Origin of the sequence: Planococcus sp. SE5232 (assembly GCF_050686535.1) — a bacterium.
Classification (GTDB): Bacteria; Bacillota; Bacilli; order Bacillales_A; family Planococcaceae; genus Planococcus.
Genome location: NZ_JBOGCP010000001.1, coordinates 1 through 57,671, shown reverse-complemented (window position 1 = coordinate 57,671; position 57,671 = coordinate 1). Strand labels below are relative to the sequence as shown.

The window sequence follows — 57,671 nt, the reverse complement described above, 5'->3', positions numbered from 1 at the left end:
TATGATGCCTGGCAGAATGACAATGAAAAATCCTTTCCAAGACGAGACACGATGGGCTTCGCCTACTGCTTTGCAGACGATGACGAATGTCCAAACAGACACTACCCCCATCACCAAGGACATGACAACGACAAGCAGATTGCCCTCCACATCCCGCCGGTCTGCAAAGAACGTTTCAGGTGACGCAAAAGCCCAGATAATCAGCAGTGGCAGAAGCCAAATTTGTGGTATTTGAGCTGTAGCCAATGCTTTGAACATTTCCTGATAGGATGCCGTTCCTTTGAACAACCGCCCAACCAGCAACAATATAGCGGCTCCCAGGAAATAACCAAACGCACTCCCGATCGGACCGGTAACCAATGCCTGAAGAACAGCTGCCCACGCCGGCATGTTGGCGCTTCTCGTATTCATGAGCCCGAGCAGGCCTGAAGCAAACCCCGTCAAGACAATGAGCAAAATGATGTATTTAGCGGACTTGCGGTCAATGACGAAGCGGACGGTTTCACGTGTGCGCAGCCAAATATCGGTCAACGGATTCACTTCACGCTCTTTGCGTAATCGATCTTCCCTCACCATGGTTTCCTCCTCCTTTCTTTCGTTTGTTACAGCGGCTGGCAGCGGCATCCCCTCATTTTCCTATATTATTGTAGTTCCCCCTTTCCTCTTTTATTATCAGAAATGCGCTTATATTCTTTGCCAGAAAGTTAAAAAGGATTCTTACAGGCCCGAATGGCCCGAAAGAATCCTTTTTATACAATGTCTCAATCAATTGGTTCACTTTCTATTAAACAATTAACTGAGCGACAGCAGCAGGTTGCAATATGACCGTTCTTAAGTTCACTCCGACTAAGCTCTAAAGCTTTTCACCCACTAGTAAGGGGAGTGTTTCTTCGGCAAACTGAATGGCTTTTTCGGCAATAAAATCCAATTCATGGTCCATGGAAGCAATGTGATAGGAATTGTGCAATTCGTATTTCCTCTTTCTCTCTGATTGAACCCTGCGGAGAATGTAATCCGTATTGCCCGGTGGTACAACATGATCTTCGAGCGACTGGAAACAGACGACCGGACAGCGCACGTCCGCAAGCTTAGCATCGACAGCGTTCATATACTTTAATAATTGCTGATACGCTTTGACTGGTGCCTTCTCATAAGTGATTTCCAGCGCATCCTCTTTTTTGATGTCCGGCTGGCCTTCGGTGACATAAGCGGAATACGGCTGGTCGCGGTATGGTTCAAACGCAGGGATGTCAATCGCCGGATTAATCAGGACAATTCCTTGAATATCCGGATAGCGGCTGGCCAAATCCAAGCTCAAGGTCCCGCCCATCGATTGCCCAATGACGATAACGCTGGAACATGCCTGTTTGAGGTCCTTATAGGCCTCTTCTATCCGCGCAAACCAATCGTCGCAGACAAACTGTTCGAGGTCTTTGAAATGCGTACCGTGGCCAGGAAGCCGTGGACAAGAAACCGTATAGCCATGGGCAGCAATTGCCTCACCCAATTCCTTTACACTTTGCGGCGTGCCTAAAAAGCCGTGGCATAATAAAATCCCCATGCTATTTCCTTTCAGAAAAAATGAGTCAGCTTCTGGGATGACCGGATATTGTTCATGTACCATTTGAATCCTCCTATGCCTGTTCTAAATCTATCTGCTCGTGCTAAAAAGCTTATTCACATTAGACTACACTTAAAACCTACTTGTCAACTTGGTTTTAAAACCACTTACTCTTGAGGCCACATATTTGTCGGACTTTCGCTGAATAGATGATTCCTTCATGGAATGACCGTTATGTACAGAAACATTCAAAAAAGAGTCTCTCCCTATTGATGAAGGAAAGACTCTTTTTCAATTGTGATCACCTGTTTTGTTTCAGCCGATTCCATGATACCCAGAATGACTCTCAACGATTTAAGTGCATCTTCACCAGTTACAATCGGCTCCTGGTCCAAACGGATGGCATCGACAAACGCATCGATGACACCACTGGGGGTCTGGTTATCGTTCGTCTGGATCGCTTCCAGCTCATAGTTTATTTTTTCGCCGGATTGCATGATGATTTCCAGCTGGTACTGCTCGTTGTGGTAAATTTTCATGATGCCTTTCTCACAATAGACGATGGTGCTGTTATCTTCTTCTCCGTAATACGTCCAAGAAAACGCCGCATTGCCGAGACGTCCTTTTCGGGTTGCCAGGCTGCATACCAGATTGTCGCATACTTCAATCGGCTCACCATTTTCATCCACTTTATGCAAAGCCCCTTGAAATGCGCTCACTTGGACAATTTCATCATCGAGCAAGTAATGCAGTAAATCTATCTTGTGGATGCCCAAATCTCCGCCAACGCCAAACCCCGACCGTTCCTTCTTATAAAACCAGGTGGACTTGGTCTTATTGATCCCCCAGGCTTCGGGGCCTGAGTGCCCGAATGCCGTGCGGAATGTCAGTATCTTCCCCATTTCCCCACTGGCAAGGATTTCTCTAGCTTTCTGATGTGCGCGCGTGAATCGCTGGTTATGGTCGACCATCAATTTTTTTCCGGATTTTTTCTGGGCTGCCAGTATTTCTTTCGCGTATTCCACCGTCAAGGAAATCGGTTTTTCGCACAGCACATGCTTTCCGCTTAGAAGCGCCTTGGTAGAGAATAAATGGTGATGCTCATTCGATGAACAATCGCTGATTGCATCGATGCTGGGATCAGCAAACAATTCATCGACGCTTTTTGCGAGAGTCCCGCCAAACAATTCCACCATCGCTTCTGAACGGTCGAGGTTGCGGTCGTAAAAAACAATTTCATCAACATATGGATTCGCTGAATATTCCGGTGCGTGGCGCATTTTTGTAATGGAACCGCATCCGATAATGCCTACTTTGATGCCCATTCAATTTCCTCCTATTCTCTTTTTTGGAACACTACTGCAATGATGATGATCAATCCTTTAACGAATCCCTGAAGATGCGGAGAGACATTCATCAGATTCATCATATTGTTCAAAATACCCAAGATCAGAATTCCGAAAATCGTCCCAATTATTTTTCCGCGGCCGCCGGTCATGCGCGTACCTCCAATGATTACGGCTGCAATGGCATCGAGTTCGTACTGTGCACCCGAACTGGAAGAAGATATCGAGTTCAGGCGTGAAGTTTCAATGACGGCCGCGACCCCGACCAGCGTACCAATCAAGGTATAGACCCCAATTTTGATGCGGTCTACACGGATCGCTGACAGCATCGCCGCTTTTTCGTTTGATCCCAGGGCATAAACGTACCTGCCGAATCGGGTTTTGTGCATCAATACGTAAATCAATACCGCCATCGCAAAGAAGATGATGACGGGAAAATCGAAAATCCAAAAGTCACTGTTGGCAATGGCGGTAAATCCGCTGACTTCACCCGATACACTGCCTCCTTCAGCAATGTAAAGTGCAATCGAACGCGCTCCCGCCATCATCCCAAGGGTGGCAATAAATGAAGCGATCCTGCCTTTTGCAACCATCAGGCCATTCAGGAACCCCGCAAACGCCCCAACTAGCAGTGCCGTAAAAACACCTATTAAAATACTGCCTGACGCATTCAAAGCCAATACGGATACAACACCGGCGAGCGCTAAGACGGAACCGACTGATAAATCGATGCCCCCTGACAGCATGACCACCGTCATGCCGAGTGCAATAATTCCGATGATCGAGACTTGCATCAAGATATTCAGTTGGTTATTGAGATCGAGAAATCGTGGGTTCATCGCGGAGGCAGCAATATAGATAATGACGAATGCGATAATGACACTGTATTCTGACCAAAGCCAGGACAACCGGCTTTTCATGCTTGAAGATTCTGGACTGTATTCTTTTGCATCTATGTTAGCCAATTTTCTCTCCCTCCTTTTTTGCTCCTGTAGCGTAATGCATAATCTCTTCTTCGTTCGCTTCATCTCCTGTAAATCGTGCCGTGATTTCCCCGTGGTACATGACGTGGATATTGTGGCAGATCCTCATCACTTCCGGCGCTTCAGATGACAGGATAATAATGGCTTTGCCCAGCTTCGCCAGTGCCAGGATCTGCTGATAAATCTCCTGTTTGGCGCCGACATCAATCCCTTGCGTCGGATTGTCGAAAATCAGGATATCCGTTTCCGCTTCCAACCATTTGGCGATGATGACTTTCTGCTGGTTTCCGCCGCTTAATTTATCGATAGTGATGCGCGGATTGTGCACTTTAATATTCAATAATTTTTTATAGTCGTTGAATTTCTGCTGTTCTTTTTTGTCCTGTATAAAACCCATCCGTTCAAAATTTCCCATCGACGACAAACTCATATTATGGATAACGCTCAAATCTTTGATGATGGCATTCTCTTTCCGGTCTTTCGGCACATAGCCCAGCCCCGCTTTCAGCGCTTTTCGGGGATGATTTATTTTCACTACTTTGCCTTTCACTTTGACTGTGCCGGCGTATTTCTTCCGGTACCCGAACAAACTTTCAAAGAGCTCGGTCCTGCCATCGCCTGCGAGACCCGTAAAACCCACGATTTGGCCCTTTTGCACAGTGAAGTTGATGTCCTTGAATAAACCTGTACTTGATAAGCCCTCTACTTCTAACGCCAGATCTCCAAAGCTGTGCTCATGCACGTACCGCTCCTGGGAAATGGATTTCCCTACCATCAATTTAGTGATCACTTCCAGATTTTCGTTTTGCATGACGTCCGTCTTCACCAGCTGGCCATCCCGTAAAACCGTATAGCGATCGCACACTTCCTGGATTTCCTTCAATTTATGTGAAATATAAATGATGGAAACACCGGATTTCTTCAAGTTCCTCATCAGTTCAAAAAGACGGCTCACCTCATGTTCTGCGAGCGAGGTCGTCGGTTCATCCATGATGATCAACTGGGACTTGTGCAGCAGAGCTTTTGAAATTTCAATCAGCTGCTTATAGGAGGTCGCAAGATTGCGGACATATTCTTTCGGATTGATCGTAACGCCAAGTTCCGCTAAAATTTTATGAGTTTGGCGGCACATTTCTTCCACGTTCAAAACTCCGATTCTATTACGAATTTCTGAACCTAGAAACATGTTTTCATACACTCTTAAGTCACCGACCATATTCAGCTCCTGGTGGATAAAGCTTATGCCTTGTGCCTGAGAAACATGGGGACTTGTCATGGCCACCTCTTCGCCTTTGACAAAGATCTGTCCGCTATCTGGTTGATGGACACCGCCTAAAATATTCATCAGTGTCGATTTGCCGGCTCCGTTTTCGCCAAGCAAGGCATGAATTTCACCTTTTTCCACTTCCAGATTTACATTTTTCAAAACGGGTACACCGTTAAACGATTTCCCGATATTATTCATTGCCACAAAAGGATGTGAAGTCATATCTTTACCCCCTTATAGGAAAAGAGGAAATGCAATGGCTCCATTGCATTTCCCAGCAGTTCACTTAGAATTTCGATTCCGGATCGTAATACTCATCCACGTTTTCTTTTGTTACTTGCGTCGCTTCCTTCACGACCATCGATTCAGCCGGTTCTTCTCCTTGGGCAATGTCTGCCGCAATTTTCACCGCGTCTTCCACCATAGTCGGCGAGTAAAGGAATGTGGCTTTCATAAGTCCATCGTTTTGAATATCTTCAAAAACGCCTTTTGCTCCGCCTGCGCCTGTGACAAACTGGATATCCGTACGGCCTGCTTCTTCAATCGCCTGCAATACGCCTAGTGCCATGCCATCATCCTGTGTGAAGACCGCATCAATTTCTGGGTTTGCCTGCAGGATGTTCTGCATAACTTCCAGTGATGTCTCAGTCGAAAAATCTCCGCTTTGTGAAGCGATGATTTCCATACCCGGTTCGCTTTCAACGGCTTCTTTAAATCCTGAGCCCCGCTGTTCGGTCACAGAACTTGGGGGACCGGTGATTTCAACGATTTTCCCTTCGCCATTCAATTGTTCCACGAAGTATTTCCCGGCATTGACACCGATGCCTTCATTGTCCCCTTTGACCACTACCGTCGCTGCATCATTTTCAAGTTCACGGTCAACGATGACCAGCGGAATGCCGGCATCTTTAATTTTTTGTCCGACCGGACTTAAAGCCGCGGATTCGATCGGCAGCATGACAATAACATCCACTTCCTGCGCGATCAGGTCATCCACGTCGTTTGCCTGTGTGTTCGGGTCTGCTGCGTTGGTCATGACATAATCAATGCCTTCGCTTTCTTTTAAAGCCATCGCCTGCTGTTCAGCACTTTCGATCAATGCCCCCATCCAGCCGTGCGTTGCCGAAGGAAGTGAGATGCCAATCGTCAATTGCTCATCTCCTCCTCCTTCATCTGTTGAACCTGCATCCTCTGTTTCCGCGTTGCCGCATGCTGCCAATGCAAAAATTGTGATGATAGACAATAAAATGATCCATAATTTCTTCACTTTATTCACCCCTTCATTTTTTTATAAGCTCCCCTTTGATGCAAGCATTACATTAACAGCTAAGGCCAGCGCTCCACCATCAAACACGTTAATAATAGAGCGCTGAACTCAGCTGGTTCACCCCGTCGTCGATTCCCGTATAACCAGTTCGTGGCCTAAAACTACACTGTCCACGGTTTTCCCCTGTATCTTCTCAATCAGCATACGTGCCGCTACCGTTCCCATTTTATACATCGGCTGGGCGACTGTTGTCAGTGCCGGATTTGTCATATTGGAAAAATCAATCTTATCAAAACCGACTACGGCAATATCTTTCGGCACGTTGAGGCCTGCAGCATTGATTTCTTTGAGAGCACCGATCGCCAATAAATCTGAGACGGCAAATACTGCGGTCGGCCGGTCTTCTAACTGAAGAATTTTTTTCATAGCCAGCTGTCCTTGTTCAAAACCCAGTTCCTGCGTATAGAAGATATAATCCCCATTCAGCGGAATACCGTGTTCATCGAGTGCCCGCTCATAGCCCATCCGCCGTTCGCGGGCATAGAGGAATTTCTCATCGGAATTCATCAATGCGATTTTCCGGTGTCCGATCTGGATCAGATGCTTTACCGCACGATAAGAAGCTTCTTCGCTGTCGATGGTGACATATGGAATTCCAATGCCTCCTCCGTATTCACTGCATTGGATAATGGCGTAGTTTTCAGCAAGCTCTTTTAAGGTCTCCACGTTTACCGCAGGATCCATCGAAATAACCCCATCCGCCATCTTCTTCCGCAGCAAATCGAAATAAATCTCCTCCTTTTCCGGCTTCGAATCCGTTTCGCATAATAAAATACTGTAATTCTGGCTGAGTGCCATGTTTTCGATTCCTTTGATGATCTCAAAGTAGAATGGATTCGAAATCGTCGGAATCAGAATCAGTACAATGCGACTTTCCGAATTCCGCAGGTTTCGGCCGAGCATGCTTGGCTCATAGTTTAGATATTGAATCGCCTCCTCCACCTTCTGTTTTGTTTTGGCTGTTACTTTATCTTTTCCATTGAGCACCCGTGAGACCGTTGCAACTGAAACCCCTGCATACTTAGCCACTTGTTGGATGTTTGCCATATTCTTTCCTTCTTTCTCGTACGACCCTCTCGACCCGAAATGTAATCGATTACATTTTCATCTTAATTTATTCAGAATTATCTGTCAATAATCTTTTTTTAATTAAAAATACATTGATTTAAATACATTATTTCTATATGTTAATAATGTAACGGTTTACATGTCAGTATATTCAGAAAACAAGATTGGAGGGATTCTATTGAAATTGGGAGTCTTTACTGTATTATTTTCCGATAGAAACTTTGATGACATGCTCGCTTATGTATCTTCAAAAGGCATCGAGGCAATCGAACTTGGCACCGGCGGCTATCCAGGAGATGCTCATTGCAAATTGGATGAGCTGCTTGAAGATGAGGAAAAACAGAAAACTTTCACACAACAAATCAAAGATGCCGGCTTGATCATCAGCGCCCTCAGCTGCCATGCCAACCCGCTCCATCCGCAAAAGCAGATTGCGGGTCCTGTGGATGAATTGCTCGTCAAGACCCTGCAGCTGGCCTCAAAACTTGGAGTTCCGGTCGTCAACACATTTTCCGGCTGTCCCGGCGACCACGAAAACGCGCTGTACCCCAATTGGCCGGTCGCTGCATGGCCAAACGATTTCCAGGAAGTCCTGAAATGGCAGTGGGAAGAAAAGTTGATTCCTTATTGGAAAGAAAAAAACAGTCTCGCCGAATCGCTCAACGTCAAAATCGGCCTTGAACTCCACGGCGGCTTTTCCGTACACACTCCTGCAACCATGCTGCGGCTGCGTAACGCGTGCGGTCCGGCCATCGGGGCGAACTTGGACCCAAGCCATATGTGGTGGCAAGGCATCGATCCAGTAGAAGCCATCAAAATTCTTGGACGCGAAAACGCCATCCACCATTTCCATGCCAAGGACACCGTCATCGATCAACAGAACACCAACCGCAATGGCTTGACCGATATGACCGACTATTCCGAGATGAAAGATCGTGCGTGGTATTTCCGCACTGTTGGATTCGGCCACGATCAAAAAACATGGGCGGACATCATCAGCACCTTACGCCTCTACGACTACGATTATGTCGTCAGCATCGAACACGAGGACGGGCTGATGTCGATTAATGAAGGATTTACGAAAGCTGTAGAGAATTTGAAACCAGTTATGGTCAAAGAGTCTTTGGATGAGATGTGGTGGACATGACCAAGCCTCTCACTAAAGCTTACGGTTGAGTAACTTTCGATTGTTGTTCTGGAGAGTAAAAAGCGGAATCCTGTGGTGGATTCCGCTTTTTTTCTTGTTGATACAACAAGTACAGTACTCTCTATGAATTAAAAATAAAAGTGGTTAGATTAAAAGAGTGCTGCAGACTGTCAATCCCATCCATTAAAAGCCGAACCCTGTACTCTTCTGGAGAATGGAGGCAATCAAAATGATGAGGCTAAAACCTGCAATCTCCATAAAACACCTGTTTTCCCTATTACATCACCAGCCCAAGGATCAAGTTCCCCTACTCCAACTCTTCTTCCGCAAGCAGCTTGAACCCTTCGATCATCGTGTCTTCTTCCACTTCGATCAGGATACAGCGTTTGCCGTTGTAATTGACTTCTTTGACGTATCGTAAGTCTTGGGGACTGATCGCAATATTCGCGACTTTCGTGCTGATTTTGATGGATTTGGATGCATAGCTTGGCACGATATGGCTTGCTTTCATTTCATAGGTCTTGTCCTCCACCACCTGTTGGAATGCCCGCTCTACTTTTTCCGCGCTGACATCTTTTACACCGCTTGCCTTCAGCACACGTGTAATCTCAGTCGTATCCAAAATCGGCGCACTTTCTTCGTCGTCTTCACTTTCCTGTGCCACAACCAGCATCTGGTTGATTTCGTCGTATACGCCGGCGAGCGTTCTTGAATTCACTTCATCGCCGCCAATAACGGCTTTGACAATTTCTTCGAATACCGCTTTTTCTTCCTCAGCCGTAACAATTTCATCACCATTCAAGACATTCTCGATAAACTGGAAGTCCGGTTTATTGGCTTTGCCCGCTGCGTACAGGATGTGATGGATGTCTGCGGCGTTATCCGTAAAACTCGGGAACAAAAATCCTCCGATTGGCGAGCTTAGTTTAATGACGGGGTCGACCAGCACATTTGCCTTGTACTCCTTTTCGACAAAATCAAAGACCAGTGAACTTTTCGGCAATTCGGTTTGGTTCATGCTGCAGAGGATAAACGAAGTCGTATAGACTTCATCCCGCATGTCGATTTCCGTTTCGTCGGGCTGGCGTCTCGTCGTCTTAGAGTAATTTCCGCGGATGAACGTGACCACCATATCTTTTTCATAGGGGCGCTCTTCCACCATCTTCAAGGCGATGCGCTGCATATTCTCTTTCCATTCAGCAACCTCCGCGGCCTGAAGCCCTTCATACAGCAGCTTCTGCGTATGGTCCGCCTGTCCCTCTTCTTGCGGCTGGAATTTCACTTCGAACATTTTGGCATCCAGTTTCCCGCCTAAGACCTTTTTAAAGTTATCGAAAAACAATTCCTGCTGCTCGCGGTCCAACATGGCAAAGGAGCGGCTCTCCTCGTGGTAGATCTCTGTACTTTCCTGTTGGATGTAGATGTTATAGATTTCAGCGATTTTCAATAAATCGGTATCCAGTTTAAATCGTTTACGAATATCTGCTATATCTTTTTTGTTCATTTCCAATTCCAACTCCCTGGCTAATAAAATCCGTGTGATGCACAAAAAAAGAGCATCCAAAGCTTTGGTCAGCTTTTGACACTCTGTTATTATACCAATATTTTAGGCAAAGAAAGAAATAGAGCTACTATTCAAGTTAATGTCACAACCCGCTTAACGGCTCTCTTCCTGTAACCGCCGGTGAAGTTGATGGACCCGCTCTGCCAGTTCAGGAACTGGCCCGTCTACTGCTGCATCCTTGATCACTTCTTGTATCGGCAGATTCCGCACACGCGATGGCGTGGCGCCCATTTCGCTTCGCCAATCAGCCAATTGTGCAGATGAGCTTGCGTACACGATTCTTCCCAAGCCGACCAATCCGTGAGCCGCCGCACACATCGGGCAATGTTCTCCTGACGTATAAACCGTCGCTTTGCTTCTTTCTTCAGGAGACAAATGATTGGCCGCCCACCTTGCGATCGCAAACTCCGGATGCTGTGTATGGTCACCACCTGCCACGTGGTTATGGTCTTCAAATAGAACGTCTCCCGCAGCCGAAACAAGTACGGAACCGAATGGCTGGTCACCTTTCCCTAATGCGGTTTCCGCCAACTCCACACATCGCCGCAAATGCTTTAAATCTGTTTCGCTGATCATTGTCGACTCCTCCTTCGTGTGCTGTGCCTTACTACGGATTTTGTTGAATTCCGTAGTAGTTATACTGATTTAATGTGCAATTCCAATCGAGGTGGTTTCATACTTCTTGTCGTTCAATGCTTTTAGGATGAAATGGGCAACATCCGAACGTGAGATGGACTTCGATTTTTCCGGTACACCTTCCGCCGCTTCTCTGTACTTGCCTGAAAACGGACCATTCGTTAACCCCATCGGCCGAACAATTGTGTAGTCCAGTCCATGGGCTTCAATGTGATCAGTCGCAGCCCGGTGATCCTTCAGTGCATTCTTAAGCATACCCATCATCAACTTCCCGCTTATGCCCGGCAGTTCGTTGTAAATTCCTGCAGAGGCCGTGTAGACGATCCGTTTCACATCATGTTCCTGCATACCTGCCACGATATTTTTCACCATCTCTTGGAGCTCTGACGATTTCTTCATTCCCTGGCTCGAGCCTAAGCACGACACGACCGCGTCATGGCCCGCTATTGCCGCTGCCACTTCCGCTGGATTGAAGGCATCCCCTTGGACTACACTTAACTTCTCATGTGTAAGTTCAAGTTTTGAGGGCGTCCGTACAAACGCTGTGACGTCAAAACCATTCTCCACGGCTTGCTTCACGACGGATTGGCCTACACCGCCTGTTGCTCCGAAAACAATAATTTTCATAACAGTTCACCTTTCTTTCTCATCTTTAGGTAGAGCGTTACCTCTTCTTTGACTAAAATTATAACCATAAATCTGAGTTACTTATGGAATATGCAGACCGCAGCCCATCTACACGAAGGTCCAAATCAATCGGAGACCAGCAGTTCTTTTTGGAAATGAAAGAGGACCCCGCGAAGAGATCCTCACACATTCTTTGCAATCGGAAAGTGTTTGATGTTTTTCTTTCCCCATTCATCCATCATCAACACGATTGGAATTAGGCTTTCCCCCAAAGTTGTCAACGAATATTCCACCTTCGACGGAACTTCAGGAAATACTTTCCGATGAACAATACCATCCTCTTCTAACTCCCTGATTTGAGTAGTGAGCACCTTATGCGTAATTTTTGGAAGCAAACGTTTAATCTCGCTGAATCGTAAAACACCCTCTGTTCCTAAATAATAAATAATGATGATTTTCCATTTGCCGCTAATGATAGACAAGGTCAGTTCTTTTTCGCAATTAAATTCGCCATACTCAATTTCCCTTTTTATTTCTGACCGCAAATCATCCATGAGACTGCCCCTTCCTCCCATTTCTTCCTGAAAGTATCCTTTTGGTAACCTTCTCACAAAAAAGTGCGTTCTTCCAATAAAAAGAATTATAATTTAGAATAAACGGAAGATAGAGAATAGTTAATATAATCTATTACAGTTTCGTCCTTTCTCAGATGCTGGCCTTGGTGCAAAGAGTAAATCTGATATGTGCAAAATTGGATAGGAGATGACAGAAATGGCAGGAAACAGAGCGGTGGTATACAGAGGTGCTGGAAGTGTAGCGGTTGAAGACATTAGTTACCCTGAATTGATCATTAGAGACGGTCCCGGGGTAAATCCATTGAATGTAGGGCGCAAATGTGAACATGGAGTGATTGTAAAAATCGTTACAACGAATATTTGCGGAAGTGATCAACACATGGTGCGCGGCCGGACGACAGCTCCTGAAGGGCTCGTCCTCGGCCATGAAATAACAGGCGAAGTCATTGAAGTGGGCCGTGATGTTGAATTCATTAAAAAAGGCGACCTCGTGTCTGTCCCATTTAATATTGCTTGCGGCCGCTGCCGCAGTTGTAAAGAGCAAGATACCCATATTTGCGAGAACGTAAATCCGGATCGCCCAGGTTCTGCTTATGGCTACGTCGACATGGGCGGTTGGGTCGGTGGCCAATCGGAATATGTCATGGTCCCTTACGCAGATTTCCAATTGCTGAAATTTCCGGACAAAGATCAGGCGATGGAAAAAATACTGGATCTAACGATGCTTTCTGATATTTTCCCGACAGGCTATCATGGTGCCGTGAGTGCTGGTGTAAAACCAGGGTCTACTGTCTATGTTGCCGGGGCTGGCCCTGTAGGCTTAGCCGCTGCCCATTCTGCCCAACTGCTGGGTGCATCTGTTGTCATCGTGGGTGATTTAAACAAGGAGCGACTTGCACAGGCCCATAGTTTTGGCTGTGAAACCGTAAACCTTCGGGAACATCCAGATCTTGGGGAGCAAATCGCTCAAATCCTGGGTGTCCCAGAAGTGGATTGCGCGATTGATTGCGTCGGCTTTGAAGCTAGTGGACATGGCGAGGGAGCCGGTGAAGCACCAGCTATTGTATTAAATTCCATTATGGAAGTTACGCGTGCAGGTGGACGTCTTGGTATACCTGGACTCTATGTAACCGGTGATCCAGGTGCTTCCGACGAGGATGCAAAAATCGGAACCTTAAAGGTGCGCCTAGGACTTGGTTGGGCAAAAGCACATACTTTTGTAACAGGCCAGACTCCAGTGATGCGGTACCATCGTGACTTGATGATGTCGATTTTAAGCGGTAAAGCACAAATTGCCAAAGCGGTAAATGCAACGGTGATCACTTTAGACCAAGCACCGGAAGCATACGCTGAATTTGACCAAGGCGCTTCCAAAAAGTTTGTCATCGATCCTCATGGAAATTTTAATAAGTAAGATATTTTCCTATATGCTCATAGAAAAACAAGGAGGTTCTTTCTTATGAATAAAATTACATTGGAATTGGCAAAGAAAGTGATTGCTGGTGCTGAAGAAGAAGCCACTAAACTCGGCATTGCCATGGTCATTTCTGTTGTGGATGATGGCGGCAACCTAGTTGCCGTTCACCGGATGGATGATGCTTGGTTGGCGAGTATCGACATCGCCCAAAACAAAGCATGGACATCCGTAGCCCTAAAAATGCCAACAGGAAACCTGGCGGATGCGACCGTTCCTGCAGCTGAACTTTATGGGTTGAATACAACCAACAACGGTCGCCTCGTCGTTTTTGGCGGGGGAATCCCGCTTGTCATCGATGACAAAGTAGTGGGTGCCATCGGCGTCAGTGGAAGTTCAGTGCCTCATGATGTGCAAGTTGCAGAAGCCGGTGCAAATGTATTTAATGAGCAAGCAACGTCGTGAAAGTTTCTGTATTTCATTTTTAAATGTAAAGAAGCGCCAAGAGGATGATCCTGGCGCTTCTTTTATTTTGTCGGGAGAGGCAGAACAAAAGAGCAGGACTTGCTCCTTACTTTCGTGCGTACACTGTTAGAAAACCTTATTTACTTGTGATACGGTTCACCCTTCATAATCCGGAAAGCCCGATAAACCTGCTCCACCAAAATCAACCTCATCAACTGATGCGGAAACGTCATCTTCGAAAACGACAGTTTTTCATCCGCCCGCTTCAATACTTCATCATGCAGCCCCAAAGATCCGCCGATGACAAAGACGATTTTGCTGCGGCCGTAGGTCATCAGCGATTCGATGTCTTTTGCCAGCTGCTCGGAGGTTTTCATTTTGCCGTCGATCGCCAACGCAATAACATATGCATCCGGGGAAATTTTCGCCAAAATCCGCTCCGCTTCCTTCTTTTTGACGATTTCCATATCCGCCTCGCTCAATTGTTCCGGCGCTTTTTCGTCTGCTACTTCGATTTCATTTATCTTTGTATAGCTTCCCAGCCGTTTTGTGTACTCTTCAATACCCGACTTCAAGTATTTTTCCTTCAGCTTTCCCACACTGATAATTGAGATATTCACATGTTATCCCCCTTCACAATAAATTTACAAACAAGTTACACACAAATGTTATACACATATCCACAGGTTTTTCTACATCTTGTGCCCGATCACTCGTTTGCCACAAGATACGTTGCAGCCTCTTCACAATAGTCGCAGACTGTGGATAACTTTTCTGTTTCTGATAATTCTGTAAGTATTGGATAGCTTTTCGTCTCTGCTACGAACATGTCCAACGCATGATCTACATGGGTTTTACAGCATTTTATCTCCATTTTTTACACCTCTTTCGATTTCCGAATATTCCACACAGTTATGCACATTTCATCACCTTTTATCCACAACCCATTTTAACAGAAGAAAAGAGCTACGGATAGCGAAGCTTTTCTCCCGCTGTGGATTGTTAATAAAAAATTTACAGTCAAAAAGTTATCCACACACTCTTTTTCCATTCTCGAACAATACATGCTGTGATTAATCTACCGCATTTGCAATTTCGAATAGTATTACACCAAAGCTTATCAGCAAAACAATAGTTTATATTTTAACTCCCTTTGAAGAAACAACGGAAGGCGCTCGATTGTCCACCTAAAGTCTTTCTTAACCTAAACAGCAAAAAACCCGCGTAGAATCGAAATTCTACACGGGTTCACTCCTATAAAGCTGAATTATCAACAAGCTCCAACTCAAACTCCATCAATTCGCCATCACGGTAAGCACTTACCGTCATCGTGTCGCCAATTTCTTTTTCATTGTACAGATGCTGGCGCAATTCGATGATATCCGTTATCGCTACACCATCCATCTCCACAATGACGTCATACTGCGCCATTCCGGCTTCATCTGCGGCTGATCCATCTACAACTGAATTAACGACAACACCTTGTGTTACGTCTTCAGGCAAGTTTAAGGTGTCCTCGCGGTGCATTTGAGGCACTTGAGCAAGATCCATCAATGTAATCCCCATTGCCGGACGAATCATTTCGCCGTTTTCTTCAAGTGAACGGATAACCGGCATAGCGGAATTGATCGGAATCGAAAAGCCGATGCCTTCCACTGCTGAGGTAGCGATCTTCATGGAATTGATGCCGATCAGCTGACCTGCCAGGTTAACAAGCGCACCGCCACTGTTGCCGGGATTGATCGCAGCATCCGTCTGCAGCACTTCCGCCTGCCAGTCCTCCTGACCATCCCCGTCCAAATCCACCGGGACTGCTCGATCTGTTCCGGACACGACGCCTGTTGTCACCGAGCCCGAGAAATCAAGGCCCAGCGGATTGCCGATGGCGATGACGGTCTCTCCTTGTTTTAAGGCATCCGAATCACCGAATTGGGCAACACCCTGTACATTAGCTCCATCCATCTCCAAAACAGCAAGGTCGGTCCAGATGTCGCTCCCGACCAAAGTCGCTTCCACTTTAGAACCATCAGAAAGCGTCACTTCTATGCCACTGGCACCGTCGATCACGTGATGGTTAGTGACGACATAAGCTGTTCCATCTTCATTTTTATAAATGACGCCTGACCCGGTTCCAACTTCCTGCTCCTGTTGAGGCTGAGGTGATTGGGACCAGAAATCACCGACCGCTTGCAAATTTGTAACTCCTACTACAGCATCCGCTGCAATTTCAACCGCCTCTGTCACATCCGTCGTAATTTCGACTGAAACCGACTCGGATTGCCCCTCGGATTCCTGTTGGACGATTTGCGTTTCACTGCCCGTATCGGGTCTCAGCTCTGGCATCGTATAGAACAACAACCATACCAATAAAGCACCGGCCGCCACTCCCGCCAGCCCTGCAGCAAATGCGCCCAAACGGCTCGGCTTTTGCCTGCCACTCGGTGTCTGATTGTAATAGCCCATTGCCTTCATCCTTTCTCTTCTTCTATCTCTTTAACCTTAGTTTAGAAAGTTGAAACAGACAAAGCAAGCTGGAAGAGTTTCCGGCTTTTTTAGATTTTAAAATTAGGAATTATACTATCTAAGTCGGACTAAAGAAATGAGCTTTCACTCAACGCTTCGGACACTTTGGGCATGGCTCCCGCAAGAAGCCCAGCCCTTGAACGCGCCGGCGTTAAGAGATATAGTGAATTCGAAGTGAGCCTCTGTGCCTCCACTATATTCATAAAAGATATGGAGCTGATTTGTGGAATATCAGCAGGTGAAAATCTTTAGTTCACCTTATATATTCATCTTCTTAGAAACCGCTTCGCCAATTTGTCTATCTCCCTCCAACCAAAAACAGCCGGAAGCTGATCCGCTTCCGGCCGTTAGTTACACAACAATTAATTTAGTTGGGATATTGGCATCCGTATCGAGAAGGTCGACATACTCGCCAACGATGATGCCTTTTGTCTGCAGGGTCTGTTCGACGCTCATGCGTGCCAGGTCCTTCATGTTATTGTCTTTGCTCAAATGCGACAGGTAAATTCGGGTCGGTTTTTCAGCAAGCACTTCGCTCATGGCGACTGCTGCATCTTCATTGGAGACGTGGCCGACATCGCTGAGAATCCGGCGTTTGACAGACCATGGATAGCGGCCCATCTGGAGCATGCCGACATCATGATTGCTTTCAAACACATAGGAATCGGACGCCTGAATCACGCCTTTCATCCGGTCGCTGACATAGCCGGTATCGGTAATCAGCGACAACTTCCGGCCGCCCGCATGAAAAACGTAGAACATCGGATCTGCTGCATCGTGGGACACGGCAAAGGATTCAATATCCAGCGAACCGAAGGTCTTCACAGTATCCATATCAAAATGGAAACGCTGTTCGACCGGAACCGCTCCGATCAGTCCGTCCATTGCTGTCCAGGTTTTGGCATTGGCATAAATGGGCACCTTGTGTTTGCGCGCAACGATGCCAAGCCCTTTGATATGGTCACTATGTTCATGCGTGACCAAAATTCCATCCAAATCGCTCATTTTCTTGCCGATTGCCGCAAACAGCTCTTCCATCTTGCGGCCGCTGAGTCCCGCATCGACCAGGAAGGAATGTTCCCCATTTTCTATATAAGTGGCATTGCCGCTTGAGCCGCTGGCTAATACACTGAATTGCATAGCAAAATCTCCTTACTCTACTTCTTCCTCTTGTTGTTTGTTCAACTCGATGACGCCATCTTTTACGGCATTCACGAAAAAGTCCTGACGGCTGCCATCGGAAAGCTCCGCTTGAATATGCCAGGTCGGTACAAACATATGGCGATTTTCCGATACTTGTACATGGACGGAATAGCCCAACTCGGTTTTCGTAATCGCCAATTCACGTTCCAGCATATTTTTTTGGTAAAGCGTGTGAATCGCTCTGATGGCGGACACTAATTCTTTCGGTTCTTCGTTTTCAATAATATCCGTGAACATCGTTTGTTCGTAACGGACAATATTCCCTGCATTATCCCAGTAAACGGTCAATTTCCCATCTTTGCTAAGGTATAGCGTATCCCCTTCAAAGCTTTGGAAAAAGACAGCTTTGTTTTGTTCTTCATCGATTTCCCATAATTCGTAGGAAGCACCTTCATGAACATTTTCTTCAACGAACATCGTCAAGGCTTCCGCGCTTTCTTCTCCCCCTGTCAGGGGAACAGGCGCTTCATAGGCAACCTGCAACTGTTTCCCATCTTGGATATTGACCTGAACATTTTCTTGTGGTGCTTCTTTAGCAGTGAGCAGTTTCGTTTCCCCGCGAATATACGGCATGCTCTCGGTAATTTCCGGCAGATTCGAATAGGTGATTTCGTCACCTTTCATTTTTTCCTCCACTGAAGATTCCGAAAGGACTTCCGTGTTTTTGGATTCTGTATAACGGTCCAAATACAAGGAATACAAAAAGACGTTCAAAATAGAAAAGACAATGATAAAGATCGTCTTGGTTTTATTCCAATCCAAGTTTACGCCCTCCTGTCAATTCGCTCGTCAGTTCGGTCCATACACCATTCACTTCGAAATACCATGCCGGCTCAAAAGTGATCAAACGCTCTTCACTTCTCGTCAACTTATAGGCAGGGGCAATCGCCGTTACATCGGATGGATCCTGATCGTCCATTTCTGTGATGGCTTTTAGAACCGCTTCTCCGGAAGCCAGGATGGCCACTCTTTTCTCAGCTTCAGAATCCAGCTGGTAGGTCGGACGAAGATAGCTGTAAACCTGCTCCTCGCCAGCGTCTATCCCCCATATGATATCCAAGCTGGTTGTGGTGCTGGTACTGAAAACCGGTAAATCTTCTACATACAATTGATACTTGATTTGCTGGCTCACCGAATTCATTCCGGCGTAGAAATAATCATCCGTCCAGCCGCCATGTTCATTGATATAGCCGAAGGAATCGAATAACAGGTCGGAAGGAATTGCCGGATCGGAAGTTTCAGCTTTCGGCTGAATATAGCTGATGCTTTTGTTGGCCGAATTCTCCCTCATCAGCGCACCGGAATCATCTTTGTATTCCTGTGTCGTTAAATCTGCTGACAATGCCAGCCCCGGGCTGTCGAGCAAAGCTTCAGCAAATTTTGCAGTCGGTGTTTCTTCCAGTACGTAATAGATGCTGGATTTCTCGACTTCGTCTTCCTGTACATAAATCGGTAAGGGCCCGATTTTTTCATCAGTAATATAAGGTTCGTAGTCAACCGTTTCCGGTAAAATGTCAGCTTGGAATTGGCGCAGATCTTCTGCCGGAACAGCGGCTTTATAAATTCTCCCCGATAGGCTATTGATGAAATACAAAGCCGGACGATCGTTAGCCGGAGCTTCCCATTCAATGACGATCCGGTCAAATGAAGATTCAGGAATCGCCGTATCGACAATATTGGTGATCGAATCGAATACCGGAAAAGGAACCACGCCCGGGTAGTAGATAACGGCACGGTTCGCGCTATGCATATAGGATTCCAGCGTCGCAGGAGTCGCATCTTCCTGTACCACTCTTATATCTTGGATCTCCCATAGTTTCAGAGAGTCGATCAGCAGATTGATATTGCTTTGTTCAGTAGTTCCTCTAACCGTATCCTCAGTATGAAACAGTAATTTTACAGGCCTGACAACTTCCTCAGGATTTTTGGTTTGTGCGATCGGCTCATCCACTGTAGTCGACGGCTCGATGGTTTCGTGTGTAGGAGTGAAAGTCCAGATGGTGAAGGTCAATGCCAGACTGAGCAGGATCAGCAAAAGTAACGCAAACGATTTAATTTGCTCTACATATTTCAATCCCACTCACTCCCATCGTCCATCTCGAAAGGCAGTGTAAAGAAAATAGTCGTTCCTTTTCCATACTTGCTCTCTGCCCAGATGACGCCTCCATGTGCATTGATCATTTCTTTTGAAATGGCCAACCCTAAACCAGTCCCGCCCATTTCACGGGATCTTGCGCGATCGACACGGTAAAAACGATCAAAAATACGATCTACATTTTCTTTCGGAATCCCCATTCCTTCATCACTGATTTGGATCAATAAAAATCCTTCTTCCACAGTCATGCCAAAGCGGATTTTTCCGCCTTCCGGAGAATATTTCAACGCATTGGAAATAATATTATCAATTACCTGCGTCAGTTTGTCAGGATCGATTTCCACAAAATACTGTTCTTTGGGCAAATGCCGTTCAAAACGCACTTTTTGTGATTTCGACATTTCAAAACGGTCGATGATTCGGTTGAAAAAGACATTGAACTCGACCATTTCCTTGCTCATTTCGGTTTCGCTGGAGTCCATTTTTGATAACTTCAGCAAATCATTGACGAGCCGGATCATCCGCTCTGTTTCTGTCTGCGTGACATTCAGGAAGTTCGGAGCCAGATTCGGATCCTGCCACGCGCCATCAGCCAATGCTTCCAGGTAACTGCGCATAGTGGTCAAAGGCGTCCGCAATTCGTGCGATACATTGGCCACGAATTCACGGCGTTCCATATCGATTTTTTCCTGCTCGGTATTGTCATGCAAAACTGCAATCAACCCGTTGACAAAGCCGGTCTCTTTTTGAATGACCGAAAATGTCGTTCGCAATAAGGTACTTTGTTCGTGTGAACCGAAATCAAGTGTTACTGCCTCTTTCATATCGATCAAGTCTTCAAACGTATATTCTTCTTCCAACCCCAATATGCTCGTTACCGGGCGATTAATCACCGTTTCACGTGAAACATTAAGCAATTGGAGCGCAGGGTCATTGATCAGGATGATTCGGCCTCTTCTATCTGTCGACAGCACGCCATCCGTCATATTGGAAAGGACCGACGCCAGTTTGCGACGCTCACTTTCGGTCGACTGCTGGGATTCCTGCAGCCTGTTCGTCAAATGGTTGAAGGCCCGGGCAAGCTGGCCGATTTCGTCATCGCTGTACACCCGTACTTTACGCGAGAAATTCCCTTTTGCCATGGCCTGTGCCTGCTTGCGCATATCCGCAATCGGCCGTGAAATCGTCTGGGCGACCAGGATTCCTAAAATTGCCGTGATGACCAGGGAAATGGCGGTGCCTCCCGCGAGTATGGAATTGATATCGTCCATTTGGTCATAGACGTTTTCAATTTCCGCTACAACGTATAAGGTACCAAGAACCTCGCCGCCTGCTGCAATAATCGGCTGGGTTCGCACCCAAACCCGCTCTTCGCTGTCTGGGTCGACGTAGGTCTGTTCCATTTCGGTTTCTCCGATAATGGTTTGCCGTACCAGGTCGGTTGTCGATCGTTGGCCGACCAACGATTGGTTTTCGATGTCCGAAGACGCCAAAATACTGTAGCGTGTGTTGACGACGCGGATTTCATTGATATCATCCGATTGGAAACCATATAACACTGTCCGCAGCGTCTGCTCAAGCGTCAAATCTTCCTCTGTACGTTCTTTGATCATTTCTTCCCGCACACTGAATTCGATGATTTCCATCCGGTCTTCAATAGAGCTTTCAAAATTCCCTTTCAGGGTTTCTTCAAGCTGTTGGGCAAAATAAAGTCCGATAATCTGCATGGCTAAAAGAATCAGCAGAATATAGATCAAAACAAATTTTACATGTATCGATTTTAAAAAGTTTACTTTTGACATTCAGTTACTCCTGTTCAGGATTTCGCAAATAATACCCGACACCGCGACGCGTTACGATCCATGCTGGATGGCTCGGGTTGTCTTCGATTTTTTCACGCAATCGGCGAATCGTGACATCCACTGTCCGAACATCGCCGAAATAATCATATCCCCATACCGTCTGCAGCAAATGCTCGCGCGTCATCACCTGGCCGATATGCTTGCCGAGGTAATGCAGCAATTCGAATTCACGGTGGGTCAATTCAATGGTTTCTTCACGCTTCAACACAAGATAGGCATCGGGCTGAATCGTTAGTGAGCCGACTTGGATATCGTTTGAGTTTTGGCCTTCTTCTTCAGCCGGCGCAATATTTTGGCGGCGCAAATTCGCTTTCACGCGTGCAATCAATTCACGGGTCGAGAAAGGTTTGGTGACATAATCATCCGCACCCAATTCCAGGCCGAGAACTTTATCGATCTCCGAGTCTTTTGCCGTCAGCATAATGATTGGAAAGTCGAATTTCTTCCGGATTTCACGGCATACTTCCATGCCATCACGATTTGGCAGCATAATATCCAACAACATCAAGTCCGGTTGGATTTCTCCCGCTATCTTGATCGCTTCATCTCCATCATAAGCACACACTACATTAAAGCCTTCTTTTTTTAAGTTGAACTGCAGAATGTCTGCAATCGGTTTCTCATCGTCTACAACCAGAATGGTTTTGCTCATCATTAATTCTCCCCTTTTTCTTCCCGCTTACACCCTTTTTTCTTTTCGTTGCACATTCTTTACTACCCTATACTTTATCATTGTTTAGGCCATTTCGCACCTATCAGCGGCTAAGCCCCTGTCCAGCCCCATTAGACACAAAGAAAAACCGCCCATTGCCATGGCGCGGTTCTGAACATCAAGATGAGATATAATTTAGTGGATTTTGGGTAACACCATTCAATGAGATTTCCAAATGCAGGTGGAGACCTGTCGAGCGTCCCGTATTCCCCATTTCCCCTAGCTTGGTGCCTTTTGGAACTGTGTCCCCTACCTTTACATCAATCGCTGACAGATGGGCATAGATCGTCTCGTAGCCATTTTGGTGATCGACCACTACACGATTGCCGAATGTCCCTGCAGCTCCTGCAGCCTTCACAACTCCATGGTCTGCAGATTTGATGGCAAGGCCATCCGGCTGGGCAATATCGATGCCGTTATGCATCCTGCCCCAGCGCTGCCCACGCTCACTCGAAATATAGCCGCCTTCAGCCGGCCATGCAAATCTTCCGGTTCCTACTGCAGGGAGTTCTTTAATGCCGTTCAACTTAATTTCTTCTACAGGCTTTTTGGTTATTTCTTCCCTATCTTTTACGCGCTCCAGCTGCTTGCCGTTTTCTTCAGTGATCGTATAGCTCACGGTCTTCTCGCCTTTTTTCCCTTTTTGATCCACTTTTGTTTTTCCGATAAACAGGTTTTTATTATCTTTTTCAACGACTTTGTAATCGATCGCTTCTTTTTCTTTTTGTTCTTTCTTCACAGTGACCTTCACTTTGGCTTCATCCAAGAGAAAAGCCGCTGCCTGTTCCGGGGTCTTGACGATTTCCGGATCGACCTGTTTGGTCACACCCCATATTTTTTGATCGATGGCCACATCCGTGATGCGTGTTTTTCCAGCTTTCAGTTCAGGCAGGCTTTCCTCAGAAGCCTGTTGATCTTCCCAAGCTTTCAATTCCGGTTCAGGCACAGCCGCAAGCTTCAAGTGCCTGATGGTTTCTTCATACGCTGCCCGGTCCTTTAAATAAACCGTCAATTCATCGTCGACTGCGAGGGCAAAGGCTGATGCCTGGATCGCCAATTGATCATCCAGCCGCTCCAATGCCTCTTCCTCATCAGCCGCATTCGGTGAAAAGCTCTGCTCCGTCACCACATTGAACTCTTCGCTTGGTTCCAGCTTCAACTCTTTGAACTTTTGGTCCGCTGCCGCCAGCTTGTCATCAACCAGCTCTTCAATCGACTCCTCCTGTGAAACCGCGCCAAGGTACTCACCCTCGCTGTACAAATGATGAATCGTTTCAAATTCTTCTTTTGGATTTTCCGCAAATATTGTATTCGCTCCAATCACTGACAGCAACAGCGCCGCTGCAGCCCCCAGCTTCAATTGAAGCCCTTTATTTTCTTTCAAAGTGAATTTCATGTCTTGGTTAACTCCTTCATAACGAGTGCGCACCATTTCTGCAGCGATTCTGCAGATGCTGGTTTTTGCCTTCCCAACTTTATCATAATCAACCCAATGAACAACAAAATATTAGCCTATGTCACATAAATGTATCATTCAATCCACTTATAGTTATTAATTGGATTTATTTTGCTTTACATCAAATCAGCTGAGAAAAAATCTATGGAAATCGAGTCTAAAACCTTACTCTTTCCGTCTTTACCGCTCCATCATCTGTCATATTTGTCACAACGCTTTCCACCTCCACTTCTTCACATGTGACGAAACTGGGAAAAGACAAAAAACCACAAAAAGCAGCCGCCCAAAGGCGACTGCTTCCTGAAGTTTTTATGGATTCTTAGTTGAAATTATCTCCAAACACTCGTAACGATATTCGTCTGGTTACGGTCAGGACCGACAGAGAAAATCGAAATCTGAACGCCTGTCAATTGAGCAATACGCTCCAAGTAATGGCGCGCGTTCGCAGGCAATTCATCCAGTGATTTGCAGTTGGTTACATCTTCCGGCCAGCCTGGCAGCTCTTCATAGACTGGTTCGCAATCAGCAAGCATACGCAGGTTCGCTGGGTATTCCGTGATCAATTCCCCCTGGTAGCGGTAAGCTGTACAAATCTTCACCGTATCAAGGCCTGCCAATACGTCGATCGAGTTGACCGTTAAATCCGTCAAACCGCTGACGCGTCTTGCATGGCGCACAACAACACTGTCGAACCAGCCGATGCGGCGTGGACGTCCAGTGGTTGTTCCGTATTCTTTGCCGACTTCGCGGATTCTTTGGCCCACTTCATCGAATAATTCAGTGGGGAACGGTCCGTCGCCGACACGTGAAGTATAGGCTTTGCAGACACCGATGACGTGCTGGATCGTTGTCGGGCCAACACCTGCACCGATTGTCACGCCGCCCGCTACCGGGTTGGAAGATGTGACGAACGGGTAAGTCCCTTGGTCGATATCGAGCATAACGCCTTGAGCGCCTTCGAACAATACGCGGCGGCCTGCATCAATGGCATCGTTCAATACTTTTGATGTGTCCGTTACGTATTTAGCGATTTCCTGGCCGTATGCATAATACTCTTCCATGATTTCTTCTACAGTGAATCCTTCTGTTTCATAGAACTTTTCGAACAGACGGTTTTTCTCTTTTAAGTTCATGCGCAGTTTTTCCTCGAACACAACATGGTCCAACAAATCCGCCATGCGAATTCCGACACGCGCTGCTTTGTCCATATAAGCAGGTCCGATGCCTTTGCCCGTTGTTCCGATCTTATTTGCTCCGCGGCGTGCTTCTTCCACTTCGTCCTGCTTGATGTGGTATGGCAATAGGACATGTGCGCGGTTGGAAATGCGCAGGTTCTCCGTTGTCACTCCACGGTCATGAAGACCTTTCAATTCTTTTACAAGCGCTTTCGGATCTACGACCATGCCGTTCCCGATTACGGATGTTTTATCCTTATAGAAAATCCCTGAAGGAATCAAATGCAATTTGTACGTTTCTCCACCAAAAATAATGGTATGTCCAGCGTTGTTCCCGCCTTGGTAACGTGCAATCACTTCTGCATGTTCAGATAGAAAATCTGTGATCTTTCCTTTTCCTTCGTCTCCCCATTGCGTTCCTACTACTACGACTGATGTCATCGTCCGCACCTCCGTTAGGCATATGCCCTGTCTCAAACAGTGTTAATTGTACCAATGAAAGACGGTATCGTCAATATAAAATAGAAGAAAACACGAACATATAAATGTGTTACCACATTTAATGTTCGTGTTTAAAAGTTTCCACCGGATTCATGCTGACTCCAGTCGATGGTGACGAATTTATTGTATTCCTTCACAAAAGCCAGTTTCACCGTACCAGTCGGGCCGTTACGCTGTTTGGCGATAATGATTTCAATCATGTTCTGATCTTCGGTTTCCTTGTCGTAATAATCTTCCCGGTACAGGAAAGATACGATATCGGCATCCTGCTCAATACTTCCGGATTCACGTAAATCGGACATCATCGGCCGCTTGTCCTGCCGTTGCTCCACTCCACGGGATAACTGCGACAAAGCGATGACCGGAACTTCCAATTCACGCGCCAGGCCTTTCAGGGAACGGGAAATATCCGATACTTCCTGCTGCCGGTTTTCACCGGATTTGCCGGGCCCCTGGATTAGCTGAAGATAATCGATCATGATCATGCCAAGGCCGTATTCCTGCTTCAGGCGGCGGCATTTCGCGCGGATATCATTGACCCGGATCCCCGGTGTATCATCGATGAAAATTCCGGCATTCGATAAGCTGCCCATCGCCATCGTCAGTTTGCGCCAATCTTCATTTTGAAGCGCTCCTGTCCGCAGCACCTGTGCATCGATATTGCCTTCCGCACAGAGCATACGCATGACCAGCTGTTCAGCGCCCATCTCCAGACTGAAGATGGCGACGTTCTCGTCTGTTTTCGTCGCGACGTTCTGCGCGACATTCAAAGCGAAAGCCGTCTTACCGACAGAAGGCCGTGCAGCTACGATGATCAAGTCATTCCGCTGAAACCCTGCAGTTATCTTATCCAAGTCCTGAAAGCCCGTAGGAATGCCTGTAACGTCCCCTTTGCGTGTATGCAAAAGTTCGATATTGTCATAGGTCTTGACCAGCACATCTTTAATGTGGGTAAAGTCACCGGCCTTTTTTCGGCTCGATACTTCCATCATTTTCTTTTCGGCTTCGGAAAGCAACGCTTCCACTTCATCTTCGCGTGTAAAACCGTCTTCCACGATCGTTGTCGCTACGCGGATGAGGCGGCGCAGCAGCGCCTTCTCTTCGACGATGTGAGCGTAATGCGCAACGTTTGCGGCCGTAGGGACAGCGTTGGCGATTTCCGTTAAATACGATAAGCCGCCAACGTCCTCCAGCTCTTTTTTGACAGAAAGCTCTTCTGTCACGGTCACCACATCAATCGCTTTTCCCTGATCCGATAAATTCAACATCGTCTGGAAAATCTTCTGATGGGCAATCCGGTAAAAATCTTCCGCCATCACGATTTCAGCAACCGTGATGAGGGATGGTGGTTCTAAGAAGATGGCGCCAATGACCGATTGCTCGGCTTCATGGTTATGCGGGGGGACGCGATCGATCGTTTCGTTCATCGGTCTCCCACCTTACGCTTCTTCAGTAACATGAACTCGAAGCGTAGCGGTCACATCGTGATGCAGCTTGACAGGAATATTGGTGTAGCCAAGCGCACGGATCGCGTCATCCAAATCCATTTTACGCTTGTCCAATTTGATGCCATGTTTTTTCTCAAGTGCTGTCGCCACTTGTTTAGTGGTGATCGACCCGAAAAGGCGGCCGCCTTCTCCGGATTTAGCCGTCAATTCAATTGTCAGGCTTTCCAGCTTTTCTTTCAGCTGTTCAGCTTCCTGGCGCTCCTGATCGGCTTCTTTCTGTTCTTTTTTCTTTTGGCCGTCCAATTTGCTGATGGTCGCCTGATTCGCTTCAATCGCCAAATTGTTTTTCAGCAGGAAGTTATGCGCGTAGCCATCCGCCACATTTTTAATTTCACCTTTTTTGCCTTTGCCTTTTACGTCTTTCAAAAATATCACTTTCATTCGTTTGCTCCTCCTTCATCGTCTTCCAAAATTACCGCTTTTAATTGATTGACCGCTTCTTCAATTGTGGTGTTCGGCATTTGGGTGGCTGCGTTGGTTAAATGGCCGCCGCCGCCGAGATTTTCCATGATGATCTGGACATTTACTTCGCCAAGCGACCGGGCACTGATGCCGATGCCGCCTTCTTGGCGCTCCGCCACTACGAAGGATGCGTTGACATCTTTCATGGTCAGCAGGATATCTGCCGTCTGCGCGATCAATACCGGACTGTAGACGCGGTCATGCTCGCCTTTTGCGATGGCGATGCCTTCCCCGACAAATTCCACTGTCTGAACGATTTTCGCGCGTTCAATATAGGTTTCCAGATCTTCTTTCAAGATGCGCTGAACAAGCACGGTATCGGCTCCATTCGAACGCAGATAGGATGCTGCTTCAAACGTACGGGCTCCTGTCCGTAAGGTAAAGCTCTTCGTATCGACAATGATTCCAGCCAGCATAGCAGTCGCTTCCAGCATGGACAGTTTTTCGTGTTTCGGCTGATATTCGATCAATTCAGTCACCAACTCGGCGGTTGACGAAGCATAAGGCTCCATATAGACCAGCATCGTATTGGTGATGAATTCCTCGCCTCTCCGGTGGTGGTCGATCAACACGACCCGTTCCATCCGCTGCAATACACGTTCATCGATGACCATTGATGGCTTGTGCGTATCCACGACGACGAGCAGGGAATGCTCGGTCATATCCGCCAGCGCTTCTTCAGGCGTGATGAACTGCTCAAACAACTCGGGCTCGCCTTCAATCGCTTCCATCAGTCTCATGACACTGCGGTCATATTCATCAAAATCAATGATGATCTTGCCTTTGACTTTGTTCATGGCGGCCATTTTGGCGACACCGACTGCGGCGCCGATCGAATCCATATCAGGCATTTTATGGCCCATGATAAACACTTGGTCACTTTCCTGGATCAGGTCACGCAGGGCGTGTGAAATAACCCGGGCCCTAACCCGTGTCCGTTTTTCAACCGGATTGGTCTTGCCCCCGTAGAACTTCACTTTTCCACTCGGATGTTTGATGGCAACCTGGTCTCCACCACGGCCGAGCACCAGATCCAGCCCGGATTGCGCCAGGCTGCCAAGCTCGACAAGCGATGCAGAACCGGCACCCACTCCGATACTCAAGGTCAATGCCAGATTATCTTTGGCGGTGACTTCGCGGATATCATCCAAGATAGCGAATTTTGACAGTTCCAACTCTTTTAAAATCGACTCGTTGAAAACCGCCATAAAGCGGTCAGATGAAATACGCTTCACAAAGATTCCGTGGTCTGCCCCCCATTGGTTGATGAGTGAAGTGACCAGGCTGTTTATGTTACTGCGTGTCTGATCATCCATTCCCTGCGCCAACTCATCGTAATTATCGATGAACAGAATCCCGATAACGGAACGGTCCGCATAATAAAGCGTCTCGATTTCCACTTGTTCGGTAATATCAAAAAGATAGAACAGGCGGTCATCCGCTTTATAATACACGCGGTATTTCCGCTCGCCCAATGTGATCGTCAGCTCTCTCGCTTCTTCGGACTTCACCAACGTATGGAAGTCATCCGACAATGTATAAAGTGACTCGCCGATCAGCGTGTCGTACTCGAGCGTCGAAGTCATGTAGGGATTTGCCCATTCAATTTCGTATTTTTCATTGACCAGTAAAATTCCAATCGGCATTTCGAGCAGTGCTTCTTCTCCGACCTTCTTCATACGGTACGACAATGTTTCAATATGTTTTTCAGTAGCTTCATAGATTCTTTTTTCCGTCACCCACGCCGCTGTAAAAGCAAGCACAAACAGCAGTGTAAAGATTCCAGCTGCCCATTCCGACCAAAATGAAATCAGAATCGCCGCGGCCATACCAAGAGAAAGCAGCGCTATAAGCGGATATCGAAGTTTTCTTTTTCTAAAAAAAGCCGACATTATTCTTCAGCTCCTTATTTTCCTTTAAACTCGTGTGCCCGCTTGACCCAACCCCGGATATCAAATCCAAGGTCTACGATTCCGACAATACTCGTAAATGATTGTAATGGCAATGCTAAGATAGTCACCAGCACTGTCACCCATTTCGGCCAGCTTTCCTGGTGGATGTAGAAATGATAAAAAGAAACACCTTGCAGGAACAGCAAGAATTGAAGCAACACGGTTGCATTAATGAAGATCATGTATGCCATCGTTCCGGGTTCAAACTCCGATAACAACGAGACAAGCAACACGATTAAATAATACCATAAAACGGATTTCGGCAATTTCATGTTCCGGAAAGGCGGAAACTTAGGCGCCTCAATTCCGAGACGCTTCAGAATCGGTAACAGGATCAACAATAGCATCCAGACCGACATGAACACACCCAGTACCAATAACACAGGCAACATCGTTTCAAACGAAAACTGCAACTGCGCAACAAGTTCATTGTATTCTTCGAGGGAGGTTTCAGAAGCCCCGAAACGCTCCATCAACGAACCTGTCTGTTCATAGGATTCATCGAACAAGACAGTGAACTCTTCCAGCACATTGATGCCGAACAGCACAATGGAAGCCACGTATTGAACCATTAAGGATATCAGCAGAACAATGCTGGCACTCATGAACATGAATAATTTGCTCTTCTTATAATAAATCGAGATGCCGATTGCCAATCCCAGCGGTACATGGATCAACGCCAGCGGCACTGACAAAAGGCCACCGATGATAAACGACAGCACCAGACAGACCGATGCAAAAAGCGCAGAGGCTTTCCATGGATATTTTGCACTGTACCAGGCGACCGGCAATGCCAAAATTAACGTACTTACTATACTTAAAACAGGAACGTATACCGAGATTGTCAGCAGTACTGTGAAAACCGCCGCCATCATTGCCCCATTTGTAAGTTGTCGCGTTTGTTGATTTTGCATATGACTGTTTTTCCCCTTCTTTCGGGCAGATTTCATCCTTGTAATTGTACCATGATTCAAGAACCTGAACAAAAGGAGCGATGTCCATTCCATGGATTCGTAAACAGGCTGAAACAGGAGACGACATTATAAGCACCTCCCTTAAGATGCATTGAACTAAATGCGTTTGCCCTTGGCATTTTGAAATTCCTCTCCACGTAAAGACATCGTTCAAATTACTTCGGCCACTGCCTTGTCCGTTTGGAGCGGCTTCTTCCTCCCCGAACTCGCTATTCTTAATTCAACGCAAAAAAAAGACCGGTTTCCCGGTCTTTTTGAAATCATCGTCCAGACTCCAGCATCCGGGCTTGCCGGGTGCTTTCGCTTTTCTTTAATTATCTTTCTTCCGCAACAAACGGTAGAAGTGCCATGATACGTGAGCGTTTGATAGCGATTGTCAACTTACGTTGCCATTTAGCGCTAGTGCCTGTAACACGACGTGGCAAGATTTTTCCTCTTTCAGAAATGAATTTCTTCAAAAGGTCAGTATCTTTATAGTCAATGTGCGTGATGTTGTTGGAAGTGAAGTAACAAACCTTTTTCCGTTTTTTTCCTCCGCGACGTGGTGCCATATCGAATTACCTCCTTTACTTAATAGTTGTTCGCCAGGTTCAGTCCATTTTAGAACGGTAAATCGTCATCCGATACTTCGATCGGACCGCTGCCGCTTGAGAATGGGTCTTCATCTACACGAGTATGGTTTTGCTGACTTGGGCTCGGTGATTGGTTCTGTTGATAGGAAGGCTGCTGTCCTTGTGAACGGTCCGTATTGGCGCTTTTCGGTTCAAGGAATTGAACACTGTCCGCCACTACTTCTGTCGTATAAACGCGTTTCCCGTCTTGTCCCTCGTAGCTACCAGTTTGGATGCGGCCTTCGACGCCAGCCAAGCTTCCTTTTTTCAGGAAATTCGCTGTGTTTTCAGCCTGTTTGCGCCAAACGGTACAATTAATGAAATCAGTTTCGCGTTCACCTTGAGCGTTCGAGAATGTCCGGTTTACAGCAAGTGTAAAACGGGCAACTGCCGCGCCGCTTGGTGTGTAGCGAAGATCTGGATCTTTTGTCAGTCTTCCGACTAAAACAACTCGGTTAATCATCAGAATTCAACCTCCTTCAAGTCAAAAAAATTTTAGTGCCAGTATCCTGTTTACGCGTCTTTGCGTACAGCGATATGACGAATAATGTCTTCGTTAATGTTCGCAAGACGTGTGTATTCGTTGATAGCTTCAGAACCAGCGTTTACTTTTACGATCTGGTAGAAACCTTCACGCAAATCGTTGATTTCATAAGCTAAACGACGTTTACCCCACTCTTTCGACTCGATGATTTCAGCTCCGTTAGAAGTAAGGATGTCGTTAAAACGCTCAACTAGAGCTTTTTTCGCTTCCTCTTCAATTGCAGGCTGAATGATATACATTAATTCATATTCTCTCATCGTGTTGTCACCTCCTCATGGACTTGGGCCCTGCTGTATCCAGCGGGCAAGGAGCAAGCAATTCATAAATATTACTCACATCACAGTATTGTATCATAATTCCGATAGGTTCACAAGCATGATTTTGCATTTAAAATACACTATACTTTTCACCATAGACTCCAAAGGATGTGAAGCGATGACACCCAGCCATATCATAGACTTGCAGATGGATGAAATAGCTCCTAAAGCGCTTTGGTTCAATATTATTTTACTGCTAGCTTTCGCTGCAGCCTATCATTTTTTCAATGAACCTTTATCATTCGGTTTTTCTTTAACTGGCATTTTACTCTTTGTGGTCGGCTATGTTGTATTGATTGTCGGGCACGAACTCTTCCACTTGGTCGGTTTTGTGCTGTTTGGAAAAGTCCCTGTTTCTTCATTGAATTATGGCATCAACTTAAAAATGGGAATTGCCTATGCCACTACCAGCAGACCTGTTCAAAACCACGCGATGCGCAAAGTCTTATTGCTGCCTTTTTGGACGACTGCCTTCATACCTACCGTTCTCGGATTTTGGATTGACAGCCAGGTGCTGGTTCTGTTGGGAGCGATGCTGACCGCTGGCGCTTTCGGCGACTTCATCATGTACTGGGAATTGCGCAAAGAAAAAAGCGCGGCCTGGATCATTGATGATCCTTCACTGCCGCGCCTGCATGTTTATGATGATTACCCTGAAACAGAAAACGCCGACTACTAGCGGCGTTTTTTTCTATACTGCAGAATGGGTACTCTCCCATTTCCCTGTTTCAATTCGTTCTTTCAACAGTTTTTCACTTTTTGCGATATACACAATTGTTTCCATAGAGTGGTTTCCCGCCTCCACTTCAACTGTCACCTTGTCGTACATATCGGTCTCCGGATTGCCCGAATACTCTTCTAAGAAATCCAAAGCTGGCCACAACACATCCGGGATATCGTATACTTCCCCTTCAATCTGTCCACTGTCCGACAAAACCATCGCCGGATAACCCATCCCGGTATCATACAATATTCCTTTAGCTGTCGCCTGTTCTTCCACCAATTCCGCTTCTTCCAAATAACAATGATACTTCCCGCCCTGTTTCAGCGTTCCGTATGCAAATAACAACATTTCCTATTCCTCCATGCAAAAACCGGATGCGGCAAGGCACCCGGTTATTTTTTAGTTTTGTGGTACTGAACATCCGAACTTTTGGTGCGTATAATTCGCGTTTCTGCTTTTAGACTTATCCAGCTGCGGCGCCTAGTCCCTCGAGGTCGCTTCGCACCTGCCAGCAATGGCAAAGTACGCCATTACCGACAAGGTCTCCAGCGCTTGTCGGAGCTGGACAGGCGCCTTTGCTTTTGTCTTATCCAGCTGCAACGACCTGCTCCTCGGGTCGTAAGCCACTCTGGCTGTGCGGCAAAAACACGCCGCTTCGCCAGACCGTCTTACGCCTGTCAGAGCATAACGGTCGTTTCCGCTTTTAGCTTTATCCAGCTGCGGTGGCCAGGTTCTCGGGTCATAAGTCAACCCAGCTGCGTGGCAAAGAGCGCCACTCTGCTGGTTCGCCTTATGCCTGTCGAACCTTGACGGCCATCCTCGCTTTTAGACGTTAAATCTAAATAGCATTACGTCTCCGTCTTTGACGATGTATTCTTTGCCTTCTTGACGCACTTTCCCTGCTTCTTTTGCTGCTGCCATTGAACCCATTTCAACCAGGTCTTCATAAGCCACAGTTTCGGCACGGATAAATCCGCGTTCGAAGTCAGAGTGGATGACGCCGGCACATTGTGGTGCTTTCATGCCTTTTTTAAATGTCCATGCACGAACTTCCTGAACGCCGGCTGTAAAGTAAGTGGCTAATCCAAGCAAGCTGTACGAAGCTTTAACCAATTGATCCAATCCAGACTCTTTGATGCCCAGTTCTTCAAGGAACATTTCTTTTTCTTCGTCTTCCAGTTCAGCCATTTCTTCTTCGATCTTCGCACAGATTACGATGACGTCTGCATTGTCTTTCGCTGCGAACTCACGGACTTGCTGAACGTATTCATTGTCATCCGCATCTGCGATTTCATCTTCTGAAACGTTTGCCACGTAAAGCATCGGTTTGATCGTCAATAGGTTCAAGCCTTTAGCAATGCGCAGTTCGTCTTCTGTGAATTCAATTGAACGCGCCAATTGGCCGTTTTCAAAGGCTTCACGCAATTTCATCAGAACTGGTTCTTCGGCAACAGCTTCTTTGTCTTTTTGTTTCACTAATTTCGCTGCGCGTGCAATGCGTTTTTCGATGCTTTCCATATCCGCCAATATCAATTCCAGGTTAATGACTTCAATATCAGAGATCGGGTCTACTTTTCCCGTAACGTGCGTGATGTTGTCGTCGGCAAAACAACGGACAACTTGGCAAATCGCATCAACTTCACGGATATGGGACAGGAATTTGTTCCCTAGTCCTTCTCCTTTGCTGGCGCCTTCGACAATTCCCGCAATATCGGTGAATTCAAAAGCCGTCGGTACGGTTTTTTTCGGATCCACCAATTCCGTCAATTTATCAAGACGCTCATCTGGAACTTCGACAATTCCAACGTTTGGATCTATTGTACAGAACGGATAGTTTGCCGCTTCGGCACCCGCTTTTGTTATTGCATTAAATAATGTGGATTTCCCCACGTTTGGTAATCCTACAATCCCTGCAGTTAATGCCATAGGATGCACAACCTTTCCTCTATATAAAACGAATTATTTTTTACACAACCATTCCATTATAGGAATGAAAACCCGAATTGTCCATTTTTCATTCCGCTTCGGCTTTAACTAAAACTTTTTTCATCTTCTTATTGAATTCCATACGCGGCAGCATCACACTGTGCTGGCAACCCTCACATTTAATCCGGACGTCAGCCCCCATACGAATAATCTTCCAGGCATTGGCTCCACATGGATGGCCTTTTTTCATTTCAACTATATCGTTCAGTCCAAACTCCTTCATTTCCATGAGTCGGCCTCCTTCTATCCATTAAGTTTTCGCACTTTTGGCTGGTGCAGCTTCTTCAGGATTCCGCTGCATCATAACCATCCGCGGATACGGAATTTCGACGCCGCGTTGATCCAGGAAGTCCTTCAGATCGCGGCGCATTCCTCTAGCCACAGCAAAGTGCTGCATCGGCAAGGTTTCTGCTGTAATTCGCATAACGATTTCAGTCGTTGTCAGGTTTTGTACCCCCAGCAATTCTGCAGGTTTGATGATTTGTTCGTATCGATCCTGCAAGGTGTCCAGAAATTCCATAATCAAGCTTTCCACACGCGTGATGTCCGATTCATAGGAAATATTGACATCGACCACCGCAATGGAATTGTGAATCGAGAAGTTTACAACGTCCGTGATCGTGCCATTCGGAAAGATAAACAATTCGCCCGTCCAAGCCTTCACTTTTGTCGTCCGTAATCCGATCTCTTCCACGGTCCCTTCGGCGACACCAACGCGTACATAGTCCCCCACCGAAAATTGGTCTTCAAAAATAATGAAAAATCCGGTGATTACATCGCGCACCAGGTTCTGTGCACCGAAACCAACGGCTAAGCCCAGCACCCCGGCTCCGGCGATCAAACCGGTAATGTCGATGGTAAACGTCGACAGAATAGAAACTGCCGCTATGAAATACACAACATACGCTACTACATTGGACAATAACTTTGATAAGGTTTGCTGTCTCCGTTCGTTATAAAGGAGCGGACCTTTGATGCGTACGGAAAAAGTTTTCCGTATCAAGACACGCAAGACTTTCACTAGGACAACCGCGGCTATGGTAATCAAGACGACTTTCAAAAAGATGATGACCAGGTCCATCCACATTGCCTCATCCGATAGTACGCCTATAATTCGTTGTGTCATTTTTTCAATGTTCACTCTTTCACCTTCCCTGCACTTACATCAAATTAAATTTATAGATAATCGTAACCACTATTCCAACAACCAATATTCCCGGCAATAGATTTGCGACTCTGATTTTCGTCACGCCCATCATATTCAATCCAATGGCAGCAATCATGACTCCACCAGTTGCGCTCATTTCCATAATGAACATATCCAGTGCCGCATCTGGAATCACCAAACTGATTTGAGTTGCAAACAAGGCAATCAATCCTTGGTATACAAATACAGGAATTGCTGATAGCAAAACACCGATGCCAAGCGTGGAAGCCAACACAATAGAGGTGAATCCATCAATGATTCCTTTGGAAATCAGGACGCCATGCTCATTGCTCAGTCCACTTTCCATCGCACCAATGATTCCCATTGCACCAATGACAAATATTAAAGTGGCTGTTACAAACCCTTGAGCAAGGCTGCCTTTACTTTCTTTCGCTCCTAACATTCGTTCAATGGAGTGACCGAATCCATTCAGTTTACCTTCTAGATCCATCCATTCTCCAATGACTGTTCCCAGCACTAAACTGATGATGACAATGACGAAGTTCTGGCTTTCAAATCCCATCTGCAAACCAAGTACAACCACCGCCAGGCCAATCACATACATGACGGTCTCCTTCATCTTTTCAGGAATATTGCGGAGAGCTCTTCCAAGAATGGTTCCCACTACAATCAAAATAGCATTTATCAATGTCCCTAAGAGAACCATTGCATTTCTCCTCTCTCACATTGCACTTCGTTTACGGAAAATTTCTCTTCTCCCTCTTTTGAAAGAGAATTCAACGTTTTCTTCGAGCGCTTTTTAAATCCTTTATTATTTCACTTCTCAAAAACAGAACCTATTTCCCTTTTCCGGGAAATAGGCACTCGTCAGCTTAGCAACTCTAAAATCCGTTCCAAATCGTCTTCTGAGAAAAACTCAATTTCTATCTTCCCTTTGTTCTTGTTTTTCTTGATTTGAACTTTCGTGCCAAAACGATCTCGGAGTTCCGATTGTTTTTCTTCTATAAAAAGATCTTTCTTTTTCTCGATTGTTTCACGTGGAACATCTTCATTTAAACGCTGCACCAAATTCTCTAGCTGGCGGACATTCAAATTTTCCTTAACCACTTTTTCCGCTGTTTCAGGAATAAGCTTTTTGCTTCTTAAACCTAATAGCGTCCGCCCATGTCCCATAGACAATTGCTTATCGGAAATGAGTGTACGTACATTTTCAGGCAATGCCAACAAACGCACATGGTTGGCGATATGAGGCCGACTTTTCCCTAAACGGAAAGCAAGTTGCTCTTGCGTCAAATTCAGGGCTTCCATTAGTTTCTGGTAAGCTTCCGCTTCTTCAATCGGGGTTAAATCTTCCCGTTGAAGGTTTTCTAATATAGCAAGTTCCATCATCTGTTGGTCTGTCAGTTCTTTAATGATGGCCGGAACCTCTTTTAATTTGATCAATTTAGCAGCACGGAAACGGCGTTCGCCAACGACTAGTTCGTATTTTTCGCCTTTTTTTCTTACAACAATCGGTTGTAAAATTCCGTGTTCTTTAATGGATTCCGCCAATTCTTCCAAAGCTGCCTGGTCGAAAATTTTACGTGGCTGGTATGGGTTTGCTCCAATTTTGCCGACGCTTATCTGGTTTACTTTATCCGCTTCGTTGATTGTTTCGCCCGGAAACAACGCGTTAATGCCTTTTCCCAATCCTTTAGCCATTATGAATCACTTCCTTCGCCAATTCTAAATACACTTCTGCGCCTCTGGATTTTGGATCATAAATGATAATTGGCTCTCCATGGCTTGGTGCTTCGCTCAATCTCACATTTCTTGGAATGATTGTTTTATAGACTTTGTCCTGGAAGTACTTTTTCACTTCTTCAATAACTTGAATCCCCAAATTAGTCCGAGCATCCAGCATGGTCAACAACACACCATCAATCATTAAATCATGATTTAAATGCTTTTGCACTAAGCGAATAGTACTTAATAATTGGCTTAGTCCTTCTAACGCATAGTATTCACATTGCACTGGAATAATGATGGCATCCGAAGCTGTCAATGAATTTAAGGTCAACAACCCCAAAGACGGTGGACAATCAATGATTATGTAATCGTACATATCTTTGACTTCTTCCAGAGCATTTTTCAGGCGGGCTTCTCTCGAAATGGTGGAAACCAATTCAATTTCAGCTCCTGCCAGGGAAATTGTTGCAGGGACCACATGCAAATTTTCTACTTTTGTTTCCATGATCGTGCTTTTAACATCCACATCATCAATCAAAACTTCGTAGATGCATTGATCGACATCCCCTTTGTTTACCCCCACTCCACTGGTGGCATTTCCTTGAGGATCGATATCTATTAACAGAACTTTTTTGCCTAAATAAGCAAGGCAGGCACTTAAGTTCACTGAAGACGTTGTTTTTCCTACGCCGCCCTTTTGATTGGCGATCGCAATAGTTCTACCCACACTTGCACCAACTTTCTTTGATACTCTCTTCATTTTACTGCGGAACCGTTGTTTTAGCTATTCTATTAGGCTTCCGTTTTCTTATTGTATCAAAATTTTTCAACAATACGATGGCAAAGCCATTAAAAAAACTCTTTCCATACGGAAAGAGCGCTTCATGATTTCTTTTTCGGAATTTTTACAGTGATTTGATAATATTCTTCATGTTCTTCTTCCTCAGCAGTCAAATCAATTCCGCTTTTAGAAACCATGTTCAATGATTCTTTAATGGTGTTCATCGCAATCCGCATGTCCCGGCTGACCGCTTTTCTACGCGCTTTCGACTTTTTCGGTTCGGCCGTCAGCAATTTACTCACTTTCATTTCCAATTGCTTTACATTTAATTTTTCTTCAACGGTTTCATCGAACAGCTTTTTCTGCTGGTCTGCATTTTTCACCTTTAAAAGGGCTCTGGCATGCCGTTCCGTTAACAACCTGTTCAGTAATGCGGTCTGAATTTCTTCCGGAAGTTTCAACAGCCGCAGCTTATTGGCCACTGTGGACTGTCCTTTGCCAAGACGCTGCGCCAATGCTTCCTGCGTAATCTCTTGGATCTCCAATAGATTTTGATAGGCATGCGCCTCTTCTATAGAAGTAAGTTCTTCGCGCTGAAGATTTTCGATTAACGCAATAGAAGCCGTTTCTTTGTCGCTCAAGTTCCGGATGATTGCCGGAACTTCTGTCCAATCAAGTGATTTCATGGCACGGAAACGACGTTCTCCCGCAATGATTTCGTATTCGCCTTCATTTTCGGATTTTCTGACCACAATCGGTTGAATCACTCCATGGACATGGATGGTCCTGGCTAATTCTTCAATTTTCTCTTGATCAAAAACCGTTCTAGGCTGATATTTATTGGCATGTATTTTGTCGAGCGGCAATTTCATGACTTCTTCTGAAGTCTTGTGTTCAGCCGCTTCTTTCTTCGCTGTCTCATTTGCTTTATCGCCGCCTCCGAAGAAACGTGAAAAAGGACTTTTCATCCTCAAGCACCACCTTTTACAAGCTCACTTAGCTGCTGAATCTTTATCACTCATATTCCCTTGGCAGTAAAATGTTCCACGTGAAACATTAAGAGATTGGCGACTTGTTTGGAACTCCAGCTTTCCGCGGGTATTTCTTTGGTGTTTCTTTGAACTTTTTAAAGACTTGGATATAGCGTTCGCTTTCTTCCATCGGCAACAGGAATGAATGGACAGCTTCCAGCTTAACACCCAGCTTTTGCAAAGCTTTTTCTGCATCATCCAACTCATCGGCTGCAGATGCAGCTTTCATGGCTGCAAAAACTCCGCCTTTTTTAACAAGAGGGACACATAATTCCGCCAGGACTGACAAACGGGCTACGGCACGTGCGGTCACTAAGTCATAGCTTTCACGGTGAATGGACTGACCAAAATCTTCTGCCCTCGAGTGGACGAACTGTACTTTTGTAAGTCCAAGTTCCCCGCTCAAATGCTCCAGAAACTGAATGCGTTTGTTCAAGGAATCCACAATCGTAATTTCGATATGGGGAAAACAGATTTTAAGTGGGATACTGGGGAATCCTGCACCGGCACCGACGTCACAAAGCTTCATTGATTTTGTAAAGTCCAAATAAAACGCTGCAGTAATGGAGTCATAGAAGTGTTTTAAGTAAACAGCTGGTTGCTCTGTGATTGCTGTAAGGTTCATTTTTTCATTCCATTCGACCAATTCCTTGTAGTAGATCCGGAACTGCTCCAGCTGATCATTGGTCAAGAGGATCCCTTTTTCACTGAGGGCATCTTTAAACTGTTGTTCATTCAAACTGGCTTCCTCCCTCTTTTATGGTTTTCTATGTAAAAGATAAATGGACTGGTGTGAGCCAGCCCATTTTGTTGTCTAGCTTATGCCTTTAAGATCAAACTGATATTTTCGCAATCTTTCCTTGTTCAATATACACCAATAAGATGGATATGTCAGCCGGATTTACGCCGGAGATGCGGGAAGCCTGTGCAATGGACAACGGACGAACTTCTGCAAGTTTGCCGCGGGCTTCAGTCGCAATTCCTGAAATCGCATGGTAATCGATATTTTCGGGAATTTTTTTGTTTTCCATTTTTTTAAGTTTATCGACTTGCTGCAATGATTTTTCGATATAGCCTTCATATTTGATATGAATTTCAACTTGCTCTTTTACTTCATCTTCAAGGTCCACGAGCGAAGCTGTCAGCTGGGAAATCATATCGTAGTTCATTTCAGGGCGTTTCAGCAGATCCGCTCCACGAATGCCGTCCTTCAATTCACTGCCCCCTGCATCACGGATCACCTGCTGGGTAAGTTCATTCGGCTTGATCATAATGCTTCTCAAGCGTTTGATTTCTTCTTCAATGCGGTCTTTTTTCGCAAGGAACTTCTCATAGCGCTCTTCCTTGATCATACCGATTGCATAAGCCAATTCCGTTAAACGCATATCTGCATTGTCGTGGCGCAGCAATAACCGGTATTCTGCACGGGAAGTCAACAGACGATAAGGTTCATTCGTCCCTTTTGTCACCAAATCATCGATCAGTACGCCGATATACGCATCCGAACGGCTCAGAATGACTTCTTCTTTGCCAAGCACTTTCGCGGCTGCGTTGATACCGGCCATCAGTCCCTGGCCGGCTGCTTCTTCGTAACCGGAAGTTCCGTTGATCTGCCCTGCCGTATACAGATTTTCTATCTGTTTCGACTCCAGTGTCGGCCATAATTGCGTCGGTACGATGGCATCGTATTCGATGGCATAACCTGCACGCATCATTTCAGCCTTCTCAAGCCCTGGAATCGATTCCAGAAGCTTCCGCTGCACATGTTCAGGCAAACTGGTTGAAAGGCCTTGTACGTAAACCTCACGCGTATTACGGCCTTCCGGCTCCAGGAAGATCTGGTGGCGTGGCTTATCATTGAAACGGACAACTTTGTCTTCGATCGACGGACAATAGCGCGGTCCGGTCCCTTTGATCATGCCGGAATACATCGGGGACAAGTGCAGATTATCATCAATTATCTGATGCGTTTTTTCGTTTGTGTAAGTGAGCCAGCATGGCAGCTGGTCGGTGATGTATTCAGTGGTTTCATGGCCGAACGCGCGCGGCACATCGTCGCCGGGCTGAATTTCGGTTTTGCTGTAGTCAATGCTGTTGCTGTTGACACGCGGCGGTGTCCCGGTTTTAAAACGAACCGTTTCAAAACCGAGCTTTTCCAGATTTTCAGCCAATTTGATGGACGGCTGCTGGTTATTCGGCCCGCTTGAATAGCGCAGATCCCCTATGATGACTTCACCGCGCAGGAATGTCCCGGTTGTGATGACCACTGAGTTTGCACGGTAAATGCCCCCTACTTGTGTGAGCAATCCTTGAATTTTGCCGTCTTCGACAACTAATTCTTCAGCTATTCCTTGATGCAAGGTTAAATTCGGTTCCTCCTCCATCAGGCGTTTCATTTCCTGCTGATAGAGCACTTTGTCGGCTTGCGCACGCAATGCGCGTACTGCCGGTCCTTTAGCTGTATTCAACATTCTCATTTGAATGTGTGTTTTATCGATAACGCGTCCCATGGCTCCGCCAAGTGCGTCAATTTCACGTACAACGATGCCTTTCGCTGGCCCACCGATGGATGGGTTGCATGGCATGAATGCGATCATATCCAGATTCATCGTCAAAACAAGCGTTTTAGCGCCCATCCGTGCCGATGCAAGAGCAGCTTCCGCTCCTGCATGTCCGGCTCCTACGACGATGACATCGAACGTGCCTGCTTCGTATTGTGGCATGTTCGTTCATTCCCTTCGAGTTTTATTTCCCTAGACAGAACTGCGAGAATAATTGGTTCAGGAGGCCATCATCTGCGGTATCCCCAATAATTTCACCAAGAATCTCCCAAGTTCGGGTGACGTCAATTTGAATCATATCTACGGGAACTTCCATTTCCGCAGCTCCAATGGCATCTGAAATGGTTTGGTGTGCCTGATGCAACAAGGCGATATGGCGCACATTGGATACATAGGTCATGTCCCCTGCTTCGATCTCTCCCTGGAAAAACAGGTCAGCAATGGCTTCTTCAAGCTGATCGATGCCTTCTTCTTCGATTAAAGAAGTCGTCACCAGCAATTTATCGCCTGCCAGTTTCTGCACTTGCTCCAGGTCGATTTTCTGAGGCAAATCGGTTTTATTGATAACGACAATATAGTCCATATCCTTGACGGCCTCAAACAAAAGCTCATCTTCCGGAGTGAGTGCCTCTGCATAATTCAGGACATAAAGAATCAAATCGGCTTCCTTCAGTACTTTTCGTGAACGTTCAACACCGATCCGCTCGACAATATCTTCTGTTTCCCGAATTCCCGCGGTATCGACCAAACGCAGCGGAACACCGCGGACATTTACGTATTCTTCTATTATATCACGGGTCGTCCCCGCTATTTCTGTAACAATGGCTTTATTTTCCTGAACAAGGCTGTTCAATAGAGAAGATTTACCGACATTGGGGCGCCCCAAAATAACGGTAGAAAGCCCTTCTCTCAAGATTTTCCCTTGTGAGGATGTCTGAAGCAATTTATCGATTTCCGAACGGACCCATTTTGATTTTTCCAGCATGATCGGACGTGTCATTTCCTCCACGTCGTCATATTCCGGATAGTCGATATTGACTTCCATCTGGGCTATCGATTCCAGCAATGCCTGGCGCAGCGTGCCAATCAGCTTTGACAGCCGCCCTTCCATCTGATTGAGTGCGACATCCATGGCACGGTCCGTCTTCGCGCGAATGAGGTCCATGACCGCTTCTGCCTGGGACAGATCGATGCGGCCGTTCAAAAATGCCCGTTTGGTGAACTCGCCAGGCTCTGCAAGTCTTGCTCCTGCACGCAATGCCAATTCCAATACCCGGTTGACTGAAACAATTCCGCCGTGGCAATTGATTTCAATGACGTCTTCACGCGTAAATGTTTTGGGCGCTTTCATGAGCGATACCATTACTTCCTCTACGACTTCCCCTGTCGCCGGATCTTCGAGATGTCCGTAATGGATGGTATGGGTCGTTTGGGCAGCCAGCGCCTTGTTGCTGGGAGCCCGGAATAGTTTGTCCGCAATGGCGACAGCTTCCGGACCGCTCAATCGGACGATTGCGATTGCCCCTTCTCCGCTCGGTGTCGATATGGCAGCAATTGTGTCGAAATCCATGATGTTCCCTCCTCTTAAGAAAAGCGGCAACGCTGCCCTGTGGATAACAAACAAAGCAACGCAGCAGCCAAAATGCTACAATATATGTTCATAACTTTATTTTCTGCTTTAAAAAAGTTGTCCACATGTGGACAACCAGTAAATGCACATGGCTTTCTAACATACTACATTAGCATAAAGCGCTTGAAATCAAAAGACACAGCACTTCATTTTGATAAATTCCGTCAATTCGGCATAAAAAAAGCCCGCCGAAATGGCGGGCTTCAACTTATTTATGCGGTTCAATCACGAGATAACGGTTGGGATCTTTCCCCTCCGAATACGTATCGATGTCCAAACGCCTTGATAAGGCTTGGTGAATGACTTTTCGTTCGTAAGACGGCATCGGTTCGAATTGCACACGTCCACCTGTCCGAATCGCTTTGTCCGCCATCCGATCCGCCAATTGCTCCAGCGTCTCCTGGCGGCGTTCCCGGTAATTCTCAGCGTCCAATTGAACCATCATAAACTGGTTTGAATATTTATTGGCCACAAGTTGAGCCAATTGCTGAAGGGAATTCAAGGTTTGTCCCCGTTTGCCGATCAGCATGGCTACTTTCTCGCTTTCCAGATAAAAATTCACTTTTTTACCGCGTTGTTCATGTGTAATCGACAAATCTTCAATTTTCATGCCTTCAGCAATTGATTGAATGTAATTTTTTGTCTCTTGGATCGCCTGTTCATTGGAAACAGCAGGAATTTCTTCCTCTTGTCCCTCTTTTTCAGGCAGAATTTCGGACTTTTCCGGAACTTCAACAATATTTTCTGCTGTTTTTTCTGTTTCAGGAAGAGAGGTTTTTTCAATTACAGTGATTTCAACTTCTGCTTTTTTGGCACCAAAGCCGAAAAAACCCTTTTTCTCTTCCTGAATTACTTTAATGTCTACTTCTTCACGTGTAACTTGGAGTTTTTCTAATGCTTCAGATATCGCGTTTTCAACAGTTAGACCCGTTTGCGTAATCTGTTTCACTTTTTAACCCCTCCTGCTTTCGTTTTAACAGGTTGCTGTACTTCTTTTTTCTCCCATGGACGATAGATGACCAGGTTTTGGATAAGTGAAATGATATTCCCGATAACCCAATAGAGCGTCAACGCAGACGGTAAAACAATACCGAATCCAATGATCATAACCGGCATGAAATACATCATGATCTTCATTTGCGGATTGTCCATTGCTGGTCCAGTCCGCAATACGACGAACTGCATCAAACCGGCGATAACCGCTAAAATGATGCTTGGTTCTGCCAGCGGAAAAATAAGAAATGCGCCCAAATCGATTTCAGGTGTGCTGTTCATACGGCTGATTGCGTGATAAAACCCGATCAACACCGGCATTTGAATCAAAACCGGCAAACAACCTGCCATCGGATTGACGCCTTTTTCCTGGAACAACGCCATCATTTCTTTTTGGTATTTCTGTTGCGTGACAGCATCTTTCGACTTGTATTTTTCTTTCAGTTTAACAAGTTCAGGCTGTACTTCCTGCATACGTTTTGAACTTTTCGTCTGCTTGACCATCAATGGCAGCATCACCAATCGGATGATGATCGTAACAGCGATAATCCCGAAACCGTAAGTTCCCAGTATGTCTTTGAAGTATGTGATGGCTGACACCAATGGCCAAACGATAAACTTATTCCAAAACCCTTCACTCTGGTCACTGATCGGCTGATCAAACTCTGTACAGCCCGCAAGCAGCAATGTCACTGCAATCAGTGAAATAAGTAAAACTAATTTCTTATTCACCCTTCTTCCCCCAAACTAATTTCAATTACTTCTATAATAACATCTATTCTTTATGGCCTTCTACTTCTTCGGCAATGCACGTGCAATTTTCAAAACATGTTCAAGGCTTTTCTTGCTTTCGTGAAAATCCAAAGTGGCCGCCTGTGGTCGGGCGATGATAATGTAATCCGCATTCGGCAATAAATCATCTTTCAATTCCAAGAAAGTTTGGCGGATATAACGTTTAATGCGGTTGCGTGCTACTGCATTTCCTACTTTTTTGCTGACGGATAACCCCAGGCGGAATTCGGGCTGCTCATTTTTCATTACATAAACGATGAACTGCCGGTTCGCAAAGGACTTTCCTTTTTTAAATATCTGCTGAAACTCTTTGTTCTTCTTGATCCGTTGGTGCTTGTTCATTCATTCACCTGCTTATTTTAATGCTTCTCTGCTGAAAATGCTGCAGAAAAGAAAAAAAGACCACTGATGCGGTCAGTGGACTTAAGCTGATAATACTTTTCTTCCTTTACGACGGCGTGCAGCTATTATTCTGCGTCCGTTTTTTGTGCTCATACGTGCTCTGAAGCCGTGTACTTTGCTGTGTTTGCGTGTATTTGGTTGGTATGTGCGCAATGTCATATGTGACACCTCCTATAATAAGAGTCAACTATTTTTCTAAAGACAGTCTCGACTATTATAAGGGCGCACGGGTATAAATGTCAATATCTTATTGTAAAACCTCTCTCGATCTCCTTCTTTTCCTCTTCTCGAGTTATGCACAATTCCTTTTCTTATCCCTGCGTGACCTGTGTATTGTTTTTTTCCGAAAAATAATTATCCACAAGCCTTATCTACAGTTTTTTAACATACAAACCCCTTGTGGATAGTTCCTGTGTGAACAAAAAAAGATGTGTGGATAACTCAAAGAACTTCTTGTATTGTCTATTCTTTTTTGGTAACATTAACTTGTTTTCACTTGTTAATAGTTTTTACCCTAAATAAGTTATCCACAAATTGTGGGTAAGGTGTGGACAGTTATTCACCAGCCTGTTTATGAATGTTATCCACAAGCTGTGATTTTGTGTATGATATACTATAAAATATCGTTATATATAAAGGAGAAGAGCTATTGGAACACTTAGACGAACTTTGGTCGAGTGTCTTAGCACAAGTTGAAACTAAAATCTCCAAACCAAGTTTTGAAACGTGGTTAAAATCGACAAAACTTCTATCCTACCAGGATGATACAGTCACCATTTCAGCGCCGAATTCCTTTGCCCGCGATTGGTTGGAAAACCATTATGTGCACTTGATTACTGGGATCTTATCAGATTCCACCGGTGATGATATGATGATCAAATTTGTTGTGCCCAAAGATCAGGATATGGATGATTTTCAACTCCCTGCGCCTCGCATTAAACCGGGGCAAGACCAGCAGCAAGAGTTTTTGCCTGGCATGCTGAATCCTAAATACACTTTCGACACATTTGTAATTGGTTCAGGCAACCGCTTCGCCCATGCCGCCTCTTTGGCCGTGGCCGAAGCGCCAGCAAAAGCATATAACCCGCTGTTTATCTATGGGGGAGTAGGACTTGGCAAGACACATCTAATGCATGCAATCGGACATTACGTCCTCGAACACAATCCGAACGCCAAAGTGGTTTACTTGTCTTCGGAGAAATTTACAAACGAATTCATCAACTCGATCCGCGACAATAAAACGGGTGAATTTCGCGACAAATACAGGGGTGTCGACATCCTCCTGATCGATGATATTCAATTTTTGGCAGGTAAAGAGCAGACACAGGAAGAGTTCTTCCATACATTCAACACGCTCCATGAAGAATCCAAACAGATCATCATTTCCAGTGACCGGCCTCCAAAAGAGATTCCGACATTGGAAGATCGCCTCCGCTCCCGCTTTGAATGGGGCCTGATTACGGATATTACACCTCCTGATCTGGAAACCCGGATTGCGATTCTACGCAAAAAAGCAAAAGCGGATGGACTGGATATCCCGAATGACGTCATGACCTATATTGCCAATTCCATCGATTCGAATATCCGTGAACTTGAAGGGGCATTGATCCGCGTTGTGGCTTATTCCTCTTTGATTAACCGTGATATGAGCGCCGAACTGGCTGCAGAAGCTTTAAAAGACATCATGCCGAATTCCAAACCAAAGGTCATTACGATCTTGGACATCCAAAACGCAGTCGGCGACCAATTCAATGTCAAATTGGAAGATTTTAAAACAAAACGCCGCACCAAGGATATTGCTTATCCGCGCCAAGTAGCGATGTACCTGTCACGTGAAATGACCGATTTCTCTTTGCCTAAAATTGGCGAAGAGTTTGGTGGACGTGATCATACGACCGTTATTCACGCGCACGACAAGATTTCCAAAATGCTGAAAGACAATCAGCAGCTCCAGCAGGACGTCAAGGACATCAAAAGTGCGCTTGGCAAGTAAAATCGGCTGTGGATAACCCAATAAATAAGCAAGCAGTTTATGCACAGACTGTCTACATGTGGATAAGCTGCTTTTATTGACTTCAAAGGGCTTATCCACATATTCACAGCCCCTACTACTACTATTACTTTAAAAGCCTTTAAATAAAATATATATATAAGCGAGGTTCGAGAATGAAATTCGAGATAAAGCGTGAGCGATTAGTTGAAGGATTAAACGATGTAATGAAAGCAGTAAGTTCAAAAACGACGATTCCGATCTTAACGGGAATTAAAATGGATGTTTCTTCTGATGGGATGAGATTAACGGGAAGTGATTCTGATATCACGATCCAGACATTCATTCCTGCTGAAGAAGATGGGGAACAGATCATCCAGGTAACAGATGGAGGAAGTATTGTTCTTCAAGCAAAAGTATTTGGAGAGATCATCCGTAAATTGCCGACTAACGAAGTCGAAATTGAAATCACAGGGAATTTCCAGACCCATATCCGGTCAGGGAAGTCCGAATTCCATTTAATCGGTTTAGATGCAATGGATTATCCACAATTGCCGGATATTCAGGACGATCGTTTGTTTACGATTCCTGCAGATCTATTGAAGACCATCAACCGTGAAACTGTTTTTGCTGTATCAAGTTCTGAAACACGCCCTGTATTAACAGGCGTCCACTGGGAGGTAAAAGATGGGGAGCTGGTTTGTGTTGCAACTGACAGCCACCGTTTAGCACGCCGTAAAACCAAATTGGAAACTTTGCCGGAAGGGGAATACAGCGTTGTAATTCCTGGGAAAAGCCTGACCGAATTGAACAAGATCCTGGATGATACGTCTGAAGCGGTTGAAATTGTCATGACCAACCAGCAGGTTTTATTCAAATCCAAGCACATTCTTTTCTTTTCCCGTCTATTAGAAGGCAACTATCCGGATACAAGCCGACTCATCCCTGCAGAATACAAGACAACGGTGACCGTAAACGGCCGCTCACTTCTTCAGGCAATTGACCGAGCATCTCTATTGGCTAGAGAAGAACGCAATAACGTGGTGCGTTTTTCAGCGAATGCCGGCAACGAAGTCGAAGTTTCTTCCAACTCACCGGAAGTCGGGAAAGTGGAAGAGCAGCTTCAGGCACAAAGCATCGAAGGCGAAGAGCTGAAAATCTCTTTCAGTGCCAAATTTATGATGGATGCGTTAAAAGCGATCGACGGGCAAGATGTCGTCATCCAGTTTACTGGGGCGATGCGTCCATTCATCTTGAAATCAGCATTGGATGATTCGATCTTGCAGCTGATTCTTCCTGTCCGAACATATTAAATTTAAAACAGACCCTCAGGATAGCCATATAGGCTATCCTTTTTACTTTTTAGCTAAAATAGGGTAAAATAGAGGGATAGACTATGAATCGAAGGATGAGTGCATTTTGAGAGAAATCGGGATTGAGACTGAATATATAACACTTGGGCAATTGTTGAAGATGACGGATACAATAAGTTCAGGCGGAATGGCCAAGTGGTTTTTGGGTGAGCATGAAGTTTTCGTAAATGGTGAGGCTGAAAACCGCAGAGGCCGCAAGCTGCGTCCAAATGATCTCGTAAATATTCCAGGGTTTGGAGATTTTCGTATCGTGACGGCTGAAGGCATGAGCTTCGATGCGGATTGACCGCCTTGAGCTTGTCAATTATCGGAACTACGAATCGCTAGAATTGAATTTTTCTCCAGAGATCAACGTCTTTATAGGAGAAAATGCACAAGGCAAGACCAATGTCATGGAATCTCTGTATGTTTTATCCATGGCGAAATCGCATCGCACTTCGAATGACAAGGAATTGATACGCTGGGAAGCTGAATATGGTAAAATAAAAGCTGATGTTTACCGTAAATACGGCAAACTGCCCCTTGAAATCACCTTGTCAAAAAAAGGGAAGAAAGCAAAAGTCAATCATTTGGAGCAACGCAGGCTGAGTGATTATATTGGCCAATTGAATGTCGTCATGTTTGCCCCGGAAGACTTGCACCTTGTCAAAGGGAGTCCACAAGTGCGCAGACGTTTCATCGATATGGAAATTGGGCAGATCTCTCCGGTTTATCTGCATGATTTGGTCACTTATCAAAAACTCCTCAAACAAAGAAATCATATATTGAAGCAACATTATGGGAAACAAACAATCAACGACGTCATGTTCGATGTCTACACAGAACAATTCATCGAATCGGCTGTCAAAATCATCCGCAAGCGGTATCAGTTCATGGAACTTTTGCAAAAATGGGCAGAACCGATCCATCACGGCATTTCCCGGGGGCTGGAACAACTTCAAATCCGCTATCAACCGATCAGCGGTTTAAAGCCTGAATGGACGCCTGAAGAAATGGCGTCTTTTTTAGAGCAGAAACTGATGGAAGTGCGCAAACGTGAGATTGATCGCGGAGTGACCCTTGTCGGTCCGCACCGCGACGAACTGCAATTTTTCGTCAATGGCTATGACGTGCAGACCTATGGTTCGCAAGGACAGCAGCGCACTACGGCACTGTCATTGAAATTAGCCGAAATTGAGCTGATCAAACAGGAAGTCGGAGAAGCACCAGTATTGTTGCTGGACGACGTACTTTCCGAATTGGATGATTACAGGCAGTCCCATCTACTAAATACGATTAAAGGATCCGTGCAAACCTTTGTCACGACGACAAGTGTTGAAGGCATCCAGCATGAAACGATTCAAAGTGCCCGTCTTTTTGAGGTTTCCGAAGGGACAGTCAAGGAGTGAAGATGTGTGTATATCCAGATTGGAGCAGCACAAATTCTCCCAATAGCCGACATTATAGCCGTCATTCAATATGAAAATAAGATGCCGGCTGCTTTTGTGCGGCTGCTTGTTCCTGTGGAATCCGTAAAATCTTTAGTGGTGACCGAAGATTTCATCTACGGTTCCCCTTATCGGACACAGGCGATCATGAAAAAAATAGAAGAAAATAGATTGTGAATATGCAGGGTCGAAGTAAGAAATGCGTAAGAAAGAGCAGGTGAATGGAATGGCTATGGAAGAAAAAGGTCTACAGGAATCGTATGAAGCTAGTCAGATTCAAGTGTTGGAAGGATTGGAAGCCGTTCGTAAAAGACCAGGGATGTATATTGGTTCTACGGGTTCAAGAGGGCTTCATCATTTGGTTTGGGAAATCGTCGATAATAGTATAGATGAAGCATTGGCCGGTCATTGCACTGAGATTCAAGTAACAATTGAACCGGACAACTGGATTCGTGTGGAAGACAACGGACGCGGAATTCCGGTCGGCATGCAGGAGAAGATGGGGCGTCCGGCAGTTGAAGTCATTATGACGGTACTGCACGCAGGCGGTAAATTCGGCGGCGGCGGCTATAAAGTATCCGGCGGCCTTCATGGGGTAGGCGCTTCTGTAGTGAATGCTTTGTCTGAAACGACAGAAGTATTTGTAAACCGTGATGACAAACGACATTACATCAAATTTGAGCGCGGAGCGGTAACAGAAGATCTGCGTGTAATCGGAGATTCAGAAAATACGGGGACGACAATCCGTTTTAAAGCCGATGCAGAAATCTTTACGGAAACTACGGTCTACGAATTTGACCTCCTGGATCATCGTCTGCGTGAACTTGCTTATTTGAACCGCGGTTTGAGAATTATTGCAAGAGATGAGCGCGAAGGCGAAGAAAAAGAGAAAGTCTATCATTTCGAAGGCGGCATCAAGTCGTATGTTGAACACCTGAATAAAACCAAAGATCCCCTTCATGAAGAAGCGATCTTTGTTGAAGCTGAAAGAGAAGGCATCACCGTTGAAGTAGCGATGCAGTACAATGCGGGCTACGCAGCAAATATCTTCTCATTCGCCAATAACATCAATACCCACGAAGGCGGAACGCATGAATCCGGCTTTAAGACCGCTTTGACCCGTGTCATTAATGACTATGGCCGGAAAAATGGCATGTTGAAAGAACAGGATCTTAACTTGACCGGAGACGATGTGCGAGAAGGTCTGACTGCAATCATTTCCGTCAAGCATCCGGATCCTCAATTTGAAGGCCAAACAAAAACCAAATTAGGCAATACGGAAGTCAGCACCATCGTCAATAATTTATTCTCTGGCGGATTTGAGCGATTCTTATTGGAGAATCCTTCCGTTTCGCGAAAAATCGTTGAAAAAGGAATTATGGCTTCCCATGCGCGGATGGCTGCTAAAAAAGCCCGTGAGTTCACGCGCCGCAAGTCCGTTCTTGAAGTCTCCAGCCTTCCGGGTAAACTGGCAGATTGTTCATCACGTGATCCGAAAGTGAGTGAAATTTATATCGTTGAGGGTGACTCAGCCGGTGGTTCTGCAAAATCAGGCCGTGATCGTCATTTCCAGGCTATTTTGCCGCTTCGAGGGAAAATCCTGAACGTTGAAAAAGCCCGTCTTGACCGGATCCTCACCAACGCTGAAATCCGCAATATCATTACAGCACTGGGCACAGGGATCGGCGAAGAATTCAATCTGGAAAAAGCACGCTACCATAAAGTCGTCATCATGACCGATGCCGATGTTGATGGTGCCCATATCCGCACTTTGCTGTTGACGTTCTTCTTCCGTTACATGCGCCCATTGCTTGAAGCAGGCTATATTTATATTGCCCAGCCGCCATTGTTCCAGATCAAACAAGGCAAGCACGTGGATTATGTTTATACAGATCAACAATTAAAAGATGCACTTGAAAAACTATCTCCGACACCGAAACCGAATATTCAGCGGTATAAAGGGCTTGGAGAGATGAACGCTACACAGCTATGGGACACGACAATGGATCCGGATGTGCGGACATTGCTCCAGGTTACATTAAACGATGCGATGGTGGCGGATGAAACTTTCCATATTCTAATGGGGGACGACGTCGAACCACGCCGTAACTTTATCGAAGAAAATGCGAAATACGTTAAAAATCTGGACGTTTAAGTGATATAGAGTTGAGAGGAGGCTGCGGGTATGGCTGAACGGCCTAGCAGTGGTGTTGAAGAAATAAATATAAGTACGGAAATGCGGACTTCGTTTTTGGATTACGCAATGAGCGTTATCGTATCCCGTGCCTTACCGGATGTGCGTGATGGATTAAAACCTGTCCATCGCCGTATTCTTTATGCAATGTACGATTTAGGGATTACTGCAGACAAAGGCTATAAAAAATCAGCGCGTATTGTCGGAGATGTTATTGGTAAATACCATCCCCACGGCGATACAGCGGTTTATGAAACCATGGTCCGCATGGCACAGGATTTCAGCTACCGCTATATGCTGGTGGATGGACACGGAAACTTCGGATCTGTTGATGGCGATTCTGCTGCTGCAATGCGGTACACTGAATCTAAAATGTCGAAGATTTCCATGGAATTACTCCGTGATTTGAATAAAAACACAATTGATTATCGAGACAACTACGATGGCCAGGAAAAAGAGCCGGTTGTTTTGCCGAGCCGTTTCCCGAATTTATTGGTAAACGGAACTTCAGGCATCGCAGTCGGTATGGCCACTAATATTCCCCCTCATCACCTGGGTGAAACCATTGATGCTGTTTTGGCATTGGCTGAAAACCCGGCAATCACTACTGAAGAGCTGATGGAATTCATCCCGGGACCTGATTTCCCGACTGGCGGCATCATTCTTGGCCGCAGCGGCATTCGCCGTGCTTATGAAACGGGTAAAGGTTCGATTATGGTCCGTTCGGTAGTCGATATCGAAACAAAAGCCAACGGTAAAGAAGTCATTATCGTCAACGAAATCCCTTATCAGGTAAACAAAGCCCGATTGATTGAAAAGATCGCCGAGCTTGTTCGTGATAAGCGGATCGACGGCATCACGGATCTTCGGGATGAGTCTGACCGCAACGGCATGCGTATCGTCATTGAAGTACGCAGAGATGCGAGTGCAAGTGTGTTATTGAATAATTTATACAAACAAACCGCAATGCAAACAAGCTTCGGCATCAATATGCTGGCACTAGTAGACGGCCATCCAAAAGTTCTTGGTTTAAAAGAAATCCTGTTCCATTACCTGGAGCACCAAAAAGTAGTGATTCGCCGCCGTACGCAATTCGAACTGACCAAAGCAGAAGACCGCGCACATATTCTGGAAGGCTTGCGTATTGCATTGGATCATATCGATGCCATTATCGCCTTGATCCGTGGATCACAGACTGCTGAACAGGCACGCAATGGCTTGATGACCGATTTTAATCTGTCTGAACGCCAATCCCAAGCGATTTTAGATATGCGTCTGCAGCGCTTGACTGGTTTGGAGCGGGATAAGATCGAGGAAGAATATCTAGGTCTGGTGATATTGATTGACGACCTTAGAGAGATTCTGGCGAATGAATACCGCATCCTTGAAATTATTCAGGAAGAAATGCTTGAAATCAAAGAGCGATTCAGCGATAAACGGAGAACGGAAATTACGACCGGCGGAGCGGAAATGTTTGAAGATGAAGATCTGATTCCAGTGGAAGCATCTGTATTGACGCTTACACATAATGGCTATATCAAACGTTTGCCGGCCAATACCTACCGCAGCCAAAAACGCGGCGGGCGCGGAGTGCAGGGGATGGGCACCAACGAAGACGATTTCGTAGAACATTTACTGTACACATCCACTCACGACACAATTCTGTTCTTCACCAACAAAGGAAAAGTCTACCGTAAAAAAGGGTATCAGATTCCTGAATACGGCCGGACTGCCAAAGGCTTGCCGCTGGTCAACCTGTTGGAGATCAGCAAGGAGGAGAAAGTGACAGCTGTTATACGCGTCGACGAATTCAAGGAAGATGCTTTCTTCTTCTTTACGACACGCGAAGGCATCAGCAAACGGACGCCTGTGACGAACTACGCCAACATCCGCCAAAACGGTTTGATTGCCATCAGCCTTCGCGAAGAAGACGAACTGATTTCAGTTAAGTTGACAGACGGCAGTAAGGAAATGGTCATCGGCACACGAAACGGTGCATTGATCCGATTCCCTGAAACGGATATTCGCAGCATGGGCCGAACAGCCAGTGGAGTCCGAGGCATCCGTCTTCGTGATGGAGATGCAGTGGTTGGCATGGAGATTTTGGATCCTAACGACAATGTATTGGTCATCACGGAAAAAGGATACGGCAAACAGACGAAAGAATCCGAATACCGGGTTCAATCGCGTGGCGGTATGGGAATCAAGACCTGCCAGATCACCGACAAGAACGGACCGCTTGTTGCTGTTAGAACGATTAACGGAACAGAAGACATCATGCTGATCACCGTCAACGGAATTTTGATCCGCATGGACGTCAATGATATTTCAACAACAGGCAGAAGCACACAAGGCGTTCGTTTGATTCGTCTCGGTGACGATGAAATCGTGGCTACTGTGGCTAAAGTCAAGAAAGATATCGACATCCCTGAAGAGTTGGAAGAACTTGAAGAAGATGTTGAAAAGAAATTGATCGAAGAAAGCGCTGAAGCAGATGTCTATGAAGAAGAAGATGTCGTGGCTGACGAGAAGATTGATGATATAGAAGAAACTCCAGAAGAAGACGAAGAATAAGAACGAACTTGCAGCTCGCTGATAAATATTCAGCGGGCTTTTTTATGGAGAAATTTCAGCAGAGACTTGTGCGGCTTCGAAGAATTACGAGGACACTAGAGAAGTTGGAGACTGTTGTTTGGTTGTGGGACTGGGGAATTTCTTGCGGAGTTTTCTTTGGTGCGATCTCTTGTCTACCATAAATACAAAATCGGATATTCATTATATAGAAGGTTATCTCTTGGAGCCTGGATACATTTCTGTCTTGACGGGAAGATGCGCGTCGTCTTTCGGCACCTCTACTTATTTTCTTCGTCTTCAACAAAAACGTGAAGCTTAGCTTAGACCTTTTTGCATTTGCTAGGCTCCGCACGGCAGTCTTCAGAATCTGCGAAGCCTGCTCCTGGCCCACCAGTGTCTCAGACTATAAAGCTTACTTGGAAATCGCACAATCTTTTTTGCAGTTAGTTTATTGTGCCTTTGCAAGGGTTTCTTTAATGCCTCAATGTGGCTTGGGAAGTAAATAAGGTTCGATTAGACCAGTTGTTTCATATAGAAGTTTTGGACATTCTTCATTAACAATAAAAGCATTTCTTATATACTTGAAGTTTTTTTGCATAAAGTGTTGACTCTCATATAGTAAACATGGTATATTAATTGAGTCGCCAATGAGCGCGACAAACAACTTGAACCTTGAAAACTGAACAGCAAAACGTCAACAAACAGCAACGGCCGCGCAAAACGGCCCGCGCACTTTACTGATCAGCGTTATGCAGATCAAAGCGAACCGTGCGTCTTCGGACGGCGGTACGCCAGCAAGTATTTGAGCAATCAACTACTCTATAATGGAGAGTTTGATCCTGGCTCAGGACGAACGCTGGCGGCGTGCCTAATACATGCAAGTCGAGCGGAACCGGTGGAGCTTGCTCCATTCGGTTCAGCGGCGGACGGGTGAGTAACACGTGGGCAACCTGCCCTGCAGATCGGGATAACTCCGGGAAACCGGTGCTAATACCGAATAGTTTGCGGCCTCTCCTGAGGCTGCACGGAAAGACGGTTTCGGCTGTCACTGCAGGATGGGCCCGCGGCGCATTAGCTAGTTGGTGGGGTAATGGCCCACCAAGGCGACGATGCGTAGCCGACCTGAGAGGGTGATCGGCCACACTGGGACTGAGACACGGCCCAGACTCCTACGGGAGGCAGCAGTAGGGAATCTTCCGCAATGGACGAAAGTCTGACGGAGCAACGCCGCGTGAGTGACGAAGGTTTTCGGATCGTAAAACTCTGTTGTGAGGGAAGAACACGTGCCAATTAACTACTGGCACTTTGACGGTACCTCACCAGAAAGCCACGGCTAACTACGTGCCAGCAGCCGCGGTAATACGTAGGTGGCAAGCGTTGTCCGGAATTATTGGGCGTAAAGCGCGCGCAGGCGGTCCTTTAAGTCTGATGTGAAAGCCCACGGCTCAACCGTGGAGGGTCATTGGAAACTGGAGGACTTGAGTGCAGAAGAGGAAAGTGGAATTCCATGTGTAGCGGTGAAATGCGTAGAGATGTGGAGGAACACCAGTGGCGAAGGCGACTTTCTGGTCTGTAACTGACGCTGAGGCGCGAAAGCGTGGGGAGCAAACAGGATTAGATACCCTGGTAGTCCACGCCGTAAACGATGAGTGCTAAGTGTTAGGGGGTTTCCGCCCCTTAGTGCTGCAGCTAACGCATTAAGCACTCCGCCTGGGGAGTACGGCCGCAAGGCTGAAACTCAAAGGAATTGACGGGGGCCCGCACAAGCGGTGGAGCATGTGGTTTAATTCGAAGCAACGCGAAGAACCTTACCAGGTCTTGACATCCCGCTGCCCGGTGTAGAGATACGCCTTTCCCTTCGGGGACAGCGGTGACAGGTGGTGCATGGTTGTCGTCAGCTCGTGTCGTGAGATGTTGGGTTAAGTCCCGCAACGAGCGCAACCCTTGATCTTAGTTGCCAGCATTCAGTTGGGCACTCTAAGGTGACTGCCGGTGACAAACCGGAGGAAGGTGGGGATGACGTCAAATCATCATGCCCCTTATGACCTGGGCTACACACGTGCTACAATGGACGGTACAAAGGGCTGCCAACCCGCGAGGGGGAGCCAATCCCAGAAAACCGTTCTCAGTTCGGATTGCAGGCTGCAACTCGCCTGCATGAAGCCGGAATCGCTAGTAATCGTGGATCAGCATGCCACGGTGAATACGTTCCCGGGCCTTGTACACACCGCCCGTCACACCACGAGAGTTTGTAACACCCGAAGTCGGTGAGGTAACCCTTGTGGAGCCAGCCGCCGAAGGTGGGACGGATGATTGGGGTGAAGTCGTAACAAGGTAGCCGTATCGGAAGGTGCGGCTGGATCACCTCCTTTCTAAGGATGAATTCGGAACCGGGTTTCCCGGGGTTGACGTTTTGCGTTCAGTTTTGAAGGTTCACCTTCA

Annotated in this window: 54 protein-coding genes and 1 rRNA gene (1 of these 55 running past the window's edge); 12 read left to right on the top strand and 43 right to left on the bottom strand. The window is 46.0% G+C overall.

From position 1 onward, the window contains the following. The 7 genes from ACRC6Q_RS00275 to ACRC6Q_RS00245 all read right to left on the bottom strand — a co-directional run. A protein-coding gene (locus ACRC6Q_RS00275) for a Yip1 family protein (RefSeq protein ID WP_431465464.1) crosses the window boundary here: on the bottom strand, positions 1 to 576 show its 5' portion. Its footprint begins 63 nt before the window's first position; only the first 576 of its 639 coding nucleotides appear in the window; the start codon lies at positions 574 to 576; the stop codon falls past the left edge of the window. A gap of 277 nt (positions 577 to 853) precedes the next feature. Continuing rightward, positions 854 to 1,624, bottom strand: coding sequence for an alpha/beta hydrolase (locus ACRC6Q_RS00270; protein WP_431465463.1), 771 nt, complete (start codon positions 1,622 to 1,624; stop codon positions 854 to 856). Positions 1,625 to 1,827: 203 nt separating this feature from the next. After that, complete coding sequence (locus ACRC6Q_RS00265; protein WP_223636068.1) at positions 1,828 to 2,886, bottom strand: Gfo/Idh/MocA family protein; 1,059 nt, start codon at positions 2,884 to 2,886, stop codon at positions 1,828 to 1,830. Positions 2,887 to 2,897: 11 nt separating this feature from the next. Next, the gene (locus ACRC6Q_RS00260) at positions 2,898 to 3,872 is read right to left on the bottom strand and encodes an ABC transporter permease (RefSeq protein ID WP_223636065.1); all 975 of its coding nucleotides are present in this window, start codon (positions 3,870 to 3,872) and stop codon (positions 2,898 to 2,900) included. Next, positions 3,865 to 5,379 (bottom strand): sugar ABC transporter ATP-binding protein, encoded by a 1,515-nt coding sequence (locus ACRC6Q_RS00255; RefSeq protein WP_431465462.1) that lies wholly within the window; start codon positions 5,377 to 5,379, stop codon positions 3,865 to 3,867. Before ACRC6Q_RS00255 ends, ACRC6Q_RS00260 begins: the two co-directional genes overlap by 8 nt. 64 nt (positions 5,380 to 5,443) lie before the next feature. Next, positions 5,444 to 6,424 carry a substrate-binding domain-containing protein gene (locus ACRC6Q_RS00250; protein WP_223636062.1) on the bottom strand — a complete coding sequence of 327 codons (981 nt, stop codon included), beginning with the start codon at positions 6,422 to 6,424 and terminating at the stop codon, positions 5,444 to 5,446. 117 nt (positions 6,425 to 6,541) lie between these two features. Next, complete coding sequence (locus tag ACRC6Q_RS00245; protein WP_431465461.1) at positions 6,542 to 7,531, bottom strand: LacI family DNA-binding transcriptional regulator; 990 nt, start codon at positions 7,529 to 7,531, stop codon at positions 6,542 to 6,544. 199 nt (positions 7,532 to 7,730) lie between these two features. Between ACRC6Q_RS00245 and ACRC6Q_RS00240 the strand changes: the two genes are divergently transcribed. Next, positions 7,731 to 8,699 carry a sugar phosphate isomerase/epimerase family protein gene (locus ACRC6Q_RS00240; RefSeq protein ID WP_431465460.1) on the top strand — a complete coding sequence of 323 codons (969 nt, stop codon included), beginning with the start codon at positions 7,731 to 7,733 and terminating at the stop codon, positions 8,697 to 8,699. A 307-nt stretch (positions 8,700 to 9,006) separates the two neighbouring features. On the opposite strand, the gene ACRC6Q_RS00235 is transcribed toward ACRC6Q_RS00240, so the two are convergent. The 4 genes from ACRC6Q_RS00235 to ACRC6Q_RS00220 form a co-directional block, all read right to left on the bottom strand. Further along, positions 9,007 to 10,203: a DUF4317 domain-containing protein gene (locus ACRC6Q_RS00235; protein ID WP_394121125.1), complete on the bottom strand. Its 1,197-nt coding sequence runs from the start codon at positions 10,201 to 10,203 to the stop codon at positions 9,007 to 9,009. 153 nt (positions 10,204 to 10,356) lie between these two features. Beyond that, positions 10,357 to 10,839: a nucleoside deaminase gene (locus ACRC6Q_RS00230; protein ID WP_223643383.1), complete on the bottom strand. Its 483-nt coding sequence runs from the start codon at positions 10,837 to 10,839 to the stop codon at positions 10,357 to 10,359. A gap of 69 nt (positions 10,840 to 10,908) precedes the next feature. Then, entirely contained in the window at positions 10,909 to 11,526 is a 618-nt protein-coding gene (locus ACRC6Q_RS00225) for an NAD(P)-dependent oxidoreductase (protein ID WP_431465459.1), read from the bottom strand. A gap of 182 nt (positions 11,527 to 11,708) precedes the next feature. After that, positions 11,709 to 12,080 (bottom strand): winged helix-turn-helix transcriptional regulator, encoded by a 372-nt coding sequence (locus ACRC6Q_RS00220; protein WP_223643379.1) that lies wholly within the window; start codon positions 12,078 to 12,080, stop codon positions 11,709 to 11,711. Between the two features lie 217 nt (positions 12,081 to 12,297). On the opposite strand from ACRC6Q_RS00220, the gene fdhA reads away from it, so the two are divergent. Further along, on the top strand, positions 12,298 to 13,515 hold the full coding sequence (fdhA, locus tag ACRC6Q_RS00215; protein WP_223643377.1) for a formaldehyde dehydrogenase, glutathione-independent: 1,218 nt from the start codon (positions 12,298 to 12,300) through the stop codon (positions 13,513 to 13,515). Between the two features lie 45 nt (positions 13,516 to 13,560). Then, positions 13,561 to 13,980 carry a GlcG/HbpS family heme-binding protein gene (locus ACRC6Q_RS00210; protein ID WP_431465458.1) on the top strand — a complete coding sequence of 140 codons (420 nt, stop codon included), beginning with the start codon at positions 13,561 to 13,563 and terminating at the stop codon, positions 13,978 to 13,980. A 140-nt stretch (positions 13,981 to 14,120) separates the two neighbouring features. Here the strand turns inward: ACRC6Q_RS00210 and rlmH are convergent, their stop codons facing one another. The 17 genes from rlmH to rpsF all read right to left on the bottom strand — a co-directional run bounded on the left by rlmH (position 14,121) and on the right by rpsF (position 31,815). After that, positions 14,121 to 14,600 carry a 23S rRNA (pseudouridine(1915)-N(3))-methyltransferase RlmH gene (rlmH, locus tag ACRC6Q_RS00205; RefSeq protein ID WP_142830272.1) on the bottom strand — a complete coding sequence of 160 codons (480 nt, stop codon included), beginning with the start codon at positions 14,598 to 14,600 and terminating at the stop codon, positions 14,121 to 14,123. An 89-nt stretch (positions 14,601 to 14,689) separates the two neighbouring features. Beyond that, the gene (locus ACRC6Q_RS00200) at positions 14,690 to 14,854 is read right to left on the bottom strand and encodes a CxxH/CxxC protein (protein WP_431465457.1); all 165 of its coding nucleotides are present in this window, start codon (positions 14,852 to 14,854) and stop codon (positions 14,690 to 14,692) included. A 380-nt stretch (positions 14,855 to 15,234) separates the two neighbouring features. Then, complete coding sequence (locus ACRC6Q_RS00195; RefSeq protein WP_431465456.1) at positions 15,235 to 16,443, bottom strand: S1C family serine protease; 1,209 nt, start codon at positions 16,441 to 16,443, stop codon at positions 15,235 to 15,237. Positions 16,444 to 16,854: 411 nt separating this feature from the next. Next, on the bottom strand, positions 16,855 to 17,643 hold the full coding sequence (locus ACRC6Q_RS00190; RefSeq protein WP_431465455.1) for an MBL fold metallo-hydrolase: 789 nt from the start codon (positions 17,641 to 17,643) through the stop codon (positions 16,855 to 16,857). 12 nt (positions 17,644 to 17,655) lie between these two features. After that, positions 17,656 to 18,468 carry a two-component system regulatory protein YycI gene (locus ACRC6Q_RS00185; protein ID WP_223643363.1) on the bottom strand — a complete coding sequence of 271 codons (813 nt, stop codon included), beginning with the start codon at positions 18,466 to 18,468 and terminating at the stop codon, positions 17,656 to 17,658. Further along, positions 18,455 to 19,786, bottom strand: coding sequence for a YycH family regulatory protein (locus tag ACRC6Q_RS00180; protein ID WP_223643361.1), 1,332 nt, complete (start codon positions 19,784 to 19,786; stop codon positions 18,455 to 18,457). The genes ACRC6Q_RS00185 and ACRC6Q_RS00180 overlap by 14 nt, the downstream gene beginning before the upstream one ends. Further along, entirely contained in the window at positions 19,777 to 21,603 is a 1,827-nt protein-coding gene (walK, locus tag ACRC6Q_RS00175) for a cell wall metabolism sensor histidine kinase WalK (protein ID WP_431465454.1), read from the bottom strand. Before walK ends, ACRC6Q_RS00180 begins: the two co-directional genes overlap by 10 nt. Positions 21,604 to 21,607: 4 nt before the next feature. Beyond that, positions 21,608 to 22,315, bottom strand: a complete 708-nt coding sequence (gene yycF, locus ACRC6Q_RS00170) for a response regulator YycF (RefSeq protein WP_146555369.1) — start codon at positions 22,313 to 22,315, stop codon at positions 21,608 to 21,610. 178 nt (positions 22,316 to 22,493) lie between these two features. Further along, on the bottom strand, positions 22,494 to 23,771 hold the full coding sequence (locus ACRC6Q_RS00165; RefSeq protein WP_431465453.1) for a peptidoglycan DD-metalloendopeptidase family protein: 1,278 nt from the start codon (positions 23,769 to 23,771) through the stop codon (positions 22,494 to 22,496). Between the two features lie 389 nt (positions 23,772 to 24,160). Beyond that, the gene (locus ACRC6Q_RS00160) at positions 24,161 to 25,447 is read right to left on the bottom strand and encodes an adenylosuccinate synthase (protein ID WP_223643355.1); all 1,287 of its coding nucleotides are present in this window, start codon (positions 25,445 to 25,447) and stop codon (positions 24,161 to 24,163) included. 131 nt (positions 25,448 to 25,578) lie between these two features. Further along, positions 25,579 to 26,934, bottom strand: a complete 1,356-nt coding sequence (dnaB, locus tag ACRC6Q_RS00155; protein WP_223643353.1) for a replicative DNA helicase — start codon at positions 26,932 to 26,934, stop codon at positions 25,579 to 25,581. Between the two features lie 12 nt (positions 26,935 to 26,946). After that, positions 26,947 to 27,396, bottom strand: a complete 450-nt coding sequence (gene rplI, locus ACRC6Q_RS00150) for a 50S ribosomal protein L9 (protein WP_146555366.1) — start codon at positions 27,394 to 27,396, stop codon at positions 26,947 to 26,949. Next, a complete protein-coding gene (locus tag ACRC6Q_RS00145) occupies positions 27,393 to 29,369 on the bottom strand; it encodes a DHH family phosphoesterase (protein WP_223643351.1) in 1,977 nt (658 codons plus the stop codon). Before ACRC6Q_RS00145 ends, rplI begins: the two co-directional genes overlap by 4 nt. Before the next feature lie 14 nt (positions 29,370 to 29,383). After that, the gene (locus ACRC6Q_RS00140; protein WP_431465452.1) at positions 29,384 to 30,343 is read right to left on the bottom strand and encodes a YybS family protein; all 960 of its coding nucleotides are present in this window, start codon (positions 30,341 to 30,343) and stop codon (positions 29,384 to 29,386) included. 374 nt (positions 30,344 to 30,717) lie between these two features. Next, positions 30,718 to 30,954: a 30S ribosomal protein S18 gene (gene rpsR, locus ACRC6Q_RS00135; protein ID WP_006830564.1), complete on the bottom strand. Its 237-nt coding sequence runs from the start codon at positions 30,952 to 30,954 to the stop codon at positions 30,718 to 30,720. A 49-nt stretch (positions 30,955 to 31,003) separates the two neighbouring features. Further along, positions 31,004 to 31,477, bottom strand: a complete 474-nt coding sequence (gene ssb, locus ACRC6Q_RS00130) for a single-stranded DNA-binding protein (RefSeq protein ID WP_008497641.1) — start codon at positions 31,475 to 31,477, stop codon at positions 31,004 to 31,006. 50 nt (positions 31,478 to 31,527) lie between these two features. Then, a complete protein-coding gene (gene rpsF / locus ACRC6Q_RS00125) occupies positions 31,528 to 31,815 on the bottom strand; it encodes a 30S ribosomal protein S6 (RefSeq protein WP_106533339.1) in 288 nt (95 codons plus the stop codon). A 178-nt stretch (positions 31,816 to 31,993) separates the two neighbouring features. Here rpsF and ACRC6Q_RS00120 point away from each other — a divergent pair, with 178 nt between their 5' ends. Next, a complete protein-coding gene (locus tag ACRC6Q_RS00120; protein WP_223643347.1) occupies positions 31,994 to 32,554 on the top strand; it encodes a DUF3267 domain-containing protein in 561 nt (186 codons plus the stop codon). A 12-nt stretch (positions 32,555 to 32,566) separates the two neighbouring features. Here the strand turns inward: ACRC6Q_RS00120 and ACRC6Q_RS00115 are convergent, their stop codons facing one another. From ACRC6Q_RS00115 to rpmH, 15 genes are all read right to left on the bottom strand, one after another. Next, positions 32,567 to 32,947 (bottom strand): gamma-glutamylcyclotransferase family protein, encoded by a 381-nt coding sequence (locus tag ACRC6Q_RS00115; protein WP_223643345.1) that lies wholly within the window; start codon positions 32,945 to 32,947, stop codon positions 32,567 to 32,569. A 477-nt stretch (positions 32,948 to 33,424) separates the two neighbouring features. Next, positions 33,425 to 34,525, bottom strand: coding sequence for a redox-regulated ATPase YchF (ychF, locus tag ACRC6Q_RS00110; protein ID WP_223643342.1), 1,101 nt, complete (start codon positions 34,523 to 34,525; stop codon positions 33,425 to 33,427). Positions 34,526 to 34,613: 88 nt separating this feature from the next. Then, positions 34,614 to 34,814, bottom strand: coding sequence for a DUF951 domain-containing protein (locus tag ACRC6Q_RS00105; RefSeq protein ID WP_146555360.1), 201 nt, complete (start codon positions 34,812 to 34,814; stop codon positions 34,614 to 34,616). Positions 34,815 to 34,835: 21 nt separating this feature from the next. After that, entirely contained in the window at positions 34,836 to 35,726 is an 891-nt protein-coding gene (locus ACRC6Q_RS00100) for a mechanosensitive ion channel family protein (protein WP_223643340.1), read from the bottom strand. Positions 35,727 to 35,745: 19 nt separating this feature from the next. After that, complete coding sequence (locus ACRC6Q_RS00095; protein WP_223643338.1) at positions 35,746 to 36,459, bottom strand: DUF554 domain-containing protein; 714 nt, start codon at positions 36,457 to 36,459, stop codon at positions 35,746 to 35,748. Positions 36,460 to 36,620: 161 nt separating this feature from the next. Then, the gene (locus tag ACRC6Q_RS00090; protein WP_298831665.1) at positions 36,621 to 37,454 is read right to left on the bottom strand and encodes a ParB/RepB/Spo0J family partition protein; all 834 of its coding nucleotides are present in this window, start codon (positions 37,452 to 37,454) and stop codon (positions 36,621 to 36,623) included. Next, on the bottom strand, positions 37,447 to 38,208 hold the full coding sequence (locus ACRC6Q_RS00085; protein WP_006830554.1) for a ParA family protein: 762 nt from the start codon (positions 38,206 to 38,208) through the stop codon (positions 37,447 to 37,449). The genes ACRC6Q_RS00090 and ACRC6Q_RS00085 overlap by 8 nt, the downstream gene beginning before the upstream one ends. A gap of 155 nt (positions 38,209 to 38,363) precedes the next feature. Beyond that, the gene (gene noc / locus ACRC6Q_RS00080) at positions 38,364 to 39,230 is read right to left on the bottom strand and encodes a nucleoid occlusion protein (protein WP_431465451.1); all 867 of its coding nucleotides are present in this window, start codon (positions 39,228 to 39,230) and stop codon (positions 38,364 to 38,366) included. A gap of 88 nt (positions 39,231 to 39,318) precedes the next feature. Beyond that, positions 39,319 to 40,032 carry a 16S rRNA (guanine(527)-N(7))-methyltransferase RsmG gene (gene rsmG, locus ACRC6Q_RS00075; protein WP_223643332.1) on the bottom strand — a complete coding sequence of 238 codons (714 nt, stop codon included), beginning with the start codon at positions 40,030 to 40,032 and terminating at the stop codon, positions 39,319 to 39,321. A 94-nt stretch (positions 40,033 to 40,126) separates the two neighbouring features. After that, a complete protein-coding gene (gene mnmG / locus ACRC6Q_RS00070; protein WP_223643330.1) occupies positions 40,127 to 42,016 on the bottom strand; it encodes a tRNA uridine-5-carboxymethylaminomethyl(34) synthesis enzyme MnmG in 1,890 nt (629 codons plus the stop codon). 22 nt (positions 42,017 to 42,038) lie between these two features. Then, the gene (gene mnmE, locus ACRC6Q_RS00065) at positions 42,039 to 43,424 is read right to left on the bottom strand and encodes a tRNA uridine-5-carboxymethylaminomethyl(34) synthesis GTPase MnmE (protein ID WP_223643328.1); all 1,386 of its coding nucleotides are present in this window, start codon (positions 43,422 to 43,424) and stop codon (positions 42,039 to 42,041) included. A gap of 268 nt (positions 43,425 to 43,692) precedes the next feature. Beyond that, on the bottom strand, positions 43,693 to 44,433 hold the full coding sequence (gene jag / locus ACRC6Q_RS00060; protein ID WP_223643326.1) for an RNA-binding cell elongation regulator Jag/EloR: 741 nt from the start codon (positions 44,431 to 44,433) through the stop codon (positions 43,693 to 43,695). Next, positions 44,430 to 45,209: a membrane protein insertase YidC gene (yidC, locus tag ACRC6Q_RS00055; protein WP_223643324.1), complete on the bottom strand. Its 780-nt coding sequence runs from the start codon at positions 45,207 to 45,209 to the stop codon at positions 44,430 to 44,432. Before yidC ends, jag begins: the two co-directional genes overlap by 4 nt. Positions 45,210 to 45,269: 60 nt before the next feature. Beyond that, positions 45,270 to 45,611, bottom strand: coding sequence for a ribonuclease P protein component (rnpA, locus tag ACRC6Q_RS00050; RefSeq protein ID WP_223643321.1), 342 nt, complete (start codon positions 45,609 to 45,611; stop codon positions 45,270 to 45,272). An 81-nt stretch (positions 45,612 to 45,692) separates the two neighbouring features. Then, positions 45,693 to 45,830, bottom strand: a complete 138-nt coding sequence (gene rpmH / locus ACRC6Q_RS00045; protein WP_038705267.1) for a 50S ribosomal protein L34 — start codon at positions 45,828 to 45,830, stop codon at positions 45,693 to 45,695. 490 nt (positions 45,831 to 46,320) lie between these two features. Between rpmH and dnaA the strand changes: the two genes are divergently transcribed. The 8 genes from dnaA (at position 46,321) to ACRC6Q_RS00005 (ending at position 57,601) form a co-directional block, all read left to right on the top strand. Continuing rightward, entirely contained in the window at positions 46,321 to 47,664 is a 1,344-nt protein-coding gene (gene dnaA, locus ACRC6Q_RS00040) for a chromosomal replication initiator protein DnaA (RefSeq protein ID WP_223643319.1), read from the top strand. Positions 47,665 to 47,837: 173 nt separating this feature from the next. Beyond that, a complete protein-coding gene (gene dnaN, locus ACRC6Q_RS00035; protein ID WP_223643316.1) occupies positions 47,838 to 48,974 on the top strand; it encodes a DNA polymerase III subunit beta in 1,137 nt (378 codons plus the stop codon). A 106-nt stretch (positions 48,975 to 49,080) separates the two neighbouring features. Beyond that, the gene (gene yaaA, locus ACRC6Q_RS00030) at positions 49,081 to 49,320 is read left to right on the top strand and encodes a S4 domain-containing protein YaaA (protein WP_263298735.1); all 240 of its coding nucleotides are present in this window, start codon (positions 49,081 to 49,083) and stop codon (positions 49,318 to 49,320) included. Beyond that, complete coding sequence (recF, locus tag ACRC6Q_RS00025; protein WP_223643314.1) at positions 49,310 to 50,422, top strand: DNA replication/repair protein RecF; 1,113 nt, start codon at positions 49,310 to 49,312, stop codon at positions 50,420 to 50,422. The genes yaaA and recF overlap by 11 nt, the downstream gene beginning before the upstream one ends. Before the next feature lie 6 nt (positions 50,423 to 50,428). After that, positions 50,429 to 50,638 (top strand): hypothetical protein, encoded by a 210-nt coding sequence (locus ACRC6Q_RS00020; RefSeq protein ID WP_223643313.1) that lies wholly within the window; start codon positions 50,429 to 50,431, stop codon positions 50,636 to 50,638. A 49-nt stretch (positions 50,639 to 50,687) separates the two neighbouring features. After that, the gene (gyrB, locus tag ACRC6Q_RS00015; RefSeq protein ID WP_394121107.1) at positions 50,688 to 52,616 is read left to right on the top strand and encodes a DNA topoisomerase (ATP-hydrolyzing) subunit B; all 1,929 of its coding nucleotides are present in this window, start codon (positions 50,688 to 50,690) and stop codon (positions 52,614 to 52,616) included. 30 nt (positions 52,617 to 52,646) lie between these two features. Further along, entirely contained in the window at positions 52,647 to 55,229 is a 2,583-nt protein-coding gene (gene gyrA / locus ACRC6Q_RS00010; protein WP_431465450.1) for a DNA gyrase subunit A, read from the top strand. Positions 55,230 to 56,050: 821 nt separating this feature from the next. Further along, positions 56,051 to 57,601, top strand: a 16S ribosomal RNA gene (locus tag ACRC6Q_RS00005). Positions 57,602 to 57,671: the final 70 nt, after the last annotated feature.

Excerpts from the sequence above, each read along its gene's own strand:
- ACRC6Q_RS00210 (WP_431465458.1), top strand. The coding sequence starts at position 13,561 with ATGAATAAAATTACATTGGAATTGGCAAAGAAAGTGATTGCTGGTGCT.
- ACRC6Q_RS00140 (WP_431465452.1), bottom strand. The coding sequence starts at position 30,343 with ATGCAAAATCAACAAACGCGACAACTTACAAATGGGGCAATGATGGCG.
- walK (WP_431465454.1), bottom strand. The coding sequence starts at position 21,603 with ATGTCAAAAGTAAACTTTTTAAAATCGATACATGTAAAATTTGTTTTG.
- ACRC6Q_RS00090 (WP_298831665.1), bottom strand. The coding sequence starts at position 37,454 with ATGGCTAAAGGATTGGGAAAAGGCATTAACGCGTTGTTTCCGGGCGAA.
- rnpA (WP_223643321.1), bottom strand. The coding sequence starts at position 45,611 with ATGAACAAGCACCAACGGATCAAGAAGAACAAAGAGTTTCAGCAGATA.
- ACRC6Q_RS00120 (WP_223643347.1), top strand. The coding sequence starts at position 31,994 with ATGACACCCAGCCATATCATAGACTTGCAGATGGATGAAATAGCTCCT.
- recF (WP_223643314.1), top strand. The coding sequence starts at position 49,310 with ATGCGGATTGACCGCCTTGAGCTTGTCAATTATCGGAACTACGAATCG.
- ACRC6Q_RS00200 (WP_431465457.1), bottom strand. The coding sequence starts at position 14,854 with ATGGAGATAAAATGCTGTAAAACCCATGTAGATCATGCGTTGGACATG.
- rpsR (WP_006830564.1), bottom strand. The coding sequence starts at position 30,954 with ATGGCACCACGTCGCGGAGGAAAAAAACGGAAAAAGGTTTGTTACTTC.
- gyrA (WP_431465450.1), top strand. The coding sequence starts at position 52,647 with ATGGCTGAACGGCCTAGCAGTGGTGTTGAAGAAATAAATATAAGTACG.
- mnmE (WP_223643328.1), bottom strand. The coding sequence starts at position 43,424 with ATGGATTTCGACACAATTGCTGCCATATCGACACCGAGCGGAGAAGGG.
- mnmG (WP_223643330.1), bottom strand. The coding sequence starts at position 42,016 with ATGCCACAATACGAAGCAGGCACGTTCGATGTCATCGTCGTAGGAGCC.
- ACRC6Q_RS00230 (WP_223643383.1), bottom strand. The coding sequence starts at position 10,839 with ATGATCAGCGAAACAGATTTAAAGCATTTGCGGCGATGTGTGGAGTTG.
- ACRC6Q_RS00235 (WP_394121125.1), bottom strand. The coding sequence starts at position 10,203 with ATGAACAAAAAAGATATAGCAGATATTCGTAAACGATTTAAACTGGAT.
- fdhA (WP_223643377.1), top strand. The coding sequence starts at position 12,298 with ATGGCAGGAAACAGAGCGGTGGTATACAGAGGTGCTGGAAGTGTAGCG.
- ACRC6Q_RS00115 (WP_223643345.1), bottom strand. The coding sequence starts at position 32,947 with ATGTTGTTATTTGCATACGGAACGCTGAAACAGGGCGGGAAGTATCAT.
- ACRC6Q_RS00190 (WP_431465455.1), bottom strand. The coding sequence starts at position 17,643 with ATGCAATTCAGTGTATTAGCCAGCGGCTCAAGCGGCAATGCCACTTAT.
- ACRC6Q_RS00160 (WP_223643355.1), bottom strand. The coding sequence starts at position 25,447 with ATGACATCAGTCGTAGTAGTAGGAACGCAATGGGGAGACGAAGGAAAA.
- rpmH (WP_038705267.1), bottom strand. The coding sequence starts at position 45,830 with ATGACATTGCGCACATACCAACCAAATACACGCAAACACAGCAAAGTA.
- ACRC6Q_RS00195 (WP_431465456.1), bottom strand. The coding sequence starts at position 16,443 with ATGGGCTATTACAATCAGACACCGAGTGGCAGGCAAAAGCCGAGCCGT.
- gyrB (WP_394121107.1), top strand. The coding sequence starts at position 50,688 with ATGGCTATGGAAGAAAAAGGTCTACAGGAATCGTATGAAGCTAGTCAG.
- ACRC6Q_RS00095 (WP_223643338.1), bottom strand. The coding sequence starts at position 36,459 with ATGGTTCTCTTAGGGACATTGATAAATGCTATTTTGATTGTAGTGGGA.
- noc (WP_431465451.1), bottom strand. The coding sequence starts at position 39,230 with ATGAAAAGTCCTTTTTCACGTTTCTTCGGAGGCGGCGATAAAGCAAAT.
- rpsF (WP_106533339.1), bottom strand. The coding sequence starts at position 31,815 with ATGAGAGAATATGAATTAATGTATATCATTCAGCCTGCAATTGAAGAG.
- ACRC6Q_RS00270 (WP_431465463.1), bottom strand. The coding sequence starts at position 1,624 with ATGGTACATGAACAATATCCGGTCATCCCAGAAGCTGACTCATTTTTT.
- ACRC6Q_RS00245 (WP_431465461.1), bottom strand. The coding sequence starts at position 7,531 with ATGGCAAACATCCAACAAGTGGCTAAGTATGCAGGGGTTTCAGTTGCA.
- ssb (WP_008497641.1), bottom strand. The coding sequence starts at position 31,477 with ATGATTAACCGAGTTGTTTTAGTCGGAAGACTGACAAAAGATCCAGAT.
- ACRC6Q_RS00165 (WP_431465453.1), bottom strand. The coding sequence starts at position 23,771 with ATGAAATTCACTTTGAAAGAAAATAAAGGGCTTCAATTGAAGCTGGGG.
- ACRC6Q_RS00225 (WP_431465459.1), bottom strand. The coding sequence starts at position 11,526 with ATGAAAATTATTGTTTTCGGAGCAACAGGCGGTGTAGGCCAATCCGTC.
- yycF (WP_146555369.1), bottom strand. The coding sequence starts at position 22,315 with ATGAGCAAAACCATTCTGGTTGTAGACGATGAGAAACCGATTGCAGAC.
- ACRC6Q_RS00145 (WP_223643351.1), bottom strand. The coding sequence starts at position 29,369 with ATGTCGGCTTTTTTTAGAAAAAGAAAACTTCGATATCCGCTTATAGCG.
- ychF (WP_223643342.1), bottom strand. The coding sequence starts at position 34,525 with ATGGCATTAACTGCAGGGATTGTAGGATTACCAAACGTGGGGAAATCC.
- ACRC6Q_RS00105 (WP_146555360.1), bottom strand. The coding sequence starts at position 34,814 with ATGGAAATGAAGGAGTTTGGACTGAACGATATAGTTGAAATGAAAAAA.
- ACRC6Q_RS00255 (WP_431465462.1), bottom strand. The coding sequence starts at position 5,379 with ATGACTTCACATCCTTTTGTGGCAATGAATAATATCGGGAAATCGTTT.
- dnaN (WP_223643316.1), top strand. The coding sequence starts at position 47,838 with ATGAAATTCGAGATAAAGCGTGAGCGATTAGTTGAAGGATTAAACGAT.
- ACRC6Q_RS00220 (WP_223643379.1), bottom strand. The coding sequence starts at position 12,080 with ATGGATGATTTGCGGTCAGAAATAAAAAGGGAAATTGAGTATGGCGAA.
- ACRC6Q_RS00265 (WP_223636068.1), bottom strand. The coding sequence starts at position 2,886 with ATGGGCATCAAAGTAGGCATTATCGGATGCGGTTCCATTACAAAAATG.
- rplI (WP_146555366.1), bottom strand. The coding sequence starts at position 27,396 with ATGAAAGTGATATTTTTGAAAGACGTAAAAGGCAAAGGCAAAAAAGGT.
- dnaB (WP_223643353.1), bottom strand. The coding sequence starts at position 26,934 with ATGAACGAAACGATCGATCGCGTCCCCCCGCATAACCATGAAGCCGAG.